This window comes from Halomonas terrestris (genome assembly GCF_049166755.1).
Lineage (GTDB): Bacteria > Pseudomonadota > Gammaproteobacteria > Pseudomonadales > Halomonadaceae > Halomonas.
On record NZ_JBMHFZ010000022.1, the window covers coordinates 1 to 53,257 of the forward strand.

Sequence of the window (53,257 nt, forward strand, 5' to 3'; positions counted from 1 at the left end):
TCGCCTTGTCATCGGCGTTGTCGAGGGTCTGGGGCGCGAGTTGCATCTGATAGTCGGCGGACATGGTGTGTGCCTCCTTCGTGGTCGTGTGTACTGCCATTGGGCCATTTATGGACTTATCGGTCCATAAATGGCGAGAAAAAGGGATCGTTCAGCGTCGCAGGCCGTCCAGGAGCAGCTCTACCGCCTGCTCGGCCTGCCCGGCATCTGCCCCGCTCTTCAACAGGGTCCTGAGCCCGGCCATGCTCATCGTCAGGTAGCTGGCCAGGGCTGCTGCATCCCGTTCCGGGGCGATGTCTCCCTCCGCCTGGGCCCGCGTCACAGCCTGCTGGAACAGGGCCGTGATGGCGGCAATGCTCTGGCGGGCATGCTGCGAGGGCAGGCCATTATGTTGGCCGAGTTCGCTGGCGGAGTTGAAGATCAGGCACCCCAAGGCAGCGCGGTCGCTGCCCGCTTCCTGTGCCGTCTCGCGAAACAGCGTCTCGAGAAAGGCCATGGCCGAGGGGGCGGCCTCGAGGCGGCGTACCAGACGTCCCAGCAGGGACTCGCGATAGCGCCTCAGGGCCTCGAGGAACAGCTGTTCCTTGTTGCCGAAGGCCTGATAGAGACTGCTGCGCGAGAGATGCATGGCCTCGAGCAGGTCCCGGGTCGAGGCGCTCTCGTAGCCTCGCGCCCAGAAGACCTGCATGGCGGCGTTGGCAGCCTCGTCCGGGCTGTATGAGATGGGGCGTCCTCGTGTCATGTCGACCAATTTAGTATCGATCGTTCCATAATTCAAGTCGCGACAGATCGGGTTCCGCTTGCTATCGCTGTAAGGAGCGTGTCGCGGCGTCGACAGAGCAACGTTGGCGAGATGGTTCGGCGAGCGGCTCTCGCCGCTAGACGCCGAGGCGGCGAGTTGGCTGCCGCGACTAGCGGTACTGCGTGAGTCAGGCGGCTATGCCCTGGCCACCGATGACCAACTGCTGGCATCGCGGCTGACGCTGGCACAACTGGGCCCGGTATTGACGGCGCACCTGGTTCGCCAGGCCGCGATGCCCGGCCGACCGGTGGTCAACGCGGCCCTGCTGCTGAGGTCAGGGCCAGGGGCGCCGGATACCGCGTCGCTGGCCGAATGGCTGGTCACCCGGATAGACATCGCCCCTTCGGTCAACCCTCCCGCCATGGCGAGGGGGTAACAGGGGCATGAGCAACCGGTGATGCCCCCGGCATCGCCGTTGAAGAAGCCGGCCACGGGCCGGCGTCACGGCAAGACGACATGCCTGGCATGTCGCCCACCCTGTATCAAGGAGGTCATGATCATGACACTGCAAGATGAGAAGCGCCGTAGCCTGCTGAGTCGCCTCAGCCGTCAGCTGGGTTACACGGCACCGGCACTCGCCCTGGTCGCCAGCGGAGTGGCCTTCCAGGCCGTGGCCGGCGAGACGTCCCCCGAGCTGAGCTATACCAATGGCCAGGAGGCTCCCTTGATGCTTGCCGAGGCCCACGCCGAGGGTGGCGCCGAGGGTGGCGCCGAGGGTGGCGCCGAGGGTGGCGCCGAGGGTGGCGCCGAGGGTGGCGCCGAGGCCGAAGGTGAGGCCGAGGGTGAGGCCGAGGGCGAAGGTGAGGCAGAAGGCGAGGGGTGAGCCCTTCCTTCCCCATCAGCGGGAGACCAGGTCCGTCACCACGGTGGCGGCCTGGCTTCTTCCCTCTGCTGCTTCAGGCGATCCCCCTGACGTAACCCACAGTGGAACCCACAGGACATCCGTCATGACATCACGTCTCTCCCGGCCGTCTCCCGACACCGCGCGTCTCGTCGAGGAGAACCTGCTGACCCTTGCCCAGCTTAGAAGCCTGGTCGCGGGCCTTGCCCCCGAGCGCTACCGGCAGGCATTCGGCGAGTACGGGCGCCACACCCTGGGCAAGCATGTGCGTCACATCATCGATCATTACGATGCCCTCCTCGACGGCCTCGATCGAGGAGAGGAGGTCATCGACTACGAACAGCGCCGACGCGACGAGGCCCTCGAGCAATGGCCGCAGCAGGCCGCAAGCCATCTGGCCGGCATCGAATCAAGGTTGTCGGCGCCGGACTGTGAGCCGTGGTCGGCCGCGCTGACCCTGGCCTATCCCCTGGACGACGAGAGGCTCTCCCTGGCGTCGAGCCTCAACCGAGAGCTTGCCTTCCTGACCAGCCACAGCATTCACCACATGGCGATCATTGCCCTCTTGGCCGAACAGTCGGGTATCCACCTGCCCGAGTCGTTCGGGGTGCATCCCTCCACTCTTCGGCACTGGCAGCGGGCACCCGAGGAGCAGGCGCCACTCTCGCGGAGGAGTGCCTGATGAAGCGCATGATACTGGCGAGCTGGCTGCTGGTGCTGATCGTGGCGGCCCCCGTGAGCGCCGAACCCCGTTGGCCCGACCAGGGCTGGCAGGTCATGCCCACCTCGTTTGGCTACGATGAACTGCTTGAGGACCTGCGGGAGGCGGTCGAGGCCGAGGGCATGTTCGTGGTCACCGAGGCGGGGCCCACCGAGGCCGCCGCGAACCGCGGGGTCACCATCCCCGGCAACCGGGTCGTCGGCGTGTTTCGCAACGACTATGCGGTTCAGATCCTGAGACTGAGCGTCCCGGCGATGATCGAGGCCCCCATGCGCTTCTATGTCACCGAAAATGATGATGGCAGCGCCACCCTCTCCTGGAAGACGCCGTCGCATCTGCTCGAGCCCTACGTGGACGCGGCCGGCGAGGAACTGGAAACGGTGGGCCGCGAGCTCGACACCCTGTTCGCTGCCATTGCCAAGCGTGCCACCGAGGAGTCGGAGTAGCCCCGGACACGCCTAACCGGCTCATTCGGAGGCCCACATGTCTCGCGAATCCGCGGTTCAGCACCCGCTCCCCTCCCGGGAGGCGACGCTGATCGAGGCGCTGCTGATGATGATGGCAGTGGTGCCGGTCATGCTTTCCGCCTACGTCAGCCTGGCGACCGGTGATGGACAATGGTTCCAGCGTTCCGGCGCCTTGATGGTGCTGTTCTCCATCGGCGTCGAGTACCACCGCAAGCATCTGTTGCGCTGTCTCGAGTTGGGTACCCATTCATGGCTGACCGCCTCCAGCCGCCCGGCCAGGCTGGTCTCGTACTTCTGGCGCGCCGTTCCCTTCATCTGCTACCTCTCCATCGTGGTCGGCACCCTGATCTGGAGCTATGGCGACCTGCTGTTTGCCTGGTAGGTCCGGCATCCTGTTGTAAGGACATGCCTACCTCCAAGACCAAGAATCTGCGGTGCATTGATAACCCATGTTGGACGCACCGAACCCACCCGAGAATGTCGAGGAGAAGAGATGAGCAAGACGCTAAGCCTGCTGTTGTTACGGGTATCGCTGGGCGGGTTGTTGCTGGTGTGGGGGGTCAACAAGATCGTCAATACCGACCACAGCCAGGCCATTGCCGACAACTTCTATTTCGGATTTCTCTCGACCGAGGTCCTGCTGCCACTGGCGGGTGTCGGCCAGATGCTGGTCGGCCTGCTGGTGGTCATCGGCCTGGCACGCCGCTGGACCTACCCGCTGCAGCTGCTACTGAACGGTGCGTCGCTGGTGGCCGTCAGTGCCTCGGTCATTGATCCTTGGGGATGGTACCTGGAGGGTACCAATGCCTTGTTCTACCCCTCCTTGATCATCTTCGCCGCGAGTCTTGCCGTGATGGCCTTCCGGGAAGAGGACCGGCTCTCCCTGGATGCCGCCAGACAACGCCCTGGCCCGGTCAGCTGGGAAGCACGTCGTCGCTGTAGCTGATGAGTGGCGATACCCGGCCACCGGTCGGGTATCGCCGTCCGGGTTCAAGGACAGTCGGGCGGTTCGGAACTCGCGGAAAATGCCAGATGCGTGAACCAGGCCGTGGCATCCACCCCGGCATTGTCACCGTCGCTCATCAGGGCAAGGCCATCGATGTGGTCCGGTCGGGTCCCGAAGAGTCGCTGATAGTCCTCGCGGACATCCCGAACTTCCGCCACCCATTCGCCTACGCGGGCCTCGCCACTCTGCAGGGCCAGCAACTGGGCGCGTGAGGTAAAGGCATTGGGCCAGTCCGACCCTGCCGGCTGGCTCGAGGCCCACACGTAGTTCACCGACTCGACCTGCCAGGGCAGCAACCCCGTCTTGCGGGCCACATAGACCCTGGCCGGGTAATCGTCACCCGACTTTCGTGTCTCGTCGAGCCCCTCATGTATGCCTGATACCTGCCAGCACCAATGCAGGTAGGGCGTCTTGCCAAGGTCGATCTGGCGTTCCAGGTATTTCGCCGAGGCCTGTTGCCGGGCGCTGGCCTGGAGGAGCCGCATGCCATCCCGTTCGATGACCCGGTACTGGGTCTCGCCCTCGAAATTTCGTGTCGGCCAGGCGTGAATATCATCCGGCGAGAACGCCAGGTCATCTGCTGCGATGACTGGTCCTGCGACCAGTGTCGTCAACGTTAGCAGGCCGAAGAGGGAAAAGGGTCTGGTCATGGGGAAATAACTCCCTTTATATCAAGCGCCCTGGGTAGGGTCGGTGGTGTCTCTAATATCTTATGACGTCATCACATCAACAGGGTTTCGGCATGTAATGAAGATAAGCGGGGTTTTGTCGTGATAGAGCTGGATCCATCTCCTCGTTACTTCATTAAGTGATAAGGTTCTTCCAATTTTCTTTCATTGATATCGTCTCTTTTTTTGGATGTGTCGTAAGGATAGTGACTTCCAATACACCAAGTATCAAGACCTGATTAAAGGTCTTTTACTAGCCGAGAGTCACGAGGTGTAGCCATGAAAATTCGAGTCATAACGTTGGCCATGATGGCCCTGATGCTGAGTGCCGGCCCCCTGATGGCGATGGATTCCGAGTATCTGGAGAAGCGTCGTCAGGCGTTGAAGGAGAGAAGTGGAAGCGTGTCCATTCAGGAGGAGAACTCCATTGACCAGCGGCGCAGCAGGGATGTGAGTCAGCGTGGAGAAGGGCAGCTTCGGCGGGGTGATGACGAATGGCAGCAGACGCGAGAAGCCCTGCGCTACTGGTGGAACTGATCCCCCTACCCTGGAGCGACTGAACCCGGACCTGATCTCTCAGGCCCGGGTTTCTTGCCTTGTGCGTGGGTCTTGCCCATCCTGACAGGGCATTTGCTGGAAGTGAGGAGGTTCCATGGGCAAGACGCTGATCTGGACGGCCATGGCCATGTTCGTGGCCATGCCGCTGGTGGTGCAGGCGGAAGAGCACGGGGTGAGGCACCTGCAGTCGAGCGACGATATCGATCGCGTCGAGGAGCGGCTTCGTGCCGCCCTCGAGGACAAGGGGCTGACCCTGATGACCGTTGTCGATCACACCGCCAATGCGGAGGGCGTGGGGCTCTCGTTGCCGGCGACCCGTACCTTCATCTTCGGCAATCCGCAGGTAGGTACGCCGATGATGCAGTGCCAGGGGAGCATGGCGCTGGACCTGCCCCAGAAGATGGTGGTGCGGGAGACGGACGAAGGCGTCAGGCTGGAGTGGAATTCGCCACACTACCTGGCCGAGCGCCACTCCCTGGAGGAATGCGACCTGCCTCTGGACAAGGTCGCCGGTGTGCTGGAGGGCGTGGCAAACGCTGCCGCAGGCCAGTGAAGTCAAGGCTATGAAGGAGTGACGGGCCTTCAGTGCCCGTCATCGTCCTGCTCGGAGTCATGCTCCGGGCCGAATCGCCTGCCGGCCTCATGAAGCAGCGTGAACTGTCTGTCGCATTCTCGGCAGGCGCCGCACATGGAAAGGTGTAGCCTCAGGGAAACCCGTTCCTGGAAGGTGAGAGGGCGGTCCTGCTTGAGGGACATCAGGCGGGTCGCTTCCTTGCACATCATCATGCCGATTCCTCCTCAAGCCAGCCATTCTCGATGCAGGCCCTGAGTCGCAGCCGGGCGCGATGCAGTATCACCCAGCAGTTGTTCTCCTTGATGTCCAGCTCCTTGCAGATATCATCGGTGGAGAGTCCCATCAGCTCGCGCAGGGAAAACACCCTGGCGGCATTGTCCGGCAGGGCGATCATGCAGGCATCGAAGACCTGCCAGAAGTGCTCGGTCTCGAAGGCTGCCTCGGGCTCTCCCCAGCTGGAAGGGCGGGCACTCTGCTGCCAGCGGCCATTCTGCTGGAATTGTCGGTCAATGGCGTCGTCATCGTCCTCATCCTCGAGAGGCTGCCAGCGGCCATGACGTTTCTGCACGCGCATGGCGTCGAGGATCTTGTACTTGAGGATGCCGAAGACCCAGGTCTCGTAGCCGGATCGCCCGGCGAAGCTTTCATTCTTTTCGATGGCGGACATCATCGCCTCCTGCACGGCATCCTCGGCCTGGCTTCGATCACGCAAGTGCATGAGAGCGAAGGAGACCAGGCGTGGTCTGACGGCCGTAAGCCGTTGTAGCCTATCGTCTTTTTCGTTCATCTAGGAGACCCTCTTTCCCTGTGCCGATGCCTGGACCAGATTCAGGCAAAGTCTAGCAGCTAGTATAAGCCAGGGTACAGGGTCTCCCGAGTCAGTCGTTCAGGCTCGGATTTCCTTACAGGATTCGCAAGGTTTTCGGTAGGAAAGCGGACATTAGTGTCATTGGGAAATTTGCTGATTTTTTCTTGTAAATAATGTCGGATATTCGATACCAAATAGCAAGACTCCGTGAGCCAAGGGGTGTCCTAAAACCCCTGGCTGTCAATGCCTTTTTTTCCTATGGCAGGGGTCTTTACGCTATTGATATGGATGAGGAGGAAACGGCATGAAGACGTCAATAAAGTTCGCTTCGCTCGTAGTATCAGTGATGATGGGGGCGCTTGGTGCCACGGCATACGCGATGGAAGTGCCACGGGATGGTTCTGCCGAGCGGCAGACCTATCGAGACGTCCCCGGCATGGAAGTGCATCACTATCCTTTTGTCGTGGGCAGCGAGGCTCGCTGGGAGGTGAGAAGCGAGAGTCCCCAATTCCTGGGTAGTCATGTCTGGCTTCTGTCCAGATTGCTCGACGGCGATGGCAACGTCGTAGCCACGGGCAGAAACCATGGGGGCGGATTCGTCATCGAGAAGACCCTGAGTGAGGGTGATTATATGCTCGAGGTGAGGAGTCGGTTCCTGGGGGCGAGTCATGAGAATAGCCGGCGATACGCGATCAGGATGATGACGTTCTAGGCTCCGATGGAGGTCAGGTAGAGGCGATCCTGCAAATGGGTCCCTCCACCTGTCCTGTCGGGTAGGGTGATGGGGCCTGGGGCGTCCGGTCATGCATAGAGGCCGCCTGTCATCGTGAGCAGGTTGGAGCGATTCGCCAGTCGGTCAAGATCCTCAGGCCGGTCCACATCCCAGAGCCGGGCGGGGCAGGCCAGCCGCCAGCCCAACTCGTCGGCGCGGTCGCGTGTCTGTGCCATGACGCGGTTCGTGCCCCAGTCGATGGCAGTGAAGAGGCGGCGGTCGGCGCGTCGGACCCCGACCAGCGCATAGCCGCCATCCTCCACCGGCAGGAAGACCGCATCGGCGTCCGTCAGGGCGGCCTGGCAGCGCCCGAGCAGCGCCGGGGTGAGCGCCGGGCAGTCACTGCCGATCAGCACTCCCGGTGCGTCCATGGCCTGCAGGGCTTGGTGCATGCGCTCCCCCAGGTCGCCCTCTGGCTGGGCGCGAAGCTTCAGGCCATGCCGGTCGGCCAGTTCCCGGAACAATGGATGGGCATGATCCAGTGTTGTCCACAGGGTGATGTACTGCGGCGAGGTCGCCGCAAGGGCTGTCGCCACCGCATGGAGAAGCAGTCGCTCGTGCAGCCGGCAGGCGCCCTCGGCGCCCAGGGCCGGTATCAGGCGCGTCTTCACCTGTCCGGGAATCGGTGCCTTGGCCAGTATCGCCAGGGGAAAGGTCCCGTGCGCATCAGCGGACATGGCGATACGCCCGGGCCAGGTCATCCGCCGTCACTCCTCGCCAGTAGCGCCAGCGCAATCGCCACATCAGGCGGATGGTGGTCCAGGCGCCCTGTTGGTCCCAGCGCCGGCCACTGCTGGCCACCTTCTCCGTCAAGCAGGCGGGAGGCGATTGCCGCTTGAGTCGCCGTGACATCTCGATGTCCTCCATCAGCGGTTGGTCGGGAAAGCCGCCCGCGGCGACAAAGGCCTCCCGGGTCATGAACAGGCCCTGGTCGCCGGTGGCGATGCCTGTCAGGCGGGAGCGCAGGTTCATGGCGCCGGAGATCACGGGTAGCAGCGGATGACGCCCTTTCAGACGCACATCGAAGCGCCCCCAGCAGTGTTCACCCGAGAGGGCCGAAGCAATCAATCGAACGGCGTCTCGCGGGAGTCGCGTATCGGCATGCAGGAACAGCAGGTGATGTCCGCTGGCCACGCGTGCTCCGGCATTCATCTGCCGGGCCCGTCCGGGTTCGCTGACGATCACCATTGATGCAAGGGGGCGTGCCTGGGCCACTGTATCGTCGAGGCTGCCCCCGTCCACGACCACGGTCTCCACGCGGTCGGCTTCCCATGGCGACAGGCGAGTCAGCAACTCCTCGATGGTGGTCGCTTCTTCCAGGGTCGGGACGATGATGCTGAGCCTCGGCGTTCCCGGCATGCCGACGGTCCTCCTGGTGCGTGGATCGGTGCAGTGATGCCTTGGGTCGGATCATCCGCCCCGGCCTTACAACATGGCGGTGGGTGCCGGTCCTGTAAGGCGTCCTTGAACGATACGACAGAAACGCAGAGCCGATAGGCTGGTGGTGTTGGCCGATGAGTCCGCAGGGCGGAGGAGGTGAGCGATGAATGGGTCGCGCAGTATCCTGGTGACACTGACCGCGTTACTGCTCTCTGCGTCACCGGCCATGGCGGGGGTGCCCACCGTCGTGCCTCCCGAGGTACCCGTGGCCCATACCCTCGAGGCCTTCCGCCAGGCGGTGCGTTCGGGTGGCCCGGGCAAGGATGGCATTCCCTCCATCGATCGGCCCCGCTTTCACTCGGCTGACGCCGCGGATGCGATGCTCGATGATCACGACAAGGTCGTCGGCCTCTATCTGGACGGCGAGGCGCGTGCCTATCCCCAGCGCATCCTGGTATGGCATGAGATCGTCAACGATGAGCTCCAGGGCAAGCCCGTCAGCATCACCTACTGCCCCCTGACGGGGACCGCACTGGGCTTTCATCGCGGGGATACCGAACTGGGCGTGTCCGGCCGGCTGGTGAACAGCAACCTGGTCATGTACGACCGCGCCACCGACAGCGAATGGCCTCAGATGCTCGGTGTGGCCATCGATGGCCCCCTGGCGGGACAGGGTCTCGAGGAGGTTCGGGTCATCTGGACCACCTGGGGGGCCTGGAAGGCTCGCTACCCCGAAACCCGCGCACTCTCCCCCGAGACGGGGCATGTGCGCAACTATCGACGCGACCCCTACGGAAGCTATAACCCGATGAGCGGCTACTACCTGCCGGAGAGTTCCCGTCTGTTCCCGGTGATGGCGGAAAGCCAGCGCCTGCCGCCCAAGGCCGCCGTGCTCGGGTTTCGTACCGCGGCAGGCGCGGCTGCCGTGACCATGCCCGCCTTGCGTGACGAGGCAGTGGTCGATCTGGCCGTGGGGGGCTCCCACTATTCGGTGATCCACGATGCCGAGCTGGATACCGGCTGGGTCGTTCATAACCCGCGGCGTCGCGAGGTCCGTGTCGAGGACCTGCAGTTCGGTCCGCAGGGAGTGAGCGGCGGCGGCACCGAAGGTCTCGCCGCCGTCAATGCCTTCGAGGCCATGTGGTTTGCCTGGAAGGCCTTCTATCCCGATACCCTGCTTTACCAGGGTGAGGAGCAGAGGCCATGAACCCCGTTCGCGCCCTGTGGCAGAGTCTGTGTCATTGGCCGCTGGGCCAGGGGCTGGTCGCGGCCGTGGCACTGGTCTATGGCGGGCTCTATCTCTGGTTGACCGGAGATCTGGGCGGCGGGGGAGGCGGCGGCCTGCAGGCGACCTTCCCGGCCTGGGAGCGTGTCTGGGAGGCACGTGGCCCCTTCCATTTCGAACCGGTCGGGCTGATCGAGGCCGGTCCCCTCGTATGGACCTTCAGCCCGGTCAATACCCTGGTGGCATGGGGGCTGGGCCTGTTGCTGGGTACCAACCTGGTCCTGGCATGGAGGCTACGCCGGGTGTCTCGTGCCTGTGGGTGGCAGGCCTCGGGCAGCACCTTCCTGTCGAGCCTGCCGGCCCTGTTGGCAGGAAGCGCCTGCTGCGCGCCGCTGGTACTGATCTGGCTCGGCCTGCCGCTGGCCGGGGCCCTGGCATCGATAACCCCCTGGCTCATCCCGCTGGCAACACTGCTGCTGCTGGCGAGCCTCGCCTACCTGGCCATGGCCCTGGCGTCATCCATCCCCTGAATCGCCGGAGGGACCCCACGATGTCCAACATGCTCGAGCGATGCGGTTATGGGCTCGGGTGCTGGCTCTCCTGCCCCAGACCCTGGCTCAGCCCTCAGTTACCCGTCGACGAGGGCGTGCAGGCCTGTCTCGAGCCCGGTGATGTCCTGCTGGTGGAGGGTTCCTCGAGGATTAGCACGGTGATCAAGTACCTGACGCAGTCCACCTGGTCCCATGCCGCCCTCTATGTCGGCGAAAGCGGCTGTCCCGGGTCGCCAGCCTCGGTACAGGGCGGTGGTTTTGTCGAGGCGGACCTCGCGGAGGGAGTGCGCGTGGTGGGGTTCGAGGAGTTCGAGGGCTATCCGCTGCGCATCTGCCGTCCGGTAGGCCTGGGGCGTCAGGATCTCGAGCGGTTGATCGCCTTTGCCTGCGGGCGCGTGGGTCACCGCTACGACCTGCGCAACATCCTCGACCTGGCCCGTTACCTGCTGCCCTTGCCCCCCGTGCCCACGCCCTGGCGACGACACATGCTCGGGCTGGGCAGCGGCGATCCGACCCGGGCCATCTGTTCGACCCTGATCGCCGAGGCCTTCCAGTCGATTCGCTATCCGATCCTGCCGATCCCCGTGGCGGGCGAGGCGAAAATGTTCCAGCGTCGCCACCATACGCTGTTCACCCCCCGCGATTTCGATCTTTCCCCCTGGTTCGAGGTCGTCAAGCCCGGGCTGATAGCGGGGTTCGACCCCCATGAGCTGCACTGGCAGGAACCGGCCTGAGCCCGTCTCGGGTCAGGGGGCCCAGAGGCTCAGTGGGACAGTTCGATCACCCGCCCACCGGCATTCTCGGCGTCTTCACCATCGTGAGTCACCAGCAGGCTGGGCAGGCCGGCCTCGCGCAGGCGGCCGAACACCAGCCGGCGCATCTCATGGCGCAGGTGGGTATCGAGCTTCGAGAAGGGTTCGTCGAGCAGCACCGCACAGGGGGCCGACAGCAGCAGGCGCATCAGCGCCACCCGGGCCTTCTGGCCGCCGGAGAGGGTGGCCGGGTCCCGGTCGCCGAACCCGGCGAGGCCGATGTTTGCCAGGGCCTTGTCGACCCGCGCGGCCTTGTCGGTAGTGTCCCTGGGCATGCCGAAGCGCAGGTTGCCGGCTACCGAGAGGTGGGGGAAGAGCAGCGGATCCTGGAACAGCAGGCCGATGCCGCGCCGCTCGGCCGGCAAGCCGCTGATGTCGTGGCCGTCGAGCAGCACCTGGCCTCCGGCCCGGAACTCGGGCGCCAGGAAGCCGGCGAGATAGGCGAGCAGGGTCGACTTGCCCGAGCCGGAGGGTCCCATGACGGTGAGGACCTTGCCGGGGCCGATCTCGGCATCGAGCTCCACCAGGACCTGGTCGCCCAGCTGGATGCAGATATCACGAAGTTCGAGTCGATGGGTGGCGTTCATGGGGCTCCTTGCATGCCGCGCCGCCTCGACCATAGCAACCTGGGCAGGCCGACGGCGAGGATGAAACCCGCCAGGGGCAGGCAGGCCTGGACCAATGCCCAGACACCGATCACCCGGCGATTGCCGCCGGCGGCCAGCGAGACGGCCTCGGTGGTCACCCGTCCTCCCCCCAGCAGCTGGGTGGGCAGGTACTGGCCGATGCTGACCGCCAGCCCCACGGCCAGGGCGGTGAGCGTCGGGGCCAGCAGCATCGGCAGGCGTACCCGCCAGAAGGCACCGTTACGCGAGGCGCCCAGCGTCCCGGGATGACACTGACTAGAAGCCCGCCACGCTGCAGCGTCGGACAGAGCGGGAGGATGCCTTGCAGCAACGGGGCATGGCCACCTTGGCTGGCCCGGTCGAAGCAGGCCGCCTGATAGTCCAGGTTGGTGGAGGGGTCGAGTCCCATCTGGCTATGCTTGGGTAATCGCGCCACCCAGTCGATCTGTTCCCCCTCGAGTCTCACATGGTGGTGGGCAACCCCCGCATAGCCCATCGGGTGCATGGCACAGATGTCCTGGTTATGACCGGCTTGGTGCAGGGTAAGGGGCAGAGATCCGGTCGGGCCGGTGACAAAGCGGGGCGAACGGCGATATCCGGCATGACGCTACTCGGGTGATGTGGTTGCAATTGATGATGGAGGGTCGCTCTGCGCAAGGCGTTCCTTACATTTCGACGGCTCCCCGATGATCTGCTGCCTGTCGGCCGGCTGTAAGCCTGGGGCATTGTCATCGACATAGGGGAACCGTTGTTGCGACACGGTGGAGCGAGGGCCGGATCCCTCCTGGATGGACACAAGCGAAGGTGAACAATATGTCACAACATGACGATAAACGCCGCAAGCTCCTGGGCCGCCTGAATCGGCAACTGGCCTACACGGCCCCGCTGCTTGCCCTGGTGGCGGGGGGCGCCGTCCTTCAGGCCTCGGCAGGCGATGACGCGGCCGTTGCCGATCTTGCCTCGCCCTCAGATGCGTCCTTGATGCTGGCCAGCAACCACGCAGAGGGGGCCGCCGAGGCCCAGGGCGAGGCAGAGGGTGAAGCCGAAGGTGAAGCCGAAGGTGAAGCCGAAGGTGAAGCCGAAGGTGAAGCCGAAGGTGAAGCCGAAGGTGAGGCCGAGGGAGGCGATAGCGCCGCGGTGGCAAGGCCCGAGGGGTATTCGCCGGCCTACAGCGAGACCGGCGACAATCCCGGGGAAATGCTGGCCCGCGGCGAAGAACTCTATTACGACACCTCCTTGAGCAGCAATGGCCTTGCCTGCGCGAGCTGCCACGGCAGTGACGGTCAGGACATGGGCTACAACCCGACATTCGAACAGCCCTTCCCCCATCAGGTGGCGATGGCTGCCAACCAGTTCGGCATGTCGGAAGTGCACGCCGACGAGATGGTGCAGATTTGCATGGTGGCGCCGATGGCGGCCGAGCCTCTCGAGTGGGGCGGCGAGGCGCTGACGTCCCTGGCGGCCTACATGGTGGAGGTGCAGAAGCGCGTCGCCGGAGAACCGCATGACCTCTGAGCCTGGCTGCGGCGCTGAACGCGCTCACCGCTTCTCTCTTCCATTAGCCCTCTGCCATCCTCCGGGTCCGCCAGCTGGCGGACCTGGTTGCCTGCAACGATCACATCTCCTTCCCTTCGACCGGAGGCAGGCTGTTGCAGCCCACAGGTCCACTGCAATATTTGATGATCCCAAGGGCTTACTTAATCGCCAGGAAGGTTGATAGTTCGACGCCATAGTTTGGCTCAGGCTCGGGCAGTCCCATGCCGTAGGCCATGGTTGCCTTACTAAAGAATGGGGGTTCCTTGGCCAGCCCCGTGGCGTCACTGAGTCAGCTGTTTAGGACTGGCTCCACTTCCGTAAGCTCCCCAGCATGTGCATGCAGCTTCTCCGCGTGGTCCTCATCCAAGGTAGCAAACAGCGGCCGTGCGTATGCCCGAGCCCTGGATACCAAACAGCGGATTGGTCGGCAGCCGGACCAAGGAGAAGGCGATAATGGCCCTGGTCATGGCCTCGATAATCGACAGCAGCACTCCCGGGAGCAGCCCAAAGGCAGTCCGGTCGCGGCGGTCACCGGCGTGGAGGGAATCGGGCCCACCACCACCGCCAGCATCATCAACAGCAGGAGCAGCAGGGGCCCCAGACTGCCTTGGCTATTGAACCATTCGGCGATGCCGGAGGGGGAGAAGCTCATAGGCAGGCCCAGTCCCTGGAGTAGCCACCAGATGCCGGCCATGATGGTCGTCACCGTGGCGATGAGTCCGGCCCTGAAGACCCAGACGGCGGGGGGGGACACGGTGTCGGTGTCCTTGGTCGTAGCGTCAGCTTATTTGCCCATGGGAAAGGCGATGGCAGCGCTGAAGCAGGATGGCCACTCAGGGGGCTTTGGGTGAAACAAGCAGGCTGCAGCTAGTATCGCGGATCAGCGCCAGTAAAAAGTCGAAACTGGTCAGGACTTCGATTGGATATTGTCCCCTCCCTGCTTCCCAGCACCCTGGGCTGTCTTACCACCACCGTCTCCGATGCCTCTTGCGAGCTCGCTGCCGACCTTCATTCCTGCCCATCCCAACACAGCCACCCATAGCGTCGGCAGCATCAGAAACATCATCCCCTCCACGAACTGCAGCACCATGCGGTCATAGAGGTTGTTGGCGGCGGAAAGCCAGCTCATCTTGGCGGCGTCGCTGCGGTAAAGCAGGTCCACCAGGTTCGAGTTGATCCAGCGGGCGAGCTCCCACCAGAAGGTCAGGAACCACATGGCGAAGAGCCCAAAGGTGGCCATGCCAGCGACCTTGAAGCTGTAGCTGGAGATGACCATCACAAACGGCAGGCAGATGATGATGGCCATCACCAGGATGCCCTGCACCATCGGCAGTGCCTGCTTGAGCATGTCCATGCCGGCCTGGAAGGGCAGGATCGACAGGGTGCCGCCCACCATGGCGCCGGCGGTGACGGTGGCGTCCCAGAAGCCTCCCCCGTCCAGGCCCCGAAATCCCACCACAGCCTGATCCAGGTTGCCGCTGGCCGCGCCCGAACGGGGGCTGACCAGGCGCCGAATCACGTAGTCCTCGGCGTCGCTGCTGGTGAAGACGCTGCGGAAGTCGTCCCAGAACCAGGGGCTCACCTCTTCGTGCAGCCGGGCCCTCAGGCCTACGTTCTCCGCTGACCACCACTCCTGGCAGGAGGGGTAGCCCGGCATCCCGGGGCCAGTGTTGGGTCGGGAGACGTCACGGTCGGCATCGTAGGGGAAACCGGCGATGGGCCGTCCCGCGTAGAAGCTGTCGTAGTAGCCGGGCGTGGTCTGGAAGTAGTTGGAGCCGATCCAGTCCACGTCCATGGCGCGGGTCGCCTCGATGGTGTCGCCCTCTTGCAGCAGCCGATTGCGCGCCGGACCGAAGCACTGGCGCTGGAACTCCCCAACCTCCTGTTGCAGCCCCGGGTCTTCGATGCTGTGCAGGTCCAGCTCCATGCGGATCGACTCGAAATCGGTCGAGCAGGGAATGGCGTGAACGGCCGCCGCAGTCACCCCATGCGAGACGGCATGCACACCCGCCCACCACAGCGGCATCCTGGCCTGCTGGCCACCGATAGCGTTCTCGGTCGCGCCGAACGCCCCCTCGGACCAGCCGCCGGAGGCGAACTGGCGGGTGCCGCACTCCAGCGACCGGCTCTCGTCGATGTCGGCGGTGGCCAGCTGGACCTGCAGCAGTGGCAGGCAAGTGAAGGCGTAGGCCATGATCATGGCGTAGAGCCGGGTCTCGATGCGGTTGACTGTCAGGATGCCCTTGGTGCCCGCCTCGTCGCCCTCTTGGCGGGCCTTGAACCACTCGGAAAGCACTAGGGTGATGAACGGCACCGCGGCGATGCCGGTGCTCACCATGACGTTCCAGATGGCGTTGTTGATAATCCAGCCCAGCAGCGTCATAGCGTTGGCGAAGTAGTCGAACACCACCAGTGGGGCAGTGAGCAGGCCTCCCATCAGGCACCTCCCAGCTGGTTGATCAGGTTGGTAACCTCCAGCAGCACCAGGATGCCCATGGTCATCAGCTCGAGCCGCCTCAGCTTAGCGAGCGCCTGCCGCCCGTCGTCATAATCTCGGCGCAACCGTGCCACCGCCCGGGGGCGCACCTTGCGCCACCAGACCAGAGCCAGTGCGGCGTAGAGATTCAGCCGCCAGGCCAGCAGCCACGGCCAGGCGGCCTGCCAGACGCTATGGTGGGCCTCGAGCCCTCCCAGCAGCCGCACGCTGACGGCGAGAATGGCGCCGCTCAGCAGGAACATGACGACCAGCACGGCCATGGCGAGCAGCAGCGACGGCCAGCGGGCCGGACTCATCCTGGAGAAAGCGCGTCGAGCCATCACTCGCTGCCCTCCTCGCTTGCTGGGCGCCCACGGCCGTCCAGGGCCGCATCAGGCCGGAAGGTCTCGCCCTGGGAGGCTCCCTGGCCGCGCCGGGCGGCTCGCTCCAGGGCGATGCCGGCAGCGCTGTTGCCAAGCGCCTGGCGGATCTCCATCTCGGAGCGCAGCGACTCGATATCCCGATCCAGGGCCACCAGCTTGCGATCCAGCGCCGACATGCCCTGCTCATTGTCAGCGACCCCCGGGTCACTGCTACCGGCCAGCAGCAGCCGACGCGCCCACAGCGCCTTGGTCAGCGTCCTGGCCAGGGCCATCTCACCGCTCAAGCGGTGAATCAGCAGTGAGGCCTCGGGGTCGGTGCGCAGCGACTCGATCACCCCACGGGAGACGGTCAGGCCGTCACCGGCGGAGACCTGGCGCAGGTTCTCCGGCGTCAGCGGCTCACTGCCGTCGACCAGCCTCAGGAGCTTGCCGTAGACCTCCTGCTGCTCACGCTCCAGCTCGCGCACCAGGCCACTACCAGCCTGAGTCTCGCTGCGCTCGCAGCCGTCGCAGGTGCGAATCGACTGCTCGCCGATCACCGTCTGGGTCCACTTGGCGGCCTCTTCCGGGCTCTGCCAGACCGTGCACATGCCGCCCAGGCAGCTCCCTGTCCCACTGCCTGACCCTGAGCCGCTACCGCTCCCACCGGAAGCCCCGGCCAGCCCACCACCGCCGATCCAGGTGCCCTCGTTGGTGGCCACCGATCCCCAGCCGCCACCGCCTCCGACAATGGGGGCCGTGCTGGTGGTGTCGTCACGGCCGTGCAGCAGGTTGTAACCAGCGCGAGCGGTGTCCTGCACCACGCGAATCGGCGGCTGATCCTGCCCGCCGCGGCGCTGGCCCCCTACCCAGGTCACGCCCTGGTTTCCGCCTGACTGGTCGACCTGCTCCTGAGCCGCGACGACGTCGGCGTTGGACTGCGCTGCGCTCTGCCAGCTCTCGGCCGCAGCCATCTGCTGCCACCCCTGCCCGCTGACCATGTCGGCCATCCGCTCGGACATCTGGCGGCAGGACATGGAGGCGCGGTCGAAGTCGACCCGCCCCTGCAGCACGCCGTTGCTCAGGAGGTCATAGAGGCCCGGGTTGGCCCGCTGGATGACCATGGCGGGCAGCGAAGCCACGGCACCCTGCGCGTTCTGGACCACTGTGCCCATCAGATTCTGGAAGCCGTTGGTGACGCCGTTGAGCTGGTTAGAGACCGTGGCGCCGATATCGAAGTTGCCGCAGGTGGCATTCATGTTCCAGCTAATGCCGATACCCCGGCTATTGGGGTTGTAGCCCCGACCGGCGGAGACGCTGAAGGGTGAGGCCCCGCCGATCTGGTAGTAGAGCGCATCGGCCGACTGAGCCTGGGCTTGTGAAGCGAACAGCCCCATGACCAGGGCGCCGACCAGCGGCGTGACGGTGAAGCGGCGCTTGCGAGATCCTTTCATCGTGCCCTCTCCTTCTAGGGGAATGCGTAGAGCAGGGTCTGGCCGCGGCGCCGGCAGCAGCGATAGGGGCGCCATAGCGACCAGACGTAGTCGCCGCCCGCATCGAGACGATCGGCATAGGTGTCGGTCACTTCGCGGTCTGGCCACACCCGGCAGGCGTTGCTCATGTTGGGCGTCAGTCGCTGCCAGCGATGGGTGGAGGCATCGCCCTCCTTGACCGGCCCAGGTGGCCAGTACCCCTCACGGCTGGATGCCACCAGCGGCGTGTAGACATGGGGCTGCCCGGTGCGGGTGACGATGTCAGCGGAACGCTGGGCTGTGGTCGCCGCGATCTTGTAGTCGTGCACCTGGGTCAGGAAGCCGCTGCGGGGGTAAAGGTTGCCCCACAGGTCACCGGGCTGGCCCAGTTCACGCATGCCGGGCGTCAGCGCCTCGGGGTAGAGTGACTCGGGAAGCCCGCTGCGCCACGCCAGGGCGTCCAGCGTCGAGAGGTGGTAGGGCTGGAAAGGTGATGCTGCCCCAGCACAGGTCATGCCGAAGGCGCTGGCGAAGCTGCTGAAGGCCCCGCCGGCGGGATGGCCGATAGCATCCACATTCTTGAATCGCAGGTGCTCATGGTGAGCTCGGCTGGCATCGGACGTGCTCTGCCCCCCGGCCAGCGCCTCGCCCAGAGGCGGCGACAGTGCCGCCACCTCCCACCAGGGATTATCACCCGTGTTCTCGTAGCTGGAGACCACCAGCTCAGGGATATAGTGACGGACCTGGACCGAGGTGCGGATCGAGCAGCCCGACCAGGAGCAGTTAAGCCAGTCACAAATACCGATGACCTGGTAATCCAGGCACTGGGTGGAGAGCGAAGAGGCGACGATTTCCGGCGTCGTCAGCGCTTGGGCAGGCTTCTCTACTACGCCAAGGCTCAGCACCGCGCCAATCAACAGAGTGCCCAAGGTCCTGGAGCGCATCATGGATGTCTCTCCTGACCCAGCAGGCCGTCAGCCTCGTTCAACGCCTGGGCGACGTCCGGCTGGCCGTAGATCACATAGCGGCCATCGATCACCACGGCGGGGACTTTCTCGACGCCCAGCTGCCAGGCCCTGACCAAGCCGAGATATCTATCGGCATAGCGGTCGGCCGTCTCTTGCCACTCAGCAGTCGCCATGCGCTCGCGCATCAGATCTGACGCAACGTCGCGATCCGCGGGCAGCTCACGCGACAACTCGGCGTCCAGCCGAGCGGGCGCATCGAGCTCGATCACTGCCACGTCCGACGGCACATTGATGACCAGCTCCCCGGCTGTGGTAAAGACTTCAATGGTTGGTTCAGCGAGTGCGGGGCCTGCCAGGCTGGCAGATAGCCCAAAGGCAGCCAGCCAGGGGCGTGAGTGGTGTCTCTCCATGCTTGCCACTCCAGTAGATCAAGGAACTGGCACAGCATTGCTGAGCCCATCAGGGACAGCATCAAGAAATGTTAATTCGGCTGCGAGGTGTTTTCTGTCCCAGCGTTCACAGTCTCAATAGAGACTTCTACTCCTGAAGTCAAAATCATCTTCGTTTAACTGACCAGCAACATTGATTCATGCTAAAACTGCCACCATAATGTTTCCCAACATTCACCCAACGCAAGGAAAATCATGTCCATTCTCAGCACCTATATGCAGAAGGAACAGCAGCTCAAGCAGCTTCAGGAAGAGCTGGACAGGCTGAAGAACGACGATCGCCTAAAGACCGAGCTGGATTTCAAGAACCACCTCGAAGACCTAATGCGCGAGTTCGACAAGTCCGCTGCCGACGTCATCAAGCTGCTGGACCCCACCCAGACCGCTGACAAGAGCTCCAGCAGCACCAAGAGCAGCGGCCGCGCCAAGCGCAAGCTGAAAATCTACAAGAACCCGAACACCGGCGAAGTCGTCGAGACCCGCGGCGGCAACCAGAAGACGCTGAAGGCTTGGAAGGAAGAGCACGGCGCTGAAACCGTAGAGGGGTGGCTAGTTAGGACTGAGGACTAAGATATTTATTAACCTGTCTGCCATCGATATGGCAGGCAGGCCGCTATCGGCCGAGGCTGTGTGAAAACGTGGCTGCCGCTATACTCTATCCGTGACAGCTCGTGGAGGTGCCGATGAAGCGCTTCGTTGCAGGTGAGTCCCGGTCTCAAGCCACGTTGTTCCCTGAGCTTCTTGATGATTTTGTCTCGGAGGACAACCCGGTCCGAGCCATCGAGGCCTTCGTTGAGGCCCTTGACCTCAGACAACTCGGTTTCAAGGGTGTCGATCCCCATGCTACCGGCCGGCCCGCCTATCACCCCGCTGTACTCCTGAAAATCTACCTCTACGGCTACCTCAATCGTGTCCAATCCAGCCGCCGCTTGGAGCGGGAGGCGCAGCGCAATGTCGAGCTGATGTGGCTGACAGAGCGCCTGGCACCGGACTTCAAGACAATTGCCGATTTTCGAAAGCACAACGGCAAGGCGATCCGTGCCACCTGCCGAGACTTTGTCGTGCTCTGCCGGCGTCTTGGGCTTTTCACACAAGCGATCGTGGCCATCGACGGGAGTAAGTTCAAGGCGGTCAACAACCGTGACCGCAACTTTACGTTTGCCAAGATGAAACGGCGCGCAGAGGAGATCGAGAAGAGCATCGAGCGTTACCTACGACAACTCGACTCAGCTGACCAAGGCGACCCCGCTGTCACAGAGGCGCAGACAGCAAAGCTGAAGGAAAAGATCGCCGCCCTCACCGAGGAAGTGCAGAAACTGCAAGCCATTGAAATACAAAGAACCCAGGCACCTGACCAGCAGGTCTCGTTGACGGATCCCGATTCCCGCTCCATGACGACGCGAGGCACCGGGGTAGTGGGGTATAACGTACAGACGGCTGTAGATAACCGGCATCACTTGATCATCGCCCATGAGGTCACCAACGTTGGTAGTGACCGCAGTCAACTTTCCAGGATGGCCAATCAGGCGCGTGATGCCAGCGGCATCGAAGATCTCACCGTCGTGGCTGATCGCGGTTACTTTAAGGGAGAAGAGATTCTCGAGTGCCACAAGGCCGGTATCACCATCTATCTCCCCAAACCGAAAACCTCACCGAGCCAGGCCAAGGGAATGTTTCCCAGAGAGGCATTTCTCTTCATCCCCGAAAGCAACGAATATCGCTGCCCTGCGGGAGAACGACTTATCTGGCGTTTCAAGAGCGTCGAAAAGGGTCAGACGCTGCATTGCTACTGGAGTTCAGCCTGCCCAAACTGCACGATGAAAGGGCAATGTACCACTGGTAAACATCGGCGTATCAAACGCTGGGAGCATGAGGATGTGCTTGAGGCGGTACAGTCTAGGCTGGACCAGAAACCGGAGATGATGCGTCTTAGACGCCAGACAGTCGAGCACCCGTTCGGCACACTGAAGGCCTGGATGGGATCGACGCATTTTCTGACCAAGAGCCTCAAGAACGTCAGCACGGAAATGAGCCTTCACGTGCTGGCCTACAACATGAAACGCGTCTTGAAGATCCTCGGCACCAAGGGGTTGATTCAGGCGATGCGGGCATAGTGTGCCTGCCGCTCTCTGTAGCGCCTGTAGCGCCCTATGACTCTCGCCAGGAAAGGTTTCTCGGGGCGCGCGATTTTGAATAACCTCGTATGTGGCGATCACGGAAGTGCTTTGAGACGTCTCGTTGGCCGCTGGGCGTGGCCTGACAGCCGGATGCGGGAACAGGCAACGGCTTTTTGGGTTTTCACACAGCCTCGGCCATAATCGGACTTGGTCTTCGGCACACTACGCGGCTTGTTTTGGCTACATTCCCTGCCTGCCAACTCAACTATATTGAAAGGAAACCTTCGTTTTCTGGACACCTACGCATCAATCGACTCACCAACTCTTGGCCTAATATCCGTTATTTGCTGCATTCCACGTTAAGCGCGAATGTAGGACCATCCTGCAGCCTGAAGCTCCGCTAAAGTAACAACGGCTGCCTCGACCTCTGAAAGGTTGGCGGTATTGTTGAGCCCTTGGGCGGCCAGGGAGTTGCGGCACAGCCGCAGCAGGGGGTCGGTCTCGTCGGGAGTCGCCAGGGCCGCGGCCACCGCCCCCGCGTTGGCAAGGATCAGCACCTCGGCATCGGGGCGGGCTCTGCCCAGGTTGCGGGCGTTGCGCCGTGCCCGGGCGAGGGCCTCGGCGGTGGGGGCATGCAGCAGGACGCGCAGCGTGGCCATGGGGCCTCCTGGTTCGGGGTGGGGGGAAGGGCGTCAGTGGGCGGCGCCGATATGGCGCTCGACGGCCTGCAGGCAGTCGGCGAAGCCCGGATGGTCGCGGCGGTCGTCCAGCGGCAGCGGGATGTCGAGGGTCTCCACCACCCCCGCCGGCTGGCCCGCTGCCTGGCCACCCAGCACCATCACCCGGTCGGCGAGCAGCACGGCCTCCTCGATGTCGTGGGTGACGAAGACGATGGCGGCCTCGGTGCGGCGGCGCAGGTCGACCAACTCCTGCTGGAGGCGGCGCCGGGTGATGGCGTCCAGCGCCGAGAAGGGCTCGTCCATGAACAGCACCCGCGGGCGCACGGCCAGTGCCCGGGCGATGCCCACCCGCTGCTGCTGGCCGCCCGAGAGGGTATGCGGCCAGCGCTCGGCGAGCTCTTCCAGCCCCACCAGCGCCAGGGGCTCCAGGGCCCGTTGCCGCCGCTCGGCCCGGGAGAGGGCGAGCCCCTCCAGGCCCAGTTCCACGTTGGCGCGCACGCGTCGCCAGGGGAAGAGCCGCGGCGCCTGGAAGACCATCGACCAGGCCCGGGTGTCGCGGGCCCTGCCCTCGGGAATCTCGACCGTGCCCTCCTGGGGGGCGAGCAGGCCGGCCAGGGCGCGCAGCAGGGTCGACTTGCCGACCCCCGACGCGCCCACCACGGCGACGAACTCCCGGGGATTGGGGTCGAGGTCGACGCCGGCGAGCACCGGCGTGCCGCGAAAGCCCAGGCGGATGTCGCGCGCGCGCAGCACCGGGGGCAGGGTCGTCTGGGAGGCGGTCATGGCTGCCACCTTAGCAGCCGGCGCTGCAGGGTCATGAACAGGAAGTCGAAGGCCGCATAGAGCCCGGCGATGGTCAGCATGTAGACCACCACGATGTCGGTGGCGAGCAGGCTGGACGCCTCCATCATGCGCTGGCCGATGCCCGGGATGCCGAACAGCTCGGCGGCCACTACCGTCATCCAGCCCTGGCCCAGGCCGGCGCGCAGCCCGCCGAGGATGCCCGGGGCCGCCGCCGGCAGGCTGACCTTGGCCAGCCGCGCCAGGAAGCCATCATGGCCGAAGGCCCGGGCGACCTCGTCATAGCCCGGGTCCACCGAGCGTACCGCGCTGTAGCTCGCGAAGTAGTTGATCCAGAACACGCCGATGCTGATGATGAAGGCCGCCGCCGAGGGGTTGATGCCGAACCAGATGATGGCAAAGGGAATCCAGGCCAGGGGCGGAATCGGGCGCAGCAGCCGGGCCAGCCAGGCGTGAAGGGCGTCGACGGCCGGCAGCAGCGCCGCCGACACCCCCACGGTGATGCCCAGCAGAGAGCCCAGCAGCAGGCCAACGCTGTAGTGAGCGAGGCTCGCCGTCACCACCTCGAGCCAGATGCCGTCGGCGATCTCCGCGGCCAGGACGCCGGGAATTGCCGACGGAAGCGGCACCAGGCTCCCGGGCAGCAGGCCGCTGCGCAGGGCCAGTTCCCAGAGCAGCAGGAAGGCGGCCAGGCCCAGGGCGCCGAGCAGGCTGCGGCGATGGCGCGACAGGACCGGTGTCATGATCCCGCGCGCTCCTCGGCCACGGCATCGTAGAGGCCGGTGTCGAACAGCGCGTCCAGGTCGACGCGCTTCCTGAGCGTGCCCTGGGCGGCCTGGAAATCGTGCATGGTGCGGGTGGCCTCGAGGATGGCATGGGGGTCGGCCAGGTAGTTCGAGGAGGGGGAGCGCAGGGCGGCTTCCACGGTATCGAGCCCGATCAGGCGCTTGCCGACGAACTCCCGGACATGGGGCGCGGCGCGCCCGGGCTCCTCGCGCAGTACCTCGGTGGCGCGCAGGTGCAGGGCCATCAGCGCGCGCAGCGCTTCCGGATGGTCCGCCAGCGCGCTCTCGCGGGCCGCCAGCACGGCGCCGGGCTGGCCGGGCAGCATCTCGTCGGCCCGGGCCACGACCCGGGCGCTGTCGTCGCGCTCCTGCACGGTGGTGAGGATCGGCTCGAGGATCGAGGCGCCATCCACCGCCCCGGCCAGCAGTGCCTGCTGGACCCGGTCGGCGCCCATGGCGACGATCTCCACGGCCTCCTCGCCCACGCCCAGCCGCTCGACCAGCCAGTAGCGCAGCACGGTGTCGGGCACCGAGCCGCGGGGGAAGGTGGCGATCTTCGGCTTGCGGTCCTGCGTCTCGGTGAAGCGGGCGATGGCCTCGGCGGGGTCCTCGACGCGAGCGAAGGCGTCGGCCAGCTCGCCGCGGGCGACCAGGCCGATCTGCTCGCGGATGCTGGCCGCCAGCACCTTGATCGGCACGCCATTGGCGCGGGCGACCATGGCCGGGCCGATGCCGAAGTACATGACGTCGAGCTCGCCGGAGGCCAGGGCCTGGACCATGGCCGGGCCGCTGGAGAAGCGGGTCAGCTCGAGCTCGAGGCCGGCCTCGGTGGTCCAGCCCTCGCCCTCCATCACGAACAGCTGGGCGACCGGCAGGATCGGCATGTAGCCCACCTCGAGGCGGGTGGTGGGGTCGGCGGCCTGGGCCGGGCCGGCGGCGATCAGCAGGGCCAGCAGCGGGGCCATCAGGCGGAAGACGCGAAGCATCGGGTTTCTCCGGGGATGAATCATTGACCTCATCCTAGCGCGATGATTTTTTATTCTTTAATATTTATTTAAAATTATTTTTTATACACATATGTTATTTATATTTATCCCTTCACGTGGTGTAACAGTGAGGGGATAAAGCGCCTCGATCCAGGCGCAGCGGGCCTGAGCCCGCTGCGTTGAGCACGTGTAACTCGCATCACAGCACTGGCCATCTACAGACCAAGCAGCAGCAGGCCAGTTGATCGGAAGGCGCTTGAAATTCTAGGCGCCCTTGCCGGACGCCTACTGGTTAGTGGTCACGCCTGCAGGCGAGCGACGGTTTCTTCGGTGCTCCACAGGGCATTGGCCATGTAGCGGAAGTTGGTCAGAGCGGCGAGGTAGCCGTCACCTTCCGGGAGCTTGGCGGCGGCCGTGGCATCGCGCACTACCACCACCTCGAAGCCTTGTTCCAGAAGCTCGCGCATATGGGCCTCGACACACAGGTTGGCCGACATGCCGGCCAGGATGACCTGATCGACGCGCTGTTTCCTCAGCTGCAGCACCAGGTCGTTCTGCTCGGGCCCGTAGACCTTGTGGGGGGAGGTGATGATGGTCTTGCCATCCTCGATGAACTCGCGGTACTCGGGCATGAAGTCCGCTCCGCTGTCGCGCTCGAGTGCCGCCAGAGTATCCGGGCGATCGAACATGCCGATGTTGTGCATCAGCTTCTCCAGCGGGCCATTGAACTGCCAGCGATGGTCATGGGGAAAGTAATAGTGGGGCGAGACGGCCACGGTGATGCCGCGCTGCTTGGCAGCGGCAAACAGGCGTCGAATGTTCTCGACGGTCCCGTGTTCCCGGACGCTCTCGCCGACCACTTCCCAGGTGACGCCGTCAGGACTCAGGAAGTCGATCTGTGGATCGGTCACCACCAGTGCGGCTCGCGCAAGGTCGAGCTCGAAGCCGCCACCCGGCAGGGCCGCTTTCTCGGGCGGAGCGTAGGGATCACCGGCATGCTCTGCGGCTTCGGCACCGCTGGGCAGACCACCCAGGGTGGCGGCAGTGATGCCCGCCAGCCCGCCGGCGAGCAGGCGACGGCGGTCCTTGTCGACGGCGTGGAAGGTCGGCTCGGAGGCCATGGAATGAGCCTTGTGATCGCACATGGTGTGTTCCTCTCAAGTGTGGACGGTACGATGTCAGGCTAGCGCCATGCCCGTGCGATATTGTTCGCAATGGGTGCCATTTCATCCGTTTCCGTCCGGGGCCTGCATGCTCGACCAGCTGCTCAAGCGCATGACCATCGAGGTGAGGTCCTTCGCCGTCTGTGAGGTGCGTCGCGGCTGGCCGCTGGAGACGCCCCCGCTGGGAAGTGTCTCGCTGCATTACGTGCTGCGTGGAGGAGGCCGCCTGCGCGACGGCTCGCATCGACCGTTGCCGCTGGCGCCGGGCATCCTGGTGATCTGTCCGCCGCACCAGCGATTGACCGTCAGCGAAACGGCCGGCGACCCCTTCCAGCTGCCTCACTGCGAGCCCGCCAGTGGCACCCTGGAGTGGCTGCGCAGCCAGCGTGACGACCGGCTGCCCGGGGTGTTGATCCTCTGCGGAATGCTTGATGTCGGGACCCCCGAGCTGGCCGGCTCGCCGTTCGACCGGCTGCAGGCGCCGGTGCGGATCGCCTCGGGCGACGCGGCCATCTCGCCACTGTTCGAGTCACTGTTCGAGGAGTTATCCACCCAGGCGCTGGGCAGCCAGGCGATGATCGACGCGCTGATGAAGCAGTGCCTGGTGCTGCTGCTTCGGGAGCTCGAGGCCAGCGCTACGCATCCCGCCTGGCTGCTGGCGCTGCAGGACCCGGCACTGGGGGCGGCCGTCTCGGCAATGACCGAGGACCTCGGGCGTCGCATCGGTATCGAGGAGCTGGCAGCACTCAGCCACATGAGTCGTACGACCTTCATCGCCCGCTTCAAGAGGGCCTACGGGGAGCCGCCCCAGCGCTTCCTCGCCGAGCGGCGCCTGCGCCTGGCACGTGACCTGCTGGCCACGTCATCGCTGCCGGTCAAGCAGGTGGCCCTGCGCTGTGCCTACCGAAGCCGGAGCCAGTTCAGCGCCGCCTTCAAGTCGCGCTTCGGGCAAGACCCCGAGCACTACCGGCGCGAGCAGCGCGACGATACCCGCTGAGTCGCCGGTTGCCGGCTACTCCCCGGGTGGCTCATCGTCCAGGTGCAGCCAGCGGGCCAGCCGGGAGTGGCGCCGTCGGCTCAGGTACCAGGGCAGCAGGGTCATCACGCTGAGTATGACGACGGCGGCCGTGATCGAGAGCAGCGGGTGCAGCTCGAAGGCTCGTCCGAGGCCGGCGAACACCAGGGTCATGGGCAGCATGCCGACCACCGTGCCCAGCGCGAAGCGTCCCGTGGTGATGGCGGTGACCCCGGCGGCGTAGCTCACCAGCGCAAACGAGAAGATGGGCACCAGACGCGTGACCAGTACGGTCAGGAACAGCAGGCGCTGCGAGCCCTGGATACCGAACAGCGGATTGGTCGGCAGCCTGGCGCGCAGGGCATCCCGCCCCAGCAGCCGGGCCAGGGTGAAGGCGATCATGGCCCCGGTCATGGCCCCGATGATCGTCAGCAGCACACCCGGGAGCAGGCCGAAGGCCAGCCCGGCCGCGGCGGTCACCGGCAGGGTGGGAATCGGGCCCACCACCACCGCCAGCATCATCAACAGCATGAGCAGCAGAGGCCCCAGCTTGCCCTGGCTGTTGAACCATTCGGCGATGCCGGAGGGGGAGAAGCTCATGGGCAGGCCCAGCACCTGGAGCAGCCACCAGATGCCGGCCATGATGGCCGTCACGGTGGCGAGGAGGCCGGCCCTGAAGGCCCAGGCTGCGGGAATGGTCACGATATCGGCATCCTTGGTCGTAGCGTCAGGTTATCTGCCCATGGAAAAGGCGCAGGCGGCGCTTAAACTCAACCTGCACAGCAGGAAAGCTGCTTCACGTCCTTGGTGAAGGTCTGGGCGCAGAGCTTTAGCCCCTCCACCATGGTCAGGTAGGGAAACAGCTCGTCGCCGATCTCCTCGACCGTCATGCGCGCCCGCAACGCCAGCACCGCCGCCTGGATCAGCTCACCGGCGTCTCCCGCCACCGCCTGCACACCAAGCAAACGTCCGGTATCGCGTTGAGCGACCATCTTGATGAAGCCCAGTGTGTCGAAGTTCACCAATGCCCGCGGCACGTTCTCCAGCTCAAGGGTACGGGTCTCGACCTCGATACCCTGGTCGATCGCCTGAGCCTCCGTCAGGCCCACCGTGGCCACCTGGGGCTCAGTGAACATCACCCCGGGCATGGCGCCGAGGTCCAAGCGGGCTTCGCCGCCGGTCATGTTGATGGCGGCACGGCTGCCGGCGGTGGCGGCAACATAGACGAACTCGGGCAGCTCGGTGCAATCACCAGCGGCATGGATGTTCGACACCGTAGTGCGCAGGCGATCGTCCACCCGAATCGCCCCCTGCGCAGTTACCACACCGATACTCTCCAAGTTCAGACCTTCGGTGTTGGGGGTGCGGCCGGTGGCGACCAGCAACTGATCCGCCCGCAGGGTGCCGGCGTTGGTCTCCAGCACGAACTCATCGTCGACGTGGTCCACGCGGCTGGCCTGGATCTGCTTGAGGACCTCGATGCCCTCACGCTTGAATACGGTCTCGACGGCCTCGCCGATGGCGGGATCCTCGGCGGAGAGCAGGCGGCTGCGAGCCAGCACGGTGACCCGGCTGCCCAGTCGGGCGAAGGCCTGGGCCAGCTCCAGGGCGACGAAGCCGGCGCCCATCACGACCAGCCGTGCGGGGATGGTGTCGAGTGACAGGGCGCTGGTGGAGGTCAGGTAGGGCGTGTCGACAAGCCCCGACACCGGCGGCTCAGCGGGGCGAGCACCGGTGCCGATGAAGGCCCGATCGAAATCGATGATGCGCTCGCCGCCGTCGTTCAGCGTGACTGCGATTCGGTGGGCATCAAGGAAGCGCGCCTCACCGCTGAGCACCGTGATCGCCGGGTGGTCGCGCAGGATGCTCGCATACTTGGCCTCGCGCAGCGCCTCGACACGCGCCTGCTGCTGCTCCAGCAGTCTGGGCCGATCCACCTCTGGTGCCTGGGCGCTCAGCCCCGCGTCGAAGGGGCTTTCCCGGCGCAGGTGGGCGACATGGGCGGCGCGGATAAAAATCTTCGAAGGTACGCAACCAATGTTCACGCACGTCCCCCCCAGGGTGCCCCGTTCGATCAAGGTGACACGAGCGCCGCGTTCGACGGCCTTGAGGGCAGCGGCCATGGCCGCTCCGCCGCTGCCGATCACGGCGATGTGCAGGATCTTGTCATCACTCATTCGGGGAGCTCCTTGAGCGTCTGGACGCATGGCGACAGCAGGCGTCGATTTGTTTCTTGCGCCACAGCGCATAGGCAGTCAGGCCGATGAAGCCGGCCAAGGCGGGCAGCAGCACGAGATCCAGGTAGCCGGTGAGCGCCGCCAATCCCACGCTGCCCAGCAGGATCACCAGAATCGGCGTGAAACAGCAGAGTGCGACCAGCACGGTGCCGACCACGCCTACACGCAGCAACGTCGTGGGATTTTTCATGGTCACTTTCGGCCTGCTTGCGCAGCTGATGGGGTTGAGGGATAGCCGGCGTTGGTGGTGGCCTCGATCAGAGCCTCCACGGAGGTCAGGGAGTCCTCGAAGGTGACCACGGCTTCACGATCCGGGTAACTCACCACAACGTGCGAGACACCCCCCACCCGGCCAAGAGCAGCCTTGACAGTGATCGGGCAAGCGGCGCAGGTCATGCCCGGCACCGCGAGCGTCACGGTCTGCACGGCGGCCCAGACGGGCGTGCTGAACAGGACGATGAAAGCTACCAGCGCCAAACGCGTTTTCATGCACATCTCTCCTTTCAATAGAACAGCGGCAGGACGTAGGGGAACGCCAAGGCGATCAATACCAGCACTGATACCAGCCAGAAGATCGCCTTGTAGGCCGTTCGCACGCGAGGGAGCGCACACACCTCCCCCGGCTGGCAGATGGCCGCTGGCCGAAAGATACGGCGCCAGGCGAAGCCCATTGCCACCAAGGCGATCGCAATGAACAGCGGGCGATAAGGTTCCAGGGCCGTGAGATTGCCGATCCAGGCACCGGAAACCCCCAGAGTGATCAGTAGCAATGGACCAAGACAGCAGGCCGAGGCCAGCAGTGCCGCGACGCCTCCGGCAGCCAAGGGACCACGTCCCGATTTCGATGTCGGCATGCCACCTCCCTTTCATGCGCCATGTGGGTAGGGATAAGGTTACTTCCGTAGTCAACTACGGAGTCAAGGAACATGCCGAACACGGTGGAATCACTGACCATCGGTGGCCTGGCCAGAGCGGCGGGCGTTCATGTGGAAACCATCCGCTATTACCAGCGGCGCGGTCTGTTGACGGTGCCCGAACGGCCCCCGGGGGGCATTCGACGCTATGGTGACGCCGATATCGACAGGTTGACGTTCGTGAAGACGGCGCAGCAGCTGGGCTTCAGCCTCGACGAGATCGGCGACCTACTCCGGCTGGAGGATGGCACTCACTGCCAGGAAGCCAGCGAACTCGCCGAGCACAAGTTGCGGGACGTACGGGAAAAGCTCGACAGACTGCAGCAGATCGAGAAGGCCTTGAGTGACATGGTGGCCCGGTGCCATGCCCAGCATGGCAGCGTCACCTGCCCGCTGATTGCGTCATTGCATGAAGGGATAGGGAAAACCTGACATATAACGGCGAAATTATTCAGGACTGCTTGTCGACCAAAGAGGAGACGGTACCGCCACGCCCTACATGCCTCGTCTGAATCACTTTCTGTCGTGACGCCGCACTCAAAGGACAATAAGAACCGATGGACCTGAGTAACCGCCACCTCGCCATGCAGGCCTGGTTGTTGATCCTGCTCACCAGCAGTTTCCTGATGGGCCTTAGCAGCCTGCTGCTCGATATCGTTGCCCAATTTCCCTTGCCACCACAGTGGCGATTGACGGCTGATGGCACCTTCGCCGTGTTGCTGGTCAGCTTCGGGCTCTTGGCCCTGCTCCGGAATAAATCAGGCTGGCAGCATTGGACGGGAGCCGCGATGGTGGCATTGGGCGGTTACAGCCTTGGCCATCATCTTTTTGCGCCTGTCACCGACACAGGCGTGTCATGGCTGACAAGGCAACCACGCCTGGGCCCGGTGCCGGCCTCACTGGTGCTGGTCATGGGGGCATGTTGCTGCCTTTCTCCGGCATCGAAACATACCCGGCGTTGCTATCACATGATCGGTTGGGTCTCGATTGGGATTGGCCTGGTCACGTTGCTATATCCACTGACAACCAAGACGCCCCCTCAGGCCGTGGTGGGGCTGACAGCGATGGGCAGCGTGTTCTGCCTGATGCTGGGAGCTAGCTTGCTCCTCATCGCGCGTATGCGGGTCTATCCGGCGCTAATGCTGCCACGCTCGGTAGTGCTGGCAGGTGTCCTCGGTGTCACCGCGAGTGTTGCTATCTGGCTGATCAGCAGCTGGGCTCAGCACAACGTCCGCGAGGCCGCTGCCGACAAGTTGGTGAGCAACATTGGCGACGGCATAGAACAGCGTGTTGAAACGCGGGTCGAGCAGATTGAACGGCTCACGGCACGCTGGGGAGCTGTGGGTGATTTGCCCGATCGTATCGTGCAAGAGCTTCAGCAGGTCGAAGTACGCACCTACATGAACGACGAATCAAGCTTCCGGGCGATTGCCTTTGTGGGACCTGATACCCAAGTACGGTGGCGGACGGGACGTGAGCCGGAGGATCTGCTGTGGCTGATGGATCAGCTGGTAGATCCCGAAACGCTGGCCTGGTTACGTCAGCAGGAGAGGCTAAGCCGTAGTGTGAGCTGGCATTTTCCCGATCCGACACGCGGCAGCCTCGGTCTGCTCTCAGTGACCCTGGACAGCGGCCAAAACACCATGCTGACCGCTATCGACTTTGCCGAGATCATCAACCTGCAGCGTCATCTGGATACGGGTGGCTTCACCATTACCTATGTCTCGAATGACATCACGTGGGGCACGCTCTCTGCCAAGGATTGGCACGAAGGCATCATACCGCGTGCATTTGCTTCCTACGACATGACCCTGCCAGATGGGCCGACATTCACCATAACAGCCCTGGACGGCCCGGTTGTGTTGACCAGCCTGCAAGGGGCGCTACCGGTGATCTTCGGCCTGTTGGGCCTGGTCTTCACTTACCAGCTCATCATCAGTCGATCGCTCGTCTGGGTCCGAGCGTCACAGGCCGATGCTCTTCAACTCAGCGAACAACGCTTCCGGTCGCTGTTTACTCAGCACCCCGATGCTGTCTTTGCCCTTGACCGTCATGGCGCTCACCGCAGCTGCAACCCAGGTGCTGAAGCCATCATCGGTTATCGGGAGAGCGAGATACTCGGCCAGCATGTCAGAGACGTGATCTGCGAACCTGCCTGCTCACAAGAGGATATAGACAAGGCCGAGACGGCATTTCGGGTGGCCTCGCACGGGCACTCCTATGGCTACACCATGCGCTATCAGCGCGACGGTTACCCGGCCAAGCACCTAGAGGTGCTGATGCTACCGATTATCGTCAATGGCGAGGTTGACGGCGTGTTCGGCATCGCCAAGGACATCACCGACCGCGTCACCGCCGAGGAACGATTGCATATCCTGGAGCGTAGCCTGGAGGCCAGCAGCAATGGTGCCGTCATTATCGACGTGCGCGTCGAAGACAAGCCGATCATCTACGTGAACCCCGCGTTCACCCGTATCACCGGCTACCTGGAGCAGGAAGTGCTCGGCCGCCCAGGGGCCTTTTTCGGCAGCACGGAGACCGCCCCCAGGGATATCGAGAAGATCCGTGCGGCTATCCGTCTGGGCGACAGCCTGTCGATGACTACCCGGGCCTTGCGTCGTGATGGCACCACGTTCTGGAATCAACTGTTCCTGTCGCCGGTGCGCGATGCTCAGCAGCATGTCACCCACTTTGTGGGCATCATGAACGACATCTCGGAGCGCAAGGAGCAGGAGAATCAGCTAGCCTACCAGGCCACCCATGATGTGCTGACCGGACTTAGCAACCGGGCCCTGTTCAGTGACCACCTGGCCCATGACGTGGAGCTGGCGACAGGTAACGGCAAAACGTTGGCGGTGCTGTTCATTGACCTCGATGAGTTCAAGCCGGTCAACGACACCCTTGGCCACAAGATTGGCGACCAGCTGCTGATCAGTGTGGCCAACCGACTACGACAGGGACTACGAGCCAGCGACACTCTTGCCCGCCTGGGGGGAGATGAGTTCGTCCTACTGTTGCCCGACCTGGGCCACCCCAGCGAAGCTGAAGAGATTGCCGGCCGACTGCTGGAGGCGCTCAACAAGGCATACAAGATCGGCGAGTATGAGCTACATGTTTCGGCCAGCATCGGCATCGCCGTGAACATTGGCGGACTCGCTGACCCCGAACGATTGCTTCAGCACGCCGACATGGCCATGTACGAGGCCAAGCAGCAGGGGCGCAATACCTACCAGTTCTACACCGACGATCTCGACAGCAAGCTCAATCAGCGCGTCAGCATGCGTAGTGACCTTCAGGAAGCGATCGAGCAGGGACAGCTCAGCCTGCATTATCAGCCGCTGCTGAAACGGAACGGCTCCGTCGACGGCCTGGAGGCGCTAGTGCGCTGGCACCATCCGACCAAGGGCTTCATCTCACCGGCGACCTTCATTCCTATGGCGGAGGAGACGGGACAGATCATTCCGCTCAGCCGTTGGATCATGCAGCAAGCCTGCCGCGACGCCCGACAGCTAGTGGAGAAAGGGCTGCTGAAAGGACGCATGGCCATCAACCTGTCGCCCCTTCAGTTTCATCGCCCCAACTTCCTCAGCACGCTGCGCAACGTGCTGGATGACACCTGGCTCGACGCGGAGCACCTGGAGCTGGAGCTGACCGAAGGCATCTTGATGCGCGATACGAACGGGGCGATCGATACCCTGCATGCCCTCAGCAGCATGGGGGTGAGTACCAGTATCGATGACTTTGGCACCGGCTTCTCGAGCCTCAGCTATCTGCGTGACCTGCCCATCGACAAGATCAAGATAGACCGCAGTTTCGTGCAGAGCGCTGCGGAGAGCGACAAGAATGCTGCCATCTGCCAAAGCGTCATCACCCTGGCCCAAGAGCTCGAGCTCAGGGTAGTCGCCGAGGGTATCGAAACGACTGAACAGCATGACTACCTGATGTCGCTGGGCTGTGAGGTCTTCCAGGGCTTCCTGTTCGCCAGGCCCATGCCCATGGACAGCCTCAGCACATGGCTCACGCAACGAGCCAAGATGTCAACGAAGGAAGTCTGAGAGAGGACTACAACCGAAAGTCTGGATGGGGTGGCCACGCAGCTTCGTTCAGGGCATTATGTGGAGGTGCTGATGTTCAGCAGCCTTGCCCCTGCATAGGCATTGGCACTGTGCCTCTGGCCAAGAGGCGCATCCCTGATATCCTTGCTTTCCTCTGGTGTCGTCCCGTCACCAGGTTTTTTCGTTTGGAACTACTTCTGCCGGCATAGCCGATGAGTTACCTGCTTCTGGTCGAGTCGCAGCACTCTGAAGACAATGTAAACAACCCCGAAGTTTTATAAACGTATAAATATTCACGCAATTTCTTTACGAACGATCGCTTCTCCAAGGCCTTCTGCTGTCATTTTCAAAAGGCGGCTGCACGAAGTGTCAGGAGTCGGGTGCACTGTGGCCTGGAGCATCGAACTGGCGGTGACCACGGCACCATGGGGGATCTGCTGCCACAGCTGGTTTACTTTCGTCGCCATAGATTGCCCAATCAGCCAACTATGGTGCTCATCTTAAACCACAGTGGTTTAACTTGAGCGCCTGAAATGGAAGATTAGGCCAATTACAGTAATATTTCTAAACCCCGTGCCTACGTCGCGTGTCCGATACCCCGGGTCTCGTCGAGCCGCTGGGTAATATGCAGCACTGCCTCGAGCTCTGAGCAGCCCCGCTCGCGCATCACCCGCATGCGCTCGGCCTTCTCCTCACCTTCCGTGCCGGCCAGCGCCAGGTAGAGGCTCGGCGGTACCACCCGGAACAGCGCCTCCAGACGCCCTGACAGCACCACCCCTTCGGTGTATTTCTTGGAGACCTTGGTGGCGGAGGCCATCAGCTTGCGCTGGGTGGCGGTGAGCTCCTTGAAGCGGCTGACCTGCTCGATCTCGTCGGGGGGCATGTAGAGGCACAGCCAGAACTCGATCATGTTGAGCAGCTTGCGGGCCGCGTCCGGGAAGTCCTCGAGGTTCTGGGTGGCCATCCAGATCCAGTGGGAGAGCTTGCGCCCCATCTTGCCCACCTTGACCAGGTAGGGGCTGAGCAGCGGGTTGACGGTGAGCAGGTGGCACTCGTCGATGACCTGGACGATGGGCCGGCCGCTGTACTGGTCCCGCTCGGCCAGGTTAGTGATCATGTTGGTCACGCTGATCACCGCCAGGGCGAGTTGGGCCTCGTAGCCTTCTCTAGCGAAGTGGGCCAGGTCGATGATGGTCACGTCGCACTCTGGCCAGTCGCTGCCGGGCCGATTGAAGACCTCACCGTCGAAGCCGTCGCAGAACAGTCCCATGGCCTCACCCATGTCGTAGGCGCGGCGCTGCCGCTCCTCGGGGATGTCAGGGTCCCGTGAGATCGCATAGAGCGCTTCGCGCACGTCCTGGGTCATGCAGTCGCGGCCTTCATCCCGGCAGCGCTCCGCCGCCCGGTAGATGGCATCACGGACCATACGCCGGTCGGCGCGACGGAATTCCCGCTCCTCCTTGGGGTCCCCACCGGTGATCATCAGCCGGGCGGTGATCTCCATCTCGCCCAGCAGGTCGCGCTCCTCGTCGGGCTGCTCCTCTTCCTCCTCCAAGGGGGCTTCCTCGAAGGGGTTGGCGTCCTCGACATCTCGGGCCAGGCGCCGCTCCTCCACCTCGTTTTCCAGAAGCCGTGTGGCCGCCGCGAACGGCGGCAGTCTCGCCCCACAGCCCGGCGACAGCTTGACCTGGTTGACGCTCATCCCTTTGCGCTCGAAGTAATGGCCCAGCAGCCCGAAGCTGTTGCCCACCTCGATGATGAACAGGCGCGGGCGGTGCATGGCCATGACCTGACTCAGCACACCGTTCAGGGTGGCCGACTTGCCGGCTCCGGTAGGGCCGAACACCAGCATGTGGGCGTTGGCCGAGCGGTCCTCGAGGTTCAGCGGGTCGAAGCTGAAGGTCTCGCCGCCGCGGTTGAAGAAGGTCATCCCGGGGTGGCCGGTGCCACGGCCACGCCCGAACACCGGCGCCAGATTGGCCAGGTGGTGGACGTAGTTGAACTGGGTGTACCAGCGGTTCTTACGATCCTGCTCCGGATCGAAGTTCATCGGCAGCCAGCGCAGGTAGGTATTCAAGCCGGCGACCTCATCCTCAGGGTCCACCGGCGAGAGGTTGACCTGCAGCAGCTGGGTGGCCAGCTCCATGCTGCGCTGCTGAAGATCCTGTTCGTCCTCGGCCATCAGGTAGAAGGCGAGGGTGCTCTGGTAGAGCTTGTGGTTCTGGCCCAGATAGCGCCGAGCGGTCTCGCAGTCTTCGCGGACCTGGCGTGCCAGCACGCTGTCACCCAGCGCCTTGTGGTTCAGTCGGTTGATATGATCCTCCAGGGGCTCTTGAGGCGTAGCGACGATGGTCAGCACCGCCTCGGTGCCCTCGGGTAACTTGTCCATCAGCGCATTGCTCGCCTGCCCATCGGAGCGTCGCACCTCGCCGGTGAGGTGGCCCACCACCGGGGCTCGGCGCATCTCCTCCACCACCACGCAGCACTGGGGCAGCCCATCGAACCACCAGAGCCCCGTCTCGACATCGCCGCGGGGCGAGTTGAAGAGTATTCCCTCGGCCAGGTCATAGTTCCAGGCCACGTCAGCGGCCTCCTCGGGGTAGTCGCACAGGGCATAGAAACGCGCCGGGTCATCGGGGGCCAGCCGTGGCCGCGGATTGAAGCGCGGCAGCATCCAGCGGTGAAAGGCGCGTCCGTCGTAGCGCTCCAGGCGCAGGCCCGCACCGCGCAGCGCCGCGGCCAGTCGCTCATAGACCTGGTTGGCCGTCTGCTCGGGAGAGAGTCCCCGCTGGCGTTCCCCCGCCTGGCGCTTCTTGCCGAGCCAGCGGTAGAGCACCAGACGCGTGCGACGAGTCTGGCCCCGCCAGCGTGTCTGGGTCACGCCGTCGTCGTGGAACAGCCCGCCCGGCTTGGCGATGGCCTTGAGGTGGTCGGTCATGCTCGCCAGCCAGTCCTGGGTGAACTCGGTCTTCCGGGCCCGCGGCCGCACGTAGTCGCGCATGCGTTCCAGGTCGGGGCGGGCGTCGAGCTCATCCTTGACGTAGAGCTGCACCACCCAAGGGTGCTGCTCATACTCGGGCAGGCTGTCCTGGAAAGCCGCCTCGATCTGGTCACGAATCGCCTCCAGGGACTCCGGGGCGCGTCCCTCGGTGGCGATGGGGAAGATCTCGGCCACCACGCCCACCGAGACCCCATCCTCGAGGAGGAAGCAGCCCGACTCCGGCAAGTATTCCACCCAGGGCAGGTAGTTGCTGAAAGACGGCGCCCGGCGGAAGTGCGAACGCAGCTCGGCCACGGAGGGTGCCTTGCCTCGTGGCAGGCTCAGCGGCCGACCCTGCACGTCGTTGCTGAGCGCGGCCAGCGCGTCGGATTCGGTCGGCCTGGCCTCATGCTCACGGGCTAAAGGCTGGGTCGACAGCTCCTCGTCAAGCGACCGCCCTTGATCGATCACACCCGCCTTGGTGCTGCCAAACAGTCGGTTCATCAGGTCATCGAACTGGGACATCAGAGAGCCCTCCCGTCGACCCACTCTGCGGTGGGGCGTGCGCTCTCCCCGGGCATGGCGTATTGGATGCGCTGATAGAGGGGAAACACCGTCGAGTAGCCGGGAACCGGCACCTGCTCCATCCCGGCCAGATGAGGAAAGACATACATCACCAGGTCCGGGTTGGGCAGGCGGCGGAACTGGCTGTAGATCTCGTTGCCCACATCGCGGCTGTAGCGCAGCTGCTCCGTGACCATGTCTTCGCTCTCCAGCGGGCGTCGCAGCTCGCTGCGCACGTCCAACAGGCGGCGTTCGCCGGTACTGTGGCCGGCCTGGTGCTGCCAGATGTCCCTCATGGTGGTATCGCCCACCGGCATCAGCTCTTTCTGGGAGGTCGCACAGCCCGCCACCGCCAGGGTGGTCATCAAGGCCGCCAGCGGCATGGCGGCGCTACGGCAAATCGAGGTTGCCCGCACCGGAACGGTCATATCGCACCCTCCTTCCTTGGGTTTCATAGTCGATGGGCAGCTCACGCTCGATATGAATGGCCACCGGCTGCCCCGGCGGCACATAGACGGCATCGAAGGTCTGGCCGAAGCGCTCCTGCACCCACTCACGCACGTCCGAGACGCCCCCGGCCAAGGCCTGACTGGCGGCATAACGCCCGGAGTCGCCGGTAAGGCCGCTGACCACTCCACTACTGTCCACGCTGGTGGTCACCTCGTTCATGGCCATGGCATCGGCGCCGGCCTCGGCAGCGCCCAGGATGAAGCTGGTCAGCAGGAACTGCTGGGCATTGGTCTTGCGATCCCCGGGAATGCAGGGCAGCCCGCGCGGGTCGGTGAGCCAGCCGAGGATGGTGCGGTTCGAGCCGTCGCCCGAGTTGACGTCATCGGGAGCCGGCAGGGTGCGCACGGTGCCGTCCTCGAAGACGAAGGTCATCGAGTTGACCTGGCCACGCACGCAGGAGAGCGTCCAATCACCGGTGGCGGTGCCGCTGACAATGGCACTCTCCACCTCCGGCAGGGTGACACCGTTGGCGGTAAGGTTGTCGCGGCCAATCACTACCTTGAATGGATAGGGGTCGTTGACCGTGCCATCGATCGGCACCCGGCCCAGCAGCGCCGTCATGGCCACCGAACCCATCAGGGTGGAGTTTTCCGGCAGGGTGTAGACGGGCTCCAGGGTGGGTTCATCGGGGCGACCGGTCACCCGGCTCTCTACCGAACTTGAAGTGCTCCGGGCCGCCTCGCCCAGCTCATTCGCCGCCTCACCGAAGCGGGTCGGGAAGGTGGTGTCTCCGCGCCCACGCTCCTCCTCCTGGGCGTCCAGGGGCTCGACCCAAGTCAGCGCATGCTCCGAGCCTGGCCCGGTGTAGGCGGTACCGGATGGCCCACCGCCCCCTTCCAGCCCCAACCCGATAGGCAGATCCTGGTCTCCCTGGTCATCCACCTGCCGACGCAGCTGGTCCAGCTGACGCTGAAGCGTGTTCAACAGTGGATTGTTCTGCTGCGTGCGCTGCGCCTCCTGATGCAGCCGTTCACGCTCACGGTTCAATGCCTCGTCGATGGCGCCCTCCACATCCTGGTGGCGGCTCATCAGCTGCTCGTTCTGGTCACGCAGTGCCTGGGTTTCGGCCTGGGACTGCTCCAGATCGCGACGCATTGCCTGGACGTGGCCCACCAGGGTGGCCACGGTGTCCCGTGGGGTATCCCCCTCGATGCCCAGCGCCTGCAGCTCGTCATCGGTCAGGCTTAGCGTCGGGTCATTCTCGGCGTTTTCTGCCTCAGGGTCGGCTTCGCCACCGCTCAAGCTGCGCACCAGAATCAGCAGCACGATCACCAACAGCCCAGGCACCAGAATCTTCAGCAGGGTGTTGCTGCGCAGCGTCATGAGGCGCCCTCCTCGGCGTCATCCGCCTCTTCCAGGGGAATCAGCGCCCTGTCCAGACCGCCGCGGCGGGTAACCAGGAATACCGTGGTGGTGTCCTCCATGGAGCCTCGCGGCGCCAGGTAGGGATGCATGAAGGTGGCGGAGTAGAACTCCCCCTGCAGCCAGCGCGGATCCATCTCGAAGGCGCGCTGCCGGTCGTTGTTCTCCAGCTTCACCGCGGTGACCATCCAGCCCTCGAGCCGCCAGGCGCCCAAGGGCGTGGCCGTCACCGGCAGCGACGGCAGCAAGGTGCTAAGGGACTCCGGCAGTCGCATGGGAACGCGTGAGACGCCGCGCAGGGGCTCGATGGTCCGTTGCGGCGCGTAGAGCGACTGGGCCGCATGCCGGGTCAGCAGCACAGGCACCGGCATGGAGGTCGGGTGCTGGGCCTCGCTGCCTGAAGCGTCTTTCGACGATGAAGAGGCCTTCGTCACCTGCGCTCCGCTGCTGCCCGAGGCAGAGCTGGCCGGGGATGCCTCTCGACTGTCCACCACCAGGATCTCCTCGCTACTCGCTCCCTCCTCGGCCGACAGGTCCAGCAGCAGCACGTCGCCGGTCTCCACGTCCTGCACCCGCACCCGCTGGGTGTCGAAGGGATCGAAGGCCTTGAGATAGAGCACGCCTCCTGTGCTCTGGACGCGCAGCACCTCGGGGTTGGCCAACGCCTGAGGCAGCCCCACCCGCACGTTGCGCTCCAGGGTGACGATGCGCTCCTCGTCTACCGGCAAGGGAATATCCAGGGGCCGGCGCTCCCAGTGCATGACCTCCACCGCCAGCGCCTCACCGGCGAATAGAGCGGTGGCCAACCAGGCCAGCAACACGAGCTTCATGACTCGCCTCCTTGCTCCTGTGCGTCTGGTACAGATAGCCGCTGGGGAATGCCATCGAAGCAGTCCACCTGCAGCCCCCAGGGGTTGCGCTGGGGGTCGACGTCGGCACGCACCACCCGTAACGGGTAGCGAATGAACAGGTCGCGCACCGGCGTGCCCGCGTACTGCTCGTCGATGGCCATGTCCAGGGTCACTACCCAGGCGTCGCGACTGAGGATCTCTACGGCTTCGGGACGATAGCCTCGCCCGGGAATTTCGTAGATGCCGCGTACCCGGCCGGAAAGCTCCTGGCGACGATCGCGGTCCTCGTAGTCCTTGGCCAGGTAGCGCTGACAAGAGGGGGTGAGGAACGCCGAATAGGCCTGCAGGTTGCGCCGGTAGTCGGTCTGGCCATCGGCGGGCCAGCGGTTGATCTGCTGCCAGACATAGAATCCGAAGGCGTAGACGCTCGACGGGTCGACCTCCCACCAGGCGCGGGTACTGCCGGAGCGCAGGTCGGGCGGGTTGTGAATGGTCAAATTCTCCGGGGCCGACTTCCAGCCCCACCACAGGCCGGCACACAGCAGGGCCAGCACCAGGATGATGAAGCGCAGGGTGGTGATATGGGCATCCCGTGCGCTCAGCGCGTGACGAAAGCGACTCATGGTCGTCCTCCCGGTTGGTAGCGCATCCGCCGCCGGGAGTAGGGGCCGGAACGGGTGATCAGGGCGTCGGCTCCCCTGAGACGGATGCCCTGCCGAGCGAGACGAAACTGTAGGCTGCGGTAGAGCCAGGAGGCGGGGCGGCCACGACGCATCCGCCGCATCACGGCGCCACCGAAGTAGAGCGCCATGCCGGCACAGGCAAACGCCACGGTCGGCACCATGGCGATGGCTCCCAGCAGCCAGGCGCCGATCGCGCCCGGCAGCAGGCCCGCGGCCACTCCGCCCAGAGCCATCATCCCAACCTCGTGCCCGGTCATGCCCCGGAACACCACCGGTGCGGCGTTCAGGCGGGTCGGCAGAAAGTCGAGGCGGTTCGCCATCAGAGGATCTCCGCGGCCTTGGTCGCCAGCCAGATGATGGCGATGATCAGCACCACCCCGACGACCACCACGACCCCGAACTTCGACCATTCACCGCGCACCCGGGCCTCGTTGAAGGTGGCAATGGCGGCGATCGCGACGATCAGGAACGCCACCGTGGCCAGGATCAGGCCGCCCAGGGCGCCAAAGTCATAGAGATAATTCTGGAGCGTTGTGAGAAGGCCATCGCCCTCCCCCCGTGACGGCGCCTCCATGGTGGGAAGCCCCTGCGCCATGGCCTGAGCCGGAACTAGCCCTGCGGCGAGACCTCGGGTACGGGAGAAGAACGAACGCACGGTAGTCATAACGAGCTCCTTGTTGAATGACGGAGAGTGCGAGGCCGGCGACCTCAGAGGAAAACCCAGAACATCACCACGACCAGGAAGACGGCTCGCAGGGCGGCAAAGCCGAAGTCGTCACCGCTGACGCGTCCCTTGGCGTAGCCCCGGTAGGAGGAGATGGCGCTCCAGCACGCCCATAGCAGCACCACGGTGCAGCCCACCCCGGCAATTAACGTGTCCAAGGGTGGCGCATCGAAGCCGGCACCGGCGGCGAAGGCCTCCATCAGCGCAGCTCCCGGAGGTAGTCCCCGGCAAGCGGCGCCGGCCGATGAGGGGGAAGACGCGGAGGTGACAGCACTTCATCGATGCCCTCGGCCACCGCCTTGATGTCGTGACGCAGGCGCGGCACGTCCAGAAAGACGCGGGAGGTGTGGGGGTCGAATTCACCGACGCGGTTCTCGAGCCGGTCCACGATGCGCTGGATCTGGGCCAGTTGGTCCTGGATCAGGGCCAGATCCTGTCGGGCAATCTCATCACGCATGCCGTCGCGCTCGCCTGCATGCGTGGCACCGAACGGAACGGTCAGCAGCGTCAATAGCAGGGGCGACAAGGCACGTGGCAAGCGGCGAAGCGTCATGGCAGACAGTCCATCCGTTGGCTGGGATTGCCGTCATCCTGTCGCCCGCCAGGGTGCAGCGCAGCAGGAAACCATAAGCGCCGCACACGACGTTTATCTGTGCCAGCTCAACTCGGTACTCATGGAAACGTCGGAGCTCACACAGGCTCCGGCCAATGGCTGCGTAGATGTGGGAAGGCCTCAGAGGTACTTCTTGAAGGAGCCCGTGGCGATGCTGATCAGCAGGCCAAACAGCGCCGCGCAGGGCAGCAGGAAGGCGTTGGGGTGGACGGCAAAGGGCACGCTGAGGTAGAGCAGCCAGCCGACCACGAAGATCGGTGTGATGGCCCGCTTGGCATGGTGGTAGATAAACGCGGACTCGCGTCCCGCGCCGAATCGACGCAAGTCGCGGCGCACCAGACCGTCGACGAAGCCGACCAGGGCCGCCAGGGCGAAGAGCGGCGAGGTCAGCAGCAGGATGACCACCCGGGTCAAGGTCATCAGCGTGACGTAGAGGGCCGCCTGCAGGTAGGTATGCAAGGTACCCAGCCATCCACCCTGAGTGGCGTTACTCTCCAGCCATCCCGAGATGCCGCTTCTGATGAACAGCCAATCGTAGGCGCCGGTAACGGCACCCGTGGCCAGTGCCACTGGGTCCGAAACCAGCAGCGAGCGTGTGAATTGGGTATCCAGCCGGGCCACCTCCGCTTCCAGGGTCTCCAGGGCGTGCTGGGCCCCAGGCTGGCTCCACCACTGCCAGTAGATCCCCGCCCACTCGACCAGTACCGACATCAGCAGCGAGACCACCAGCACCGCCAGGATCTGAAATGGCAGGCCGAACAGCGTGGCCAGCCAGCCGCGCCTCGTCTCCTGGGCACGCTCTGCGGTGGCCATCTCAGTGCACCCTCACCGGTGTTAGCGAGCAGAGTAGCGACCAACGGCGGTCGTGATAGTGCAGAATCAGCCGCCCCTCATGGGGGTGCTCGCCCTGTTCCCACACCGGCGAGAGCCCCTTGCGATAGGCGCGCTGGGTCAGCTCGACGCGATCGATACCGATGACCACGTAATCGAGCAGCCCGAACAGAGCTTGAGGCAGCTCACTCAGGGAGCCGCTCTCCAGGGCGACGCTGGAGACGATGGCGGTTGCTGCAGCGTCAGCCGTCATGGGCACTGTCTCGATGTTCATTTCGGTTCTCCATTGCTTGAGACGTGGGTTGTTCGTTACCCACTACGGAGAGTTCTGTCCCCAGGTCACTCAGCTCCAGGTTCACCGGCGGTGGCATCACCGCGGTCCACCACTGCTCGCCGGTGGTGTAGTCGCGCTTCATGCGCTCGGCGAGTTCGGCGATGCTGCCGGGGATATCCTCGTGCTTGTCGGGTAGCGGTAACGGCATGCGCACCTTCCAGAGCTGGCCACCCTCGAGCAGGGCGAAGGCCTGCCCCTTGGGCAGCGAGACCACGTCCGCCGGCTCGATCATCGGCACCTGCACGGTGCTGATGCGGTCGCCGCCACTGCTGGTGAAGTCGATATCGTTGGCGATGTCGCTGGAGTCGGAGGCCATGCTGACCAGCATGCGGGTAGCCACATTGACCTGGCGCAGCTGGCGGGTCAGCAGCTCGGCGGTCTTCTCCTCCCGCACCCGCAGCATCACCAGATTGTTGAAGTTGCCCACCACCTGGCCGGCCTTGGCGGCATTGCCGATGCGCGCCTCGATGTCGGAGAGGGTCTGGGTGTAGGCGGTGACCTGGATGCCGGCCCCGCCGCCCTTGTTGATGAGCGGAATGAACTCGTCGCCCATCAGCTCGTTGAATTCGTCGCAGTGCAGGTTGATCGGCACCTTACCCATGCGCTTACCGTTCACCACCGGCAGGCCGTCATCGATGCCGTGCTTGTAGATATGCCCCGCCACCGAGACCAGGTCGGCGAACATGGAGTTGCCCACCGCCTGGGCGACCTCGAAGTCGCTCATGGCATCCAGGCCCACGTAGACGATGCCGCGCTTGCGGATGATCTGCTGCCAGTCGATGATCGGCCGGGGGTCTTCGATATCCTCGTAGTCGGGCGAGAGCAGCTCGGCGATACGCCCAGTGGTCAGCTTCTCCAGCAGCGGCAGCAGGGAAGCCACGATCTTGTCGAAGTAGGTCTTGTCATAGCGCACGGCGCTGCGCAGCCCCTCGAGCACGGCGTCCACCACCTTGATCTGCTGCAGATATTGCTCGATGGCCACCACCCGCTTGTCGCGCCCCTGAAACTGGCGGGGGATGTTCTTGTCGTTGAGCTTGCCCTCGATGGAGGTGATCCGCTCCCAGGCGTGCTGGTCGTGGCGGGTCAGGGTCTGCTGGGCGTACTCGATCATCAGCCCGTCGATGTTCACCACGTCCGAGAGGATCTGCTCGTAGGTGGGGCGTTGCCCCAGGGCGTGGCGGGCCCGGGCCACGATGTTGACGAAGCGCCAGGCGAACTCGCGGAAGGCGGCGCTGTTGCCCTCCCCGGAGAGCTGGCCGGCGAGCCGGGTCGCTACCTCGGAGATGCGCCCGAAGCGGCCCACGGCGTTGTAGCGAGCGGAGATATCCGGCCAGCCCAGATGGAAGACGTAGAACTCGTCGCCGCGGCCCGCCCGCTGAGCCTCGGCATACATGCGGATCATCAGGTCGGCGTCGCCCTTGGGGTCGAAGGCGATCACCACGTCACCGCGATGAATGTCCTGAGTGATCAGTATCTCGGCGAGCCGGGTCTTGCCGACCCGGGTGGTGCCCTCCACCAGGGTGTGGCCGACCCGCTCGCCTAGGGGCAGGTAGACATCGCGCTCCCTCCACTCCACGGCGTGCAGTGCCGCCATGCCACCTACTGGCGGCAGCGGGCGCACCGGGTTCCAGGGCACATCCGCGGCGAGCAGCTTGACCAGCGGCCGGCCGGCAGCATAGCGCTCCAGCCGGTTCTCCAGCCCACGGGCCCAGCGGTAGGCCAGCCCCGGGTGCAGATAGCGCTGTACGTGGGGCTGCTGGCTCTCATGGAGCCGCTGGGTGTGGCGCGCCTCCCACTTGAAGCCCTTGCCCATCCATAGCAGCCGCTGGCTGACCGGAATCTGCCGGCTGCGCAGGGCGAAGCGCGGCAGGCGCTTCATATTGCGACGGTAGCGCAGTACCACCCAGGCCTGCCGGGCACGCCACAGCCCGAAGGCAGAAAAGCCCGCCGCCATGCCGTAACCTACGCTCGGCGACAGGGCCAGCGACCAGGGCGCCATGATGCAGAGCACCGCACAGGCCAGGCAGACCAGGGCGGTGTTAAGCTCTACCGCCGGGCGCAGCAGCGCCTCCAGGGGGTGTGTCTGGTTCATCGCACGCTCCTATTGCTCCAGCCCTTGGGCGGTCACCAGCACCGGGTAGTGGGCAAGGCCCAGCCGGCCGGCCAGGTCATCCCCCGGTGTCGGTCGTAGCTCGAGCCCCGGCGCCGCCTTGCGCAGGCACTGCAACCCCTCGGCCGTGGCCACCTCGACGACCAGCCCCACGGCATTGAGCTCGCGCAAGATCGCTCCTCGGGTCTCCAACCAGCGCAGCGACAACGGGTCGTCACCGACCAGGAAGAAGGGCGTCATGCGGCTGGGCAGCTCGAGCGGGCGAAAGCGCACCTCGCCGGGCGACAGCCGCTCACTGGTCACCGGCAGCATATCCGCCTCGCCGAACGGCGCCGGCGCTCGAGGATCCGGCGCATAGCCCTCCTCCTCCGGTATGCCGGCCATGCCGATGGCCACGAAATAGGGGCGTGCCGGCTCCCCGCCGTGGTCGGCAAGTACCTCCAGGGAGGGCCGCTCGACCAGAGACATCTGGGGCATCGTTTCCGCCTGGGCGCCGGCTGCGGCGAGCCCGAGAACCAATTCAAGCCCCGTCACGGCGTACAGTACTCGGCGATAGCATTCACGCTGCAGCATCAGTCGAATCTCCCTCAGTTGGCTGCCAGCTGCCGCTGGCGAGACGTACTCAGCCGTTCGAGCTCAGCGGCGACGATGCGGCGATAGCGGGCCGCCGGCTCCCCGCCAGCGGGACGGTGATAGCGACCGGCCGCCTGCACCCAGTCCCCGGTGGCCTCATAGTGGCCGCGCAGCAGGCGGGCCGCCTCCTCCAGATTGGCGTAGGGGTTCAGGGCATCGCAGGGTTGAGTAAAGCGCTTGCCGGCACCAAACAGCTGAGGCTGCCAGCGCACATTAAGCTGGGTGATTCCCACGTCCACGACGCGGGTCTCCTGCAGGGCCAACGTTAGCGCCTCGCAGGCCGCCTGGCGGGTCGCGAAATGAGAGCCCACCCCCGCCACGTTCAGGGTCCATGGCCAGGGCCGGCGCCCCGCTTTCAGGCTGACCACCGATTCCGCGGTGGCCACCGCGTAGAGCACTTCGGGCGGGACCTGATGCAGGCTGGCGGCATCGAAGTAGGCCGGCGGCACCGGTGACGCCGTAGCCGGCGATGACAGCACTGCCAGGCCAACCGCCATACTCCCCATCCAATGCTTCAGCCTCATGCCTACCCCCTCCCTCACCTGGGATAGACCTGGGGCAGTGACCTCGCGGCAATGCCACGCTCGGGGTCCGGCTGGCCGTGGTTGAGGGTGATGTCTCGTGCCCGCACGCGGTCAGCCGGTACGCCCACTCGACGCGCCCAGTCGCGTATCACCGCGTCGTCGCCGTCACTGTCGAGCACGAAGATATCCATCTGTGCGCCCTGGGCCATCAACTCGCTGACGGTACTGTCACAGCGCTCGCACTCTTCGGCCGCCACGTACACCGTCAGGCGGGCCTGTAGTGCGCCCTCATCGGTAAAGTGAAATGCCGAGCGCGGCCGCAGGGTGAACTCATCCACGGGCATCTCATCGGGGTAGAGGCGCTGCCAGGCCTCGTCGTAGGCGCGCTGGAAGGCCAGCTCACGCTCGGTGCGAGCGCGCTCCACCTCCACCAGCAGCTCTGCATAGCGGCGGCGCTCCTCGGCGCTGCGTGCCTCGACGCCGAGTGCGGTGATGGGATCCAAGTTGGGCGACCAGATCCCCCGGGGACCTTCCATCAACGCCTCGTAGCGCTCCCAGTCGCGCTCAGTCAGACCCCAGATCTCGGCCTGCTCCGTGCGCGTGCGAGTGCGCTCGCTCTCGAGCATCCGCTGCGCCTCCTGAATCACGCCGGAGGCATCGGGGCGGCTATCCGGGATGGACTGGGCATAGGCCTGGCTCCCCAGCAGCGTCATAGCCACGGTCGCCAAAGGCAGGGCAGCGCGTTGCATGAATGTCATCGCAGGATCTCCGGAGGCATCAGGGAATCTGTACGTCGACCGAGTGGCCGTTGTGGCGGAAGACCGCATGGGAGCCGCGAATCGCCGACAGCTCCCAGCCATCCTGGCGATCGCCCACGCCCAGCAGCCGGATGTCGCGCAGGCTCGACAGTCCATTGGGTGACACGCCCACATAGGGGTGGCCACCGCGGGACTCGACGCCGGTGACCTGGAACGGAGGAGACGGCGGGGCCGCTGACCGCGACGCCTGGCTTGCAGGTGCAGGGCGTGGCGCGGCCTGCTGACGCTGGCCCTGCTCGAGGCGCTCGCTCAGCGTCTGGATCTGCTCGTTCTGGGCGGTGATGCGCAGGTTGAGCTCGCTATCCAGGCGGCTCAGCGTCTCGGCAAGCTCGGACAGGCGCGGCTCGAGCGGATCCAGCTGCTCCAGCTGCGCCTGTGCGGCAGTGATATCGGCGGCATTCTCCTGCCCGCGCTGCTCGGCTCGCTCGAGACGCTGGTCCAGCTCCGCCAGGTGCTGCTCCAGCACCGTCTGCTGCGATTCCACTCGGGCGAGCGCCTCCTCCAGCGGCACCACCGCCTGCTGCACCTGGGACTGCACCAGAGATTCCACCGGCACCTCCTCAGGCGCCGGCCTCAACAGCAGAGCCCCCGACACCACGGCACCGGCCAGGCTGACCGTCAGCAGGCCGTAGAGGGCCTTCCTGCTGCCCTTCCCTGCCCCGAACTTGCGGCGACGCTGCGGCTCCGTCGGCTTGTGGTTGGGCGACAGCTCGGTAGGCTCACGCATCGCTCACCTCCGCCACTGCTTCGTTGCGCTCGTCACGGCTGTCGTCGCCGTGCCCCGGCGCATAGCGGATATCCCGCACCTGGTAGCAGACCTCTCTGGCGACAGGGTCGACCTCCAGCTCCCAGGCGTCGCCGCCCAGCACCTGAAGGGCTTCGCGCAGCGGCATCGGGCCCAGCCGGTAGTGGGCCGCCGGCAGCGGCTTGCGGTAGAGGGTGCGCTGGGCGGGGCCGGGCGCGGGGCAGAGCGAATAGCCGGTATGACGCAGGGTGTGATGCAGCGCATCCTCCACGGTGGTGGTCATGGATGCCGGAATGCGCACGTCGATGGTCTGCTCCAGGAGGTAGCGCTGCCCCAGCGAGGCCTGAGTGGCCACCAGCTGGTAGCGCCCGGTGCGAATGACCTCGACGGAGGGCAGCTCGTCGCTGTAGATGTCCGGGGTCACGGCCTCGGTCGTCGGCGGGTTGGGTCCGGTGACCACGGCCCGATGCCGCTCGCCGTCTACGTCGAAGTAGGGCAGCGAGAGCACCAGAGGGTCGGCATTCAAGGGCTCGGGAGTCTGTGGAGGCTGATGGGCACAGCCCGCCAGCAGCGTGGTGGCGATCAGCGCAGCGGTAGAGAGGGTGGGAAGGTTGAGCATGCGTTGCCTCAAGGGAGTCCATTCAATGGCGTTGAGGCAGGAGGTTCTCGGGTTTGCGGGGGCGGGTCGATTGGAAAGCGTAATCAGGCGGGGAAAGGAAAAACGCCCCGGGGTGGGGCGTTCTTCGCAGGTTGGGAATCGTCAGTGCCTTGGCATGACGTGATGGTGCTCTAACCACCAACAGTGATCAGTCGAGGGGCAGGCCTGGCCATTTACCCCCGTGAGTCAGGATGTGCAGAATGCTGCCATCCGGGTCGTCGTGGCTATACTCGCCCCAGTAGCGGGCGCGGTAGTGAGCCTTGAGATCCATGCCGCGATCGATGCACTGCACGAAGGCGTACAGCTTCCCGGCGCTTGCGCTCAGGATATAGAAACAGACCGGATCTCGCGGATCGTAGAGCAGTTGGTTAACTTCAACTCGCATTGTCTTCTCCAGCGGACTGTCATCGCCGAGAAGAACCTCCCAGCCGGGGAGGTGACTCCCCGGCTGGGTGGGTTGATAGAAATCCTGTGGATCAGTGCATGGCCGGCGAATCGAAGGAGCCGGCCGCTTCTCCCGAGAGGGCAGCGGCGTAGCCATTGCCGACCTCAGGCTGCTCCGCTGAGGCAGCGGATCTGTCGTTACCGGCACCCTGCTCGTCGCGGCGGGGCGCCTGGTAAACCATCTCGCCATTCACCTTGATCCAGCTGATGAACAGCAGACGCGCCTTGAGACTGACGCCGGTCTGGCCCGCCTTGTCGCCTCTGGAGTAGACGAAGGTGTCCGTCCAGAGGTCGCCCAGCTTGAAGCCCACCAGCACCTTGCGACCTTGATACACCGCCTGACGGCAGCGTTTGACGAGCGCTTCGGCCTCATGGCCGCTGATCCGGCAGTCGAAGCGGGTATAGCCCACATCGTCCGCGGGGCCGTTCAGGGCGGCGATATCGCATGCCCAGAACGCGTCTCCACGCTTCGGCCTGACCTCTCGGATGCGGTTGAGGTAGCCAAGGCCGGTGATATGCAGGTCGAAGAAGCCAGTGGTAGCACTCTGGTGAGTGGAGTTCGTCATGGAGTGTCTCCTCGGTGGGTTGCAGTTTGCACCCGGGAGACACTCGCCCCCTGCGGGAAGTCGAGTGGCTTCCCGGGTGGGCAAGGGGTGGATTCAGACGCTGGCTCAGCCCATCAGCACGCAGTGGTGCCGGGAGCCGGCCAGGGTAGTGTTGCAGCAGTCGCAGGACGCCGTTGAGAGATCTTCGTCTTGCTCGCTATCGCCGACGACGAGGGTGTTCCCGTCGCGCTTCGCTGCGGCGATGGAGTGACGCACCTCCCGCTCGCGGGCGGCTGCGCTCTCTTCATCCAGGAAGTGATCCAGCCCGGTGGCATCATCGTTGGCGATGATCATCAGGCAGTCGGGGCAGACCATGAAGTGGTCGTCAACAATCGTGGCCATGGGGCATTCCTCCAGATTCCAGGGGGTCCGCCCCCCTGGGGAGGCATCTCCCCGAATGGGTGGTAGCAGTGGCATCCAGCCCTGGCGGGCGGCCTCGTCTCGGGATGCGCGAGGCCTTGGGAAATGGCGTGCCGCCAGGCGGCGCACCTTTGAAACGCCTGGGTGCCTGGGTGTCTCGGTTGGAGCCGGTCGAGACCACCGGGCTGCCAGCGGCAGCACTTGCACACTGGGAGGCTGCCCGTCAGCTCGGCAGCATCTCCTCGATATCCTCACTCGCAAGACGCGGCACGCCACGTCTTGGGATTGAAGACCATAGAGGGCATCAACAGGGTCGTCGCCGTACCGACAAGCACCAGGATGTCCGCCATGCGACTGGAGCCAAGGCATGTCCCTCGTTGCCATGCTTCGCTCACGGAGGCACCCGAATCTCTTCGCGGACGCATTCGGTCGATCAAGCACAGATCCCTGTACAAAGGGCTCCCGTTGGTGATGCGGCGGGCTCCGCAGATGGGCAGGCGTTTCCGGCGTGGAAACGTCAACCGGCCTGCCGGCTACCCTGGATCAAGGTAGCTGGCAGGCCGGTCGCCGTATGAGACGGGTGGCCAACCAACCAAGCTGGCCTAGGACTAAGGAACCTCGAACCCCGACTGTTGATGATGCAGTGTGAGCCGTAAAGGCGGGATGGGGCGTATTCGTCGCGCGAGGTGCGAATACTTCGGGGGAATGAGCGTTGGCGCTCAAAGGGCGTTGCGTGATGACCGTCAGCAACCAACGGGGTGTATTCATATTATTGAGGCTGCCCTCTCCACGGTCAAGGCGATACCGCTTTACGCCTGCTATCGGAGCCCTTCCTGGGCGCCTTATCGCGCAGCATTCCCTTACACTCCGGGTAGCGCGTGCAGCCCCAGAAGGCACCGTATTTGCCTTGGCGCTTGCGCATGGGCGCCTGACACTCCGGGCACCTCTTGAGGTCTTGCTGAGGCATCGTCACCGTAGCTTCCCGCGCATGCTGGACCAGCTTCTCAACCATGCCGGCTTGTCGCACCATGAAGTCCTGCAGCACCAGGCGCCCTGCCGCGACGTCATCCAGCGCCTGCTCCCAGAGCGCCGTCATTCCGGGGTTGGTGATGGCAGAGGGCAGTGCATCAATGAGCTGCTGGCCGGTCGGGGTGGAGACCAGTGCGCGCTTCTGCCGCTTGATGAAGCCCCGCTTCAGCAGCGTCTCGATGATGCCGGCCCGCGTTGCCTCGGTGCCGATCCCGGCGGTCTCCTTGAGGCGGGCCTTCAGGCGCTCGTCTGTCACGAACCGGGCGGCATGCTTCATGGCGGCGATCAGGGTACCTTCGGTAAACGGCTTGGGCGACGCCGTCTGCTTGGCCAACATCTCGAGGTGCTGCGCCTTGCATGACTCTCCCTCGCTCAGGGCCGGCAGCGGGGGTGCCTCCCGGTCTTCCCCGCTGCCCTCGTCCGACGCCGCTCGAGGGAAGAGCAGGCGCCATCCCTCCACCCTCACCTGCCGTCCCGAGGCCAGGAACGCCTCACCCTCCAGGTCCACCCCCACCTCGGTCTGATCATACTCGTGAGCCGGCAGGAACTGGGCCAGGTAGTGGCGACGAATCAGGTCATAGACGTTGCGCTCGGCGTCACTCAGCTTGGCCAGGTCACATACCACCGCCGTCGGGATGATGCCGTGGTGGGCGGTGATCTTGGTGTCATTCCAGACGCGGCTCTTGCGACACGTGTCCAGGCGCTGGCGAAGTGGCGACAGCGTCTCATCCGAGTGCAGCAGCATCGTCACGATGCGTTCAGCATCTCCGAGCTGCGACTCCGGCAGGTACCGGCAGTCGGTTCGCGGGTAGGTCGTGGCCTTGTGGGTCTCGTAGAGCGCCTGGGCAATGTCCAGTACCTGCTGGGCACCGTAGCCAAAGCGGCGCGAGCCCTCCTGCTGCAGCGATGACAGGTCCATGACCAGCGGCGCCGCCTCCTTCTTGTGACTCGTCTCGAGGTGGCTTACACGCCCCTGCTGCCCGGTAGCTCGCTGAGTCAGTAACCGGGCGGCTTCCTCGCTGATGCAGCGCCCGGCGGCATCCAGGATCGAGGCGTCACGTGGCTGCCACTTCGCCTGGAAGGTACCGCCCGCCGTCTGGAACTGAGCCACGACTTCCCAGAAGGGTTGGGGCACGAAGTTCGCAATCTCCCGGTCGCGATCCACCACCAGCCGCAGCGCGGGCGTCTGCACGCGCCCCACCGAAAGCACGCCCTGGTGCCCCTGCCGCTGGGCCAGCACCGTATAGGCCCGGGTCAGGTTCATCCCAACCAGCCAGTCGGCCCGACTACGCCCCAGCCCTGCAAGATAGAGCGGATAGGTCGCCTCCCCGGACCTGATGCTGGCCAACGCCTTCCGGATCGAGGCATCGTCCAGGGCCGAAAGCCACAGGCGGGTCACCCTCCCCCGGTAGTCACAGTAATCCAGTAGCTCGCGGGCGATGGTCTCCCCCTCCCGATCGGCGTCGGTGGCCACCACTACCTCGGTCGCCTGGCCCAGCAGCTTCTTCACGACACCGAACTGCTTGCGGCCACTCTTCTTGACCTCCATCTTCCAGGTCGAGGGGAGAATCGGCAGCGCCTCCAGGGACCAGCGCTTGAGCGCCGAGTCGTACTCCTCTGGCGGCGACTGCTCGAGTAGGTGACCGAACCCCCAGGTCACCACGTTCCCGCCGCCGTTCAGGTAGCCCTCGCCACGCTGGCCAGCACCTATCACACGGGCAATATCACGGGCCTGCGAGGGCTTCTCGCACAGGAATACACGCATTGGCTCATCTCCCTCATGAACGTCGAGGGCAGCATGGCAAGTCCATAGAGGCGAGCGAAGAAAGAAAGGAAACGTCAGCGATGCGGCTTTGTACCACCAGGCATCAGGCTTTCGCCATCAGCTCAGCAGCGTCCATGACGTCACCCAGGAGAAACAACATCTGGGTGCCAGACGAGCCGGCGCCCCTGACGATAGGCCGGGGTGGCGCATGGCCGCGAAGGTCGCGGCCATGCCGAAGGGCATGCTTGAGCTCGGTGACACGGACGCCGAGCAGCTGAGCTGCATAG

General features: G+C 64.6%; 63 protein-coding genes and 1 pseudogene (1 of these 64 cut by a window edge). 18 read left to right on the forward strand and 46 right to left on the reverse strand.

Annotated elements, in window-relative coordinates:
- Positions 1-151: 151 nt before the first annotated feature.
- Positions 152-742: a TetR/AcrR family transcriptional regulator gene (locus tag ACOMD9_RS17385; protein WP_421417246.1), complete on the reverse strand. Its 591-nt coding sequence runs from the start codon at positions 740-742 to the stop codon at positions 152-154.
- A gap of 103 nt (positions 743-845) precedes the next feature.
- On the opposite strand from ACOMD9_RS17385, the gene ACOMD9_RS17390 reads away from it, so the two are divergent.
- The 6 genes from ACOMD9_RS17390 (at position 846) to ACOMD9_RS17415 (ending at position 3,777) form a co-directional block, all read left to right on the forward strand.
- Entirely contained in the window at positions 846-1,178 is a 333-nt protein-coding gene (locus ACOMD9_RS17390) for a hypothetical protein (protein WP_421417247.1), read from the forward strand.
- A gap of 123 nt (positions 1,179-1,301) precedes the next feature.
- A complete protein-coding gene (locus ACOMD9_RS17395; RefSeq protein WP_421417248.1) occupies positions 1,302-1,625 on the forward strand; it encodes a hypothetical protein in 324 nt (107 codons plus the stop codon).
- A gap of 124 nt (positions 1,626-1,749) precedes the next feature.
- The gene (locus ACOMD9_RS17400; RefSeq protein WP_421417249.1) at positions 1,750-2,325 is read left to right on the forward strand and encodes a DinB family protein; all 576 of its coding nucleotides are present in this window, start codon (positions 1,750-1,752) and stop codon (positions 2,323-2,325) included.
- On the forward strand, positions 2,325-2,810 hold the full coding sequence (locus tag ACOMD9_RS17405) for a DUF302 domain-containing protein (RefSeq protein ID WP_421417250.1): 486 nt from the start codon (positions 2,325-2,327) through the stop codon (positions 2,808-2,810). The genes ACOMD9_RS17400 and ACOMD9_RS17405 overlap by 1 nt, the downstream gene beginning before the upstream one ends.
- 37 nt (positions 2,811-2,847) lie before the next feature.
- Positions 2,848-3,213, forward strand: coding sequence for a hypothetical protein (locus ACOMD9_RS17410; protein ID WP_421417251.1), 366 nt, complete (start codon positions 2,848-2,850; stop codon positions 3,211-3,213).
- Between the two features lie 111 nt (positions 3,214-3,324).
- Positions 3,325-3,777 (forward strand): DoxX family membrane protein, encoded by a 453-nt coding sequence (locus ACOMD9_RS17415; RefSeq protein WP_421417252.1) that lies wholly within the window; start codon positions 3,325-3,327, stop codon positions 3,775-3,777.
- Between the two features lie 44 nt (positions 3,778-3,821).
- On the opposite strand, the gene ACOMD9_RS17420 is transcribed toward ACOMD9_RS17415, so the two are convergent.
- Entirely contained in the window at positions 3,822-4,487 is a 666-nt protein-coding gene (locus ACOMD9_RS17420) for a DUF3047 domain-containing protein (protein WP_421417253.1), read from the reverse strand.
- Positions 4,488-4,784: 297 nt separating this feature from the next.
- Between ACOMD9_RS17420 and ACOMD9_RS17425 the strand changes: the two genes are divergently transcribed.
- Together ACOMD9_RS17425 and ACOMD9_RS17430 are read left to right on the forward strand one after the other, a co-directional pair.
- Positions 4,785-5,042 (forward strand): hypothetical protein, encoded by a 258-nt coding sequence (locus ACOMD9_RS17425; protein ID WP_421417254.1) that lies wholly within the window; start codon positions 4,785-4,787, stop codon positions 5,040-5,042.
- Positions 5,043-5,157: 115 nt separating this feature from the next.
- A complete protein-coding gene (locus ACOMD9_RS17430; RefSeq protein WP_421417255.1) occupies positions 5,158-5,616 on the forward strand; it encodes a DUF302 domain-containing protein in 459 nt (152 codons plus the stop codon).
- A 29-nt stretch (positions 5,617-5,645) separates the two neighbouring features.
- On the opposite strand, the gene ACOMD9_RS17435 is transcribed toward ACOMD9_RS17430, so the two are convergent.
- Both ACOMD9_RS17435 and ACOMD9_RS17440 read right to left on the reverse strand, forming a co-directional pair.
- Positions 5,646-5,849: a zf-HC2 domain-containing protein gene (locus ACOMD9_RS17435; protein ID WP_133636492.1), complete on the reverse strand. Its 204-nt coding sequence runs from the start codon at positions 5,847-5,849 to the stop codon at positions 5,646-5,648.
- Positions 5,846-6,424, reverse strand: coding sequence for a sigma-70 family RNA polymerase sigma factor (locus tag ACOMD9_RS17440; protein ID WP_421417256.1), 579 nt, complete (start codon positions 6,422-6,424; stop codon positions 5,846-5,848). Before ACOMD9_RS17440 ends, ACOMD9_RS17435 begins: the two co-directional genes overlap by 4 nt.
- A gap of 325 nt (positions 6,425-6,749) precedes the next feature.
- Here ACOMD9_RS17440 and ACOMD9_RS17445 point away from each other — a divergent pair, with 325 nt between their 5' ends.
- On the forward strand, positions 6,750-7,157 hold the full coding sequence (locus ACOMD9_RS17445) for a hypothetical protein (protein WP_421417257.1): 408 nt from the start codon (positions 6,750-6,752) through the stop codon (positions 7,155-7,157).
- 89 nt (positions 7,158-7,246) lie between these two features.
- On the opposite strand, the gene ACOMD9_RS17450 is transcribed toward ACOMD9_RS17445, so the two are convergent.
- Both ACOMD9_RS17450 and ACOMD9_RS17455 read right to left on the reverse strand, forming a co-directional pair.
- On the reverse strand, positions 7,247-7,894 hold the full coding sequence (locus ACOMD9_RS17450; RefSeq protein WP_421417258.1) for a TIGR04282 family arsenosugar biosynthesis glycosyltransferase: 648 nt from the start codon (positions 7,892-7,894) through the stop codon (positions 7,247-7,249).
- Positions 7,884-8,576 (reverse strand): TIGR04283 family arsenosugar biosynthesis glycosyltransferase, encoded by a 693-nt coding sequence (locus tag ACOMD9_RS17455; RefSeq protein WP_421417259.1) that lies wholly within the window; start codon positions 8,574-8,576, stop codon positions 7,884-7,886. Before ACOMD9_RS17455 ends, ACOMD9_RS17450 begins: the two co-directional genes overlap by 11 nt.
- A 184-nt stretch (positions 8,577-8,760) precedes the next feature.
- Between ACOMD9_RS17455 and ACOMD9_RS17460 the strand changes: the two genes are divergently transcribed.
- The 3 genes from ACOMD9_RS17460 to ACOMD9_RS17470 are packed head-to-tail and all read left to right on the forward strand — an operon-like array spanning position 8,761 to position 11,107.
- Entirely contained in the window at positions 8,761-9,804 is a 1,044-nt protein-coding gene (locus ACOMD9_RS17460) for a DUF3179 domain-containing protein (RefSeq protein ID WP_421417260.1), read from the forward strand.
- On the forward strand, positions 9,801-10,352 hold the full coding sequence (locus tag ACOMD9_RS17465; RefSeq protein WP_421417261.1) for a hypothetical protein: 552 nt from the start codon (positions 9,801-9,803) through the stop codon (positions 10,350-10,352). The genes ACOMD9_RS17460 and ACOMD9_RS17465 overlap by 4 nt, the downstream gene beginning before the upstream one ends.
- 29 nt (positions 10,353-10,381) lie before the next feature.
- On the forward strand, positions 10,382-11,107 hold the full coding sequence (locus ACOMD9_RS17470) for a C40 family peptidase (RefSeq protein WP_421417262.1): 726 nt from the start codon (positions 10,382-10,384) through the stop codon (positions 11,105-11,107).
- A gap of 29 nt (positions 11,108-11,136) precedes the next feature.
- Here the strand turns inward: ACOMD9_RS17470 and ACOMD9_RS17475 are convergent, their stop codons facing one another.
- On the reverse strand, positions 11,137-11,772 hold the full coding sequence (locus ACOMD9_RS17475; RefSeq protein WP_421417263.1) for an ATP-binding cassette domain-containing protein: 636 nt from the start codon (positions 11,770-11,772) through the stop codon (positions 11,137-11,139).
- Positions 11,769-12,071, reverse strand: a pseudogene (locus ACOMD9_RS17480) (ABC transporter permease subunit); the annotation flags it as partial. The pseudogene ACOMD9_RS17480 and the gene ACOMD9_RS17475, both read right to left, overlap by 4 nt.
- A 553-nt stretch (positions 12,072-12,624) precedes the next feature.
- Between ACOMD9_RS17480 and ACOMD9_RS17485 the strand changes: the two are divergent.
- The gene (locus tag ACOMD9_RS17485) at positions 12,625-13,326 is read left to right on the forward strand and encodes a hypothetical protein (protein ID WP_421417264.1); all 702 of its coding nucleotides are present in this window, start codon (positions 12,625-12,627) and stop codon (positions 13,324-13,326) included.
- Between the two features lie 484 nt (positions 13,327-13,810).
- Here ACOMD9_RS17485 and ACOMD9_RS17490 read toward each other — a convergent pair whose 3' ends face one another.
- The 6 genes from ACOMD9_RS17490 to ACOMD9_RS17515 form a co-directional block, all read right to left on the reverse strand.
- On the reverse strand, positions 13,811-14,101 hold the full coding sequence (locus ACOMD9_RS17490; protein WP_421417265.1) for a hypothetical protein: 291 nt from the start codon (positions 14,099-14,101) through the stop codon (positions 13,811-13,813).
- Positions 14,102-14,254: 153 nt separating this feature from the next.
- On the reverse strand, positions 14,255-15,784 hold the full coding sequence (locus tag ACOMD9_RS17495) for a conjugal transfer protein TraG N-terminal domain-containing protein (protein ID WP_421417266.1): 1,530 nt from the start codon (positions 15,782-15,784) through the stop codon (positions 14,255-14,257).
- Positions 15,784-16,164, reverse strand: coding sequence for a hypothetical protein (locus ACOMD9_RS17500; protein WP_421417267.1), 381 nt, complete (start codon positions 16,162-16,164; stop codon positions 15,784-15,786). Before ACOMD9_RS17500 ends, ACOMD9_RS17495 begins: the two co-directional genes overlap by 1 nt.
- Positions 16,164-17,639: an integrating conjugative element protein gene (locus ACOMD9_RS17505; protein WP_421417268.1), complete on the reverse strand. Its 1,476-nt coding sequence runs from the start codon at positions 17,637-17,639 to the stop codon at positions 16,164-16,166. Before ACOMD9_RS17505 ends, ACOMD9_RS17500 begins: the two co-directional genes overlap by 1 nt.
- Before the next feature lie 14 nt (positions 17,640-17,653).
- The gene (locus ACOMD9_RS17510; RefSeq protein WP_421417269.1) at positions 17,654-18,604 is read right to left on the reverse strand and encodes a TIGR03756 family integrating conjugative element protein; all 951 of its coding nucleotides are present in this window, start codon (positions 18,602-18,604) and stop codon (positions 17,654-17,656) included.
- Complete coding sequence (locus ACOMD9_RS17515) at positions 18,601-19,035, reverse strand: TIGR03757 family integrating conjugative element protein (RefSeq protein ID WP_421417270.1); 435 nt, start codon at positions 19,033-19,035, stop codon at positions 18,601-18,603. The genes ACOMD9_RS17510 and ACOMD9_RS17515 overlap by 4 nt, the downstream gene beginning before the upstream one ends.
- A 234-nt stretch (positions 19,036-19,269) precedes the next feature.
- On the opposite strand from ACOMD9_RS17515, the gene ACOMD9_RS17520 reads away from it, so the two are divergent.
- Both ACOMD9_RS17520 and ACOMD9_RS17525 read left to right on the forward strand, forming a co-directional pair.
- Positions 19,270-19,644, forward strand: coding sequence for a histone-like nucleoid-structuring protein, MvaT/MvaU family (locus tag ACOMD9_RS17520; protein WP_183334459.1), 375 nt, complete (start codon positions 19,270-19,272; stop codon positions 19,642-19,644).
- Positions 19,645-19,757: 113 nt separating this feature from the next.
- The gene (locus tag ACOMD9_RS17525; RefSeq protein WP_421417271.1) at positions 19,758-21,188 is read left to right on the forward strand and encodes an IS1182 family transposase; all 1,431 of its coding nucleotides are present in this window, start codon (positions 19,758-19,760) and stop codon (positions 21,186-21,188) included.
- 362 nt (positions 21,189-21,550) lie between these two features.
- Here ACOMD9_RS17525 and ACOMD9_RS17530 read toward each other — a convergent pair whose 3' ends face one another.
- From ACOMD9_RS17530 to ACOMD9_RS17550, 5 genes are all read right to left on the reverse strand, one after another.
- Positions 21,551-21,850 (reverse strand): hypothetical protein, encoded by a 300-nt coding sequence (locus ACOMD9_RS17530; protein WP_421417272.1) that lies wholly within the window; start codon positions 21,848-21,850, stop codon positions 21,551-21,553.
- Positions 21,851-21,883: 33 nt separating this feature from the next.
- Positions 21,884-22,654 carry an ABC transporter ATP-binding protein gene (locus ACOMD9_RS17535; RefSeq protein ID WP_421417273.1) on the reverse strand — a complete coding sequence of 257 codons (771 nt, stop codon included), beginning with the start codon at positions 22,652-22,654 and terminating at the stop codon, positions 21,884-21,886.
- Entirely contained in the window at positions 22,651-23,415 is a 765-nt protein-coding gene (locus ACOMD9_RS17540; protein ID WP_421417274.1) for an ABC transporter permease, read from the reverse strand. The genes ACOMD9_RS17535 and ACOMD9_RS17540 overlap by 4 nt, the downstream gene beginning before the upstream one ends.
- Positions 23,412-24,443, reverse strand: a complete 1,032-nt coding sequence (locus ACOMD9_RS17545) for an ABC transporter substrate-binding protein (protein ID WP_421417275.1) — start codon at positions 24,441-24,443, stop codon at positions 23,412-23,414. Before ACOMD9_RS17545 ends, ACOMD9_RS17540 begins: the two co-directional genes overlap by 4 nt.
- A gap of 299 nt (positions 24,444-24,742) precedes the next feature.
- Positions 24,743-25,588 carry a cysteine hydrolase family protein gene (locus tag ACOMD9_RS17550; protein WP_421417276.1) on the reverse strand — a complete coding sequence of 282 codons (846 nt, stop codon included), beginning with the start codon at positions 25,586-25,588 and terminating at the stop codon, positions 24,743-24,745.
- 106 nt (positions 25,589-25,694) lie between these two features.
- Between ACOMD9_RS17550 and ACOMD9_RS17555 the strand changes: the two genes are divergently transcribed.
- Positions 25,695-26,603, forward strand: a complete 909-nt coding sequence (locus ACOMD9_RS17555) for an AraC family transcriptional regulator (RefSeq protein WP_421417277.1) — start codon at positions 25,695-25,697, stop codon at positions 26,601-26,603.
- A gap of 15 nt (positions 26,604-26,618) precedes the next feature.
- Here ACOMD9_RS17555 and ACOMD9_RS17560 read toward each other — a convergent pair whose 3' ends face one another.
- The 5 genes from ACOMD9_RS17560 to merT all read right to left on the reverse strand — a co-directional run bounded on the left by ACOMD9_RS17560 (position 26,619) and on the right by merT (position 29,712).
- On the reverse strand, positions 26,619-27,323 hold the full coding sequence (locus tag ACOMD9_RS17560; RefSeq protein ID WP_421417278.1) for a TVP38/TMEM64 family protein: 705 nt from the start codon (positions 27,321-27,323) through the stop codon (positions 26,619-26,621).
- 68 nt (positions 27,324-27,391) lie between these two features.
- Positions 27,392-28,798, reverse strand: a complete 1,407-nt coding sequence (gene merA, locus ACOMD9_RS17565) for a mercury(II) reductase (protein WP_421417279.1) — start codon at positions 28,796-28,798, stop codon at positions 27,392-27,394.
- The gene (gene merF, locus ACOMD9_RS17570) at positions 28,791-29,048 is read right to left on the reverse strand and encodes a mercury resistance system transport protein MerF (RefSeq protein WP_421417280.1); all 258 of its coding nucleotides are present in this window, start codon (positions 29,046-29,048) and stop codon (positions 28,791-28,793) included. The genes merA and merF overlap by 8 nt, the downstream gene beginning before the upstream one ends.
- A 2-nt stretch (positions 29,049-29,050) precedes the next feature.
- Complete coding sequence (merP, locus tag ACOMD9_RS17575; RefSeq protein ID WP_421417281.1) at positions 29,051-29,347, reverse strand: mercury resistance system periplasmic binding protein MerP; 297 nt, start codon at positions 29,345-29,347, stop codon at positions 29,051-29,053.
- Between the two features lie 14 nt (positions 29,348-29,361).
- Positions 29,362-29,712, reverse strand: a complete 351-nt coding sequence (gene merT, locus ACOMD9_RS17580; RefSeq protein ID WP_421417282.1) for a mercuric ion transporter MerT — start codon at positions 29,710-29,712, stop codon at positions 29,362-29,364.
- Positions 29,713-29,784: 72 nt separating this feature from the next.
- Between merT and merR the strand changes: the two genes are divergently transcribed.
- Together merR and ACOMD9_RS17590 are read left to right on the forward strand one after the other, a co-directional pair.
- Complete coding sequence (gene merR, locus ACOMD9_RS17585; protein WP_421417283.1) at positions 29,785-30,204, forward strand: Hg(II)-responsive transcriptional regulator; 420 nt, start codon at positions 29,785-29,787, stop codon at positions 30,202-30,204.
- Between the two features lie 125 nt (positions 30,205-30,329).
- A complete protein-coding gene (locus ACOMD9_RS17590; protein WP_421417284.1) occupies positions 30,330-33,827 on the forward strand; it encodes a putative bifunctional diguanylate cyclase/phosphodiesterase in 3,498 nt (1,165 codons plus the stop codon).
- A 577-nt stretch (positions 33,828-34,404) separates the two neighbouring features.
- On the opposite strand, the gene ACOMD9_RS17595 is transcribed toward ACOMD9_RS17590, so the two are convergent.
- From ACOMD9_RS17595 to ACOMD9_RS17700, 22 genes are all read right to left on the reverse strand, one after another.
- The gene (locus ACOMD9_RS17595; protein WP_421417285.1) at positions 34,405-37,332 is read right to left on the reverse strand and encodes a conjugative transfer ATPase; all 2,928 of its coding nucleotides are present in this window, start codon (positions 37,330-37,332) and stop codon (positions 34,405-34,407) included.
- The gene (locus ACOMD9_RS17600) at positions 37,332-37,799 is read right to left on the reverse strand and encodes a TIGR03751 family conjugal transfer lipoprotein (protein WP_421417286.1); all 468 of its coding nucleotides are present in this window, start codon (positions 37,797-37,799) and stop codon (positions 37,332-37,334) included. Before ACOMD9_RS17600 ends, ACOMD9_RS17595 begins: the two co-directional genes overlap by 1 nt.
- Complete coding sequence (locus ACOMD9_RS17605; protein WP_421417287.1) at positions 37,762-39,204, reverse strand: TIGR03752 family integrating conjugative element protein; 1,443 nt, start codon at positions 39,202-39,204, stop codon at positions 37,762-37,764. Before ACOMD9_RS17605 ends, ACOMD9_RS17600 begins: the two co-directional genes overlap by 38 nt.
- Positions 39,201-40,073, reverse strand: coding sequence for a TIGR03749 family integrating conjugative element protein (locus ACOMD9_RS17610; RefSeq protein ID WP_421417288.1), 873 nt, complete (start codon positions 40,071-40,073; stop codon positions 39,201-39,203). Before ACOMD9_RS17610 ends, ACOMD9_RS17605 begins: the two co-directional genes overlap by 4 nt.
- A complete protein-coding gene (locus ACOMD9_RS17615) occupies positions 40,070-40,717 on the reverse strand; it encodes a PFL_4703 family integrating conjugative element protein (protein ID WP_421417289.1) in 648 nt (215 codons plus the stop codon). The genes ACOMD9_RS17610 and ACOMD9_RS17615 overlap by 4 nt, the downstream gene beginning before the upstream one ends.
- Positions 40,714-41,097, reverse strand: coding sequence for a TIGR03750 family conjugal transfer protein (locus tag ACOMD9_RS17620; RefSeq protein ID WP_421417290.1), 384 nt, complete (start codon positions 41,095-41,097; stop codon positions 40,714-40,716). Before ACOMD9_RS17620 ends, ACOMD9_RS17615 begins: the two co-directional genes overlap by 4 nt.
- Entirely contained in the window at positions 41,097-41,441 is a 345-nt protein-coding gene (locus ACOMD9_RS17625; protein ID WP_421417291.1) for a TIGR03745 family integrating conjugative element membrane protein, read from the reverse strand. The genes ACOMD9_RS17620 and ACOMD9_RS17625 overlap by 1 nt, the downstream gene beginning before the upstream one ends.
- 44 nt (positions 41,442-41,485) lie before the next feature.
- Positions 41,486-41,701, reverse strand: a complete 216-nt coding sequence (locus ACOMD9_RS17630; protein WP_421417292.1) for a TIGR03758 family integrating conjugative element protein — start codon at positions 41,699-41,701, stop codon at positions 41,486-41,488.
- Positions 41,701-42,054, reverse strand: a complete 354-nt coding sequence (locus ACOMD9_RS17635; protein WP_421417293.1) for an integrative conjugative element protein, RAQPRD family — start codon at positions 42,052-42,054, stop codon at positions 41,701-41,703. The genes ACOMD9_RS17630 and ACOMD9_RS17635 overlap by 1 nt, the downstream gene beginning before the upstream one ends.
- 180 nt (positions 42,055-42,234) lie before the next feature.
- Positions 42,235-42,927: a TIGR03747 family integrating conjugative element membrane protein gene (locus ACOMD9_RS17640; protein ID WP_421417294.1), complete on the reverse strand. Its 693-nt coding sequence runs from the start codon at positions 42,925-42,927 to the stop codon at positions 42,235-42,237.
- Position 42,928: 1 nt separating this feature from the next.
- Positions 42,929-43,219: a hypothetical protein gene (locus ACOMD9_RS17645; RefSeq protein WP_421417295.1), complete on the reverse strand. Its 291-nt coding sequence runs from the start codon at positions 43,217-43,219 to the stop codon at positions 42,929-42,931.
- Entirely contained in the window at positions 43,188-45,371 is a 2,184-nt protein-coding gene (gene traD, locus ACOMD9_RS17650; RefSeq protein ID WP_421417296.1) for a type IV conjugative transfer system coupling protein TraD, read from the reverse strand. The genes ACOMD9_RS17645 and traD overlap by 32 nt, the downstream gene beginning before the upstream one ends.
- Positions 45,372-45,380: 9 nt before the next feature.
- Complete coding sequence (locus ACOMD9_RS17655; protein WP_421417297.1) at positions 45,381-45,866, reverse strand: integrating conjugative element protein; 486 nt, start codon at positions 45,864-45,866, stop codon at positions 45,381-45,383.
- Positions 45,867-45,976: 110 nt separating this feature from the next.
- Positions 45,977-46,546: a transglycosylase SLT domain-containing protein gene (locus ACOMD9_RS17660; RefSeq protein ID WP_421417298.1), complete on the reverse strand. Its 570-nt coding sequence runs from the start codon at positions 46,544-46,546 to the stop codon at positions 45,977-45,979.
- Between the two features lie 14 nt (positions 46,547-46,560).
- Positions 46,561-47,304 carry a TIGR03759 family integrating conjugative element protein gene (locus ACOMD9_RS17665; protein WP_421417299.1) on the reverse strand — a complete coding sequence of 248 codons (744 nt, stop codon included), beginning with the start codon at positions 47,302-47,304 and terminating at the stop codon, positions 46,561-46,563.
- Positions 47,305-47,323: 19 nt separating this feature from the next.
- Positions 47,324-48,091: a type II toxin-antitoxin system HicA family toxin gene (locus ACOMD9_RS17670; protein WP_421417300.1), complete on the reverse strand. Its 768-nt coding sequence runs from the start codon at positions 48,089-48,091 to the stop codon at positions 47,324-47,326.
- On the reverse strand, positions 48,084-48,728 hold the full coding sequence (pilL2, locus tag ACOMD9_RS17675) for a PFGI-1 class ICE element type IV pilus protein PilL2 (RefSeq protein ID WP_421417301.1): 645 nt from the start codon (positions 48,726-48,728) through the stop codon (positions 48,084-48,086). Before pilL2 ends, ACOMD9_RS17670 begins: the two co-directional genes overlap by 8 nt.
- Positions 48,729-48,915: 187 nt before the next feature.
- Positions 48,916-49,152: a hypothetical protein gene (locus ACOMD9_RS17680; protein WP_421417302.1), complete on the reverse strand. Its 237-nt coding sequence runs from the start codon at positions 49,150-49,152 to the stop codon at positions 48,916-48,918.
- A gap of 91 nt (positions 49,153-49,243) precedes the next feature.
- Entirely contained in the window at positions 49,244-49,777 is a 534-nt protein-coding gene (locus ACOMD9_RS17685) for an STY4534 family ICE replication protein (RefSeq protein WP_421417303.1), read from the reverse strand.
- A 105-nt stretch (positions 49,778-49,882) separates the two neighbouring features.
- Positions 49,883-50,158, reverse strand: coding sequence for a hypothetical protein (locus ACOMD9_RS17690; RefSeq protein WP_421417304.1), 276 nt, complete (start codon positions 50,156-50,158; stop codon positions 49,883-49,885).
- Positions 50,159-50,969: 811 nt separating this feature from the next.
- Positions 50,970-52,970 carry a DNA topoisomerase III gene (locus ACOMD9_RS17695; RefSeq protein WP_421417305.1) on the reverse strand — a complete coding sequence of 667 codons (2,001 nt, stop codon included), beginning with the start codon at positions 52,968-52,970 and terminating at the stop codon, positions 50,970-50,972.
- 103 nt (positions 52,971-53,073) lie between these two features.
- On the reverse strand, positions 53,074-53,257 hold the 3' portion of the coding sequence (locus ACOMD9_RS17700) for a hypothetical protein (protein ID WP_421417306.1). Its footprint extends 41 nt past the window's final position; the window shows 184 of its 225 coding nt (coding positions 42-225); the start codon falls outside the window, past its right edge; the stop codon is at positions 53,074-53,076.

Coding starts and splice junctions, on each gene's coding strand:
- merF (WP_421417280.1), bottom strand. CDS start 29,048: ATGAAAAATCCCACGACGTTGCTGCGTGTAGGCGTGGTCGGCACCGTG.
- ACOMD9_RS17400 (WP_421417249.1), top strand. CDS start 1,750: ATGACATCACGTCTCTCCCGGCCGTCTCCCGACACCGCGCGTCTCGTC.
- ACOMD9_RS17615 (WP_421417289.1), bottom strand. CDS start 40,717: ATGAGTCGCTTTCGTCACGCGCTGAGCGCACGGGATGCCCATATCACC.
- ACOMD9_RS17610 (WP_421417288.1), bottom strand. CDS start 40,073: ATGAAGCTCGTGTTGCTGGCCTGGTTGGCCACCGCTCTATTCGCCGGT.
- ACOMD9_RS17475 (WP_421417263.1), bottom strand. CDS start 11,772: ATGAACGCCACCCATCGACTCGAACTTCGTGATATCTGCATCCAGCTG.
- ACOMD9_RS17635 (WP_421417293.1), bottom strand. CDS start 42,054: ATGACGCTTCGCCGCTTGCCACGTGCCTTGTCGCCCCTGCTATTGACG.
- ACOMD9_RS17455 (WP_421417259.1), bottom strand. CDS start 8,576: ATGCCGGGAACGCCGAGGCTCAGCATCATCGTCCCGACCCTGGAAGAA.
- ACOMD9_RS17690 (WP_421417304.1), bottom strand. CDS start 50,158: ATGGCCACGATTGTTGACGACCACTTCATGGTCTGCCCCGACTGCCTG.
- ACOMD9_RS17395 (WP_421417248.1), top strand. CDS start 1,302: ATGACACTGCAAGATGAGAAGCGCCGTAGCCTGCTGAGTCGCCTCAGC.
- ACOMD9_RS17445 (WP_421417257.1), top strand. CDS start 6,750: ATGAAGACGTCAATAAAGTTCGCTTCGCTCGTAGTATCAGTGATGATG.
- ACOMD9_RS17485 (WP_421417264.1), top strand. CDS start 12,625: ATGTCACAACATGACGATAAACGCCGCAAGCTCCTGGGCCGCCTGAAT.
- ACOMD9_RS17595 (WP_421417285.1), bottom strand. CDS start 37,332: ATGTCCCAGTTCGATGACCTGATGAACCGACTGTTTGGCAGCACCAAG.
- ACOMD9_RS17600 (WP_421417286.1), bottom strand. CDS start 37,799: ATGACCGTTCCGGTGCGGGCAACCTCGATTTGCCGTAGCGCCGCCATG.
- ACOMD9_RS17620 (WP_421417290.1), bottom strand. CDS start 41,097: ATGGCGAACCGCCTCGACTTTCTGCCGACCCGCCTGAACGCCGCACCG.
- ACOMD9_RS17420 (WP_421417253.1), bottom strand. CDS start 4,487: ATGACCAGACCCTTTTCCCTCTTCGGCCTGCTAACGTTGACGACACTG.
- merA (WP_421417279.1), bottom strand. CDS start 28,798: ATGAGTGATGACAAGATCCTGCACATCGCCGTGATCGGCAGCGGCGGA.
- ACOMD9_RS17555 (WP_421417277.1), top strand. CDS start 25,695: ATGCTCGACCAGCTGCTCAAGCGCATGACCATCGAGGTGAGGTCCTTC.
- ACOMD9_RS17435 (WP_133636492.1), bottom strand. CDS start 5,849: ATGATGATGTGCAAGGAAGCGACCCGCCTGATGTCCCTCAAGCAGGAC.
- traD (WP_421417296.1), bottom strand. CDS start 45,371: ATGAACCAGACACACCCCCTGGAGGCGCTGCTGCGCCCGGCGGTAGAG.
- ACOMD9_RS17670 (WP_421417300.1), bottom strand. CDS start 48,091: ATGCGTGAGCCTACCGAGCTGTCGCCCAACCACAAGCCGACGGAGCCG.
- ACOMD9_RS17460 (WP_421417260.1), top strand. CDS start 8,761: ATGAATGGGTCGCGCAGTATCCTGGTGACACTGACCGCGTTACTGCTC.
- ACOMD9_RS17655 (WP_421417297.1), bottom strand. CDS start 45,866: ATGCCCCAGATGTCTCTGGTCGAGCGGCCCTCCCTGGAGGTACTTGCC.
- ACOMD9_RS17685 (WP_421417303.1), bottom strand. CDS start 49,777: ATGACGAACTCCACTCACCAGAGTGCTACCACTGGCTTCTTCGACCTG.
- ACOMD9_RS17625 (WP_421417291.1), bottom strand. CDS start 41,441: ATGACTACCGTGCGTTCGTTCTTCTCCCGTACCCGAGGTCTCGCCGCA.
- ACOMD9_RS17520 (WP_183334459.1), top strand. CDS start 19,270: ATGTCCATTCTCAGCACCTATATGCAGAAGGAACAGCAGCTCAAGCAG.
- ACOMD9_RS17540 (WP_421417274.1), bottom strand. CDS start 23,415: ATGACACCGGTCCTGTCGCGCCATCGCCGCAGCCTGCTCGGCGCCCTG.
- ACOMD9_RS17665 (WP_421417299.1), bottom strand. CDS start 47,304: ATGACATTCATGCAACGCGCTGCCCTGCCTTTGGCGACCGTGGCTATG.
- pilL2 (WP_421417301.1), bottom strand. CDS start 48,728: ATGCTCAACCTTCCCACCCTCTCTACCGCTGCGCTGATCGCCACCACG.
- ACOMD9_RS17680 (WP_421417302.1), bottom strand. CDS start 49,152: ATGCGAGTTGAAGTTAACCAACTGCTCTACGATCCGCGAGATCCGGTC.
- ACOMD9_RS17450 (WP_421417258.1), bottom strand. CDS start 7,894: ATGTCCGCTGATGCGCACGGGACCTTTCCCCTGGCGATACTGGCCAAG.
- ACOMD9_RS17605 (WP_421417287.1), bottom strand. CDS start 39,204: ATGACGCTGCGCAGCAACACCCTGCTGAAGATTCTGGTGCCTGGGCTG.
- ACOMD9_RS17535 (WP_421417273.1), bottom strand. CDS start 22,654: ATGACCGCCTCCCAGACGACCCTGCCCCCGGTGCTGCGCGCGCGCGAC.
- ACOMD9_RS17630 (WP_421417292.1), bottom strand. CDS start 41,701: ATGGAGGCCTTCGCCGCCGGTGCCGGCTTCGATGCGCCACCCTTGGAC.
- ACOMD9_RS17470 (WP_421417262.1), top strand. CDS start 10,382: ATGCTCGAGCGATGCGGTTATGGGCTCGGGTGCTGGCTCTCCTGCCCC.
- ACOMD9_RS17640 (WP_421417294.1), bottom strand. CDS start 42,927: ATGGCCACCGCAGAGCGTGCCCAGGAGACGAGGCGCGGCTGGCTGGCC.
- merR (WP_421417283.1), top strand. CDS start 29,785: ATGCCGAACACGGTGGAATCACTGACCATCGGTGGCCTGGCCAGAGCG.
- ACOMD9_RS17530 (WP_421417272.1), bottom strand. CDS start 21,850: ATGGCCACGCTGCGCGTCCTGCTGCATGCCCCCACCGCCGAGGCCCTC.
- ACOMD9_RS17645 (WP_421417295.1), bottom strand. CDS start 43,219: ATGAACATCGAGACAGTGCCCATGACGGCTGACGCTGCAGCAACCGCC.
- ACOMD9_RS17525 (WP_421417271.1), top strand. CDS start 19,758: ATGAAGCGCTTCGTTGCAGGTGAGTCCCGGTCTCAAGCCACGTTGTTC.
- ACOMD9_RS17440 (WP_421417256.1), bottom strand. CDS start 6,424: ATGAACGAAAAAGACGATAGGCTACAACGGCTTACGGCCGTCAGACCA.
- ACOMD9_RS17500 (WP_421417267.1), bottom strand. CDS start 16,164: ATGGCTCGACGCGCTTTCTCCAGGATGAGTCCGGCCCGCTGGCCGTCG.
- ACOMD9_RS17590 (WP_421417284.1), top strand. CDS start 30,330: ATGGACCTGAGTAACCGCCACCTCGCCATGCAGGCCTGGTTGTTGATC.
- ACOMD9_RS17550 (WP_421417276.1), bottom strand. CDS start 25,588: ATGTGCGATCACAAGGCTCATTCCATGGCCTCCGAGCCGACCTTCCAC.
- ACOMD9_RS17505 (WP_421417268.1), bottom strand. CDS start 17,639: ATGAAAGGATCTCGCAAGCGCCGCTTCACCGTCACGCCGCTGGTCGGC.
- ACOMD9_RS17430 (WP_421417255.1), top strand. CDS start 5,158: ATGGGCAAGACGCTGATCTGGACGGCCATGGCCATGTTCGTGGCCATG.
- ACOMD9_RS17410 (WP_421417251.1), top strand. CDS start 2,848: ATGTCTCGCGAATCCGCGGTTCAGCACCCGCTCCCCTCCCGGGAGGCG.
- ACOMD9_RS17660 (WP_421417298.1), bottom strand. CDS start 46,546: ATGAGGCTGAAGCATTGGATGGGGAGTATGGCGGTTGGCCTGGCAGTG.
- ACOMD9_RS17515 (WP_421417270.1), bottom strand. CDS start 19,035: ATGGAGAGACACCACTCACGCCCCTGGCTGGCTGCCTTTGGGCTATCT.
- merP (WP_421417281.1), bottom strand. CDS start 29,347: ATGAAAACGCGTTTGGCGCTGGTAGCTTTCATCGTCCTGTTCAGCACG.
- ACOMD9_RS17545 (WP_421417275.1), bottom strand. CDS start 24,443: ATGCTTCGCGTCTTCCGCCTGATGGCCCCGCTGCTGGCCCTGCTGATC.
- ACOMD9_RS17495 (WP_421417266.1), bottom strand. CDS start 15,784: ATGGGAGGCCTGCTCACTGCCCCACTGGTGGTGTTCGACTACTTCGCC.
- ACOMD9_RS17415 (WP_421417252.1), top strand. CDS start 3,325: ATGAGCAAGACGCTAAGCCTGCTGTTGTTACGGGTATCGCTGGGCGGG.
- ACOMD9_RS17385 (WP_421417246.1), bottom strand. CDS start 742: ATGACACGAGGACGCCCCATCTCATACAGCCCGGACGAGGCTGCCAAC.
- merT (WP_421417282.1), bottom strand. CDS start 29,712: ATGCCGACATCGAAATCGGGACGTGGTCCCTTGGCTGCCGGAGGCGTC.
- ACOMD9_RS17465 (WP_421417261.1), top strand. CDS start 9,801: ATGAACCCCGTTCGCGCCCTGTGGCAGAGTCTGTGTCATTGGCCGCTG.
- ACOMD9_RS17425 (WP_421417254.1), top strand. CDS start 4,785: ATGAAAATTCGAGTCATAACGTTGGCCATGATGGCCCTGATGCTGAGT.
- ACOMD9_RS17405 (WP_421417250.1), top strand. CDS start 2,325: ATGAAGCGCATGATACTGGCGAGCTGGCTGCTGGTGCTGATCGTGGCG.
- ACOMD9_RS17510 (WP_421417269.1), bottom strand. CDS start 18,604: ATGATGCGCTCCAGGACCTTGGGCACTCTGTTGATTGGCGCGGTGCTG.
- ACOMD9_RS17695 (WP_421417305.1), bottom strand. CDS start 52,970: ATGCGTGTATTCCTGTGCGAGAAGCCCTCGCAGGCCCGTGATATTGCC.